We start from the raw sequence: 55,871 nt of genomic DNA, 5'->3' as shown, positions 1-55,871 counted from the left end.
CCGAGGTTGCCGTCGGTGCCGTTCTTGAAGCCGACCGGCATGGAGAGGCCGGAGGCCATCTCTCTGTGGGTCTGGGATTCGGTGGTACGAGCGCCGATGGCAGACCAGGAGAACAGCTCCGCCAGGTATTGCGGGCTGATGGGGTCCAGCGCCTCGGTCGCCAGCGGCAACTCCAGCTCCGCCAGCCAGCAGAGCAGTTCACGGGCGCGATGCAGCCCCAGCTCCACGTCGAAGGTGCCATCCAGATTCGGATCGTTGATGAAGCCCTTCCAGCCGACCGTGGTGCGCGGCTTCTCAAAGTAGACCCGCATGACTATGTAGAGAGAATCCTGGTAGGCATCATGCAGCGCTTTGAGTCTGGTTGCGTACTCTTTGGCGGCGTCCATGTCGTGGATGGAGCAGGGTCCACAGATCACCAGCAGGCGGTGATCGCGACGATGGATGATGTCGGCTATGGTGGTGCGGGCCCCTTGCACGAATGCCAGCGCCTGGGCGGAGATGGGTAACTTCTCCTTGAGCTGGGCAGGCGTGATCATCACTTGTTCGGACTGGATATGGATGTTGTTCAGGGGGTCTCTCTGCATGATCTCATTCTCTCTACTGTATTAAGCCAAAAAGCGCGAAGTGTACTTTATTGTTTACACAAGTCAGCGCTTTGTTACGCAACCGCCCCCACATTACCAAGGAAAAACAAACAATCAAGTGAAACCAGCGGTTTCATTCTCCATTAGGTGGATAAACAACCAGCATGACGACGAGTGGCACCCGAAAGTAGCGTGACAAAGGTGCCTCAACCACCAAATTTGTAAACATACAGTTACACTCACCATGCTGGGAGTATCCCTATACAAGTCCCCTTCCCCTCCCCGGCCGCGGTCAAGATTCTCAATATGCCATAAAAAAGCGGGGCACCTTGGCCCCGCTTGCGTTCCCGTGTTGCTCTTCTTTTATTATTTGCCGTGCGCCTTGATGACCGCGACCGCCTTGTCCGGGAAGTCGCTGAACACCCCGTCCACATCGGCCTGATAGAGGAAGATGTTGAGCAGGTCGGTGAAGTCTTTCGCATAGGCCGGGATCTGGCCCTGATCCTGGCGGAAGGTATAGGGATGCACTTTGAGGCCGGCGGCGTGGGCCTCCTTCACCATGGAGGTGAACACCGGCTTGCCCGGGGTGCCCGGCTCGGTGACTATCATCGGCTTCCAGGGGCCTATGCCGTCGGCATAGCCGGCGATCGTCTTCATGGCGCCCGGCTTGAACATCCAGCCGTAGTCGTAGGGGGTCGCCTTGCCCTTGGCGTCGTAGACCATGGTCTCGTTCCAGTCGGTCTCGGCCATCAGCTGCACCAGCTTCAAGTCCATGCCCAGCGCCGGCATCAGCTCGCCGTCGATGCGCTTGAGCTCATCGGCATCGAAGCTCTGCAGGTAGATCTTGCTCTCCTTATTGGTGTAGCCGTACTGCTTGAGCACCTGCAGCACCGCCTTGGAGATGTCCTTGCCTTCGTGACGGAACAGCCAGGGCGCTTTTATCTCCGGGTAGATGCCGATGTTGTTGCCGGTGCTCTTGTTGAGCCCCTGGATCATCTCTATCTCTTCCTGGAAGGTGTGGATCTGGAAGCTGGACTGCCACAGCGGGAAACGGGCCGGATAGACAGGCACCTGCTTGCCATCCACCAGCTGGAACGGCTCCGTCATGCGCAGCGAGCGCACCTCGGCCAGGGTGAAATCCACCACGTAGTAGCGGCCATCCGGGCGGGCCCGGTCGGGGAAGCGCTCGGCCACGTCTGTGATGCCATCGAGGAAGTGATCGTGCATCACCACCAGCTGGTCATCCTTGGTCATCACCAGATCCTGCTCCAGGTAATCGGCCCCCATACCGTAGGCCAAGGCTTTGGACTCGAGCGTGTGCTCAGGCAGGTAGCCGGAGGCGCCGCGGTGGGCGATCACTATCTTGCCTTCGTCGGCCGCCAGGGCGGGCAAGGCGAGGACGGCCCCGAGGCCAAGGGCGACCAGGGAGAGAGGACGTTTCTTCATAGGTGATGCTCTTTATTATTGTGTGTTGAATGTAGGTTATTGTTATAGCAGAGGTTTATTTCATTTTTACGGCGGGCGGCCGAGGGGGCGCCCGCCCGTCGATCATCCCGCCTTGGAGAGGGCGTGGTGCTGATGTTCCAGCCAGGCCAGCAGTTGCTGCTGCTCAGGCTGGGACAGACGCAGCCCCAGCTTGCTGCGGCGCCACAAGATATCTTCCAGCGAATGGGCCCACTCGCGGTGCATCAGGTAACGCACTTCAGACTCGTACAGGCCTGCACCGAAGTGCTGGCCGCGCGCCTCGTGCAACCAGAGGCGGGCGTGGCTGCCATAGGCCTCGGCGATGCGGCGGGCGCTGCGCTCATCCAGCCAGTCGAACTCGAGCAGATAGGCGCGGGCCAGCTCGGCGGTGGTGCAGTCGAACTCGCCACCCGGCAGCCGGCTGAAGGCGGTCCAGTCCTCTCCCATCTGGCCGAACCAGGGCTTGAGCTTGTTGCAGGCGGCCTGGGCCAGCTTGCGATAGGTGGTGAGCTTGCCGCCAAACACCGACAGCAGCGGCGCGCCATCGGATTCGCCACTGAGTTCGAGCGTGTAGTCGCGGGTCACCGCCTGGGGCGAGTCGGACTCGTCATCGCAGAGCGGGCGCACCCCGGCATAGGTCCAGATCACCTCGGCGGGCGAGATCTGGCGGGTAAAGTGAGCGTTGACCACCTGGCAGAGGTAATCCACCTCGGCGGCGCTGATCTTCGCCTCGCGCGGATCGCCCTTGTGCTCCACGTCCGTGGTGCCGATCAGGGAGTAATCCTGCTGGTAGGGGATGACGAAGACGATGCGGTTGTCCTCGTTTTGCAGTATGTAGGCCTCTTCGCGCTCGTGAATGCGCGGCACTATGATGTGGCTGCCCTTGATCAGGCGGATGCCGCGCGGGGATTTCTCGTGCAGGCTCTCGTCGTAGAAGGTCTTGACCCAGGGGCCGGCCGCATTGACCAGGGCGCGGCAGGTGACACTGAACTGCTCGCCTCCCGCCCGCTCCAGGGTCAGAGTCCAGTGCTTGGAGCCGCGCACCGCCTTGATGCAGCGGGTGCGGGTCTGCACCTCGGCGCCCTTGTCGCGGGCCATCATGGCGTTGAGCACCACCAGCCGGGCGTCATCCACCCAGGCATCCGAGTATTCGAATCCCTTGCCGATGCCGCTCTTCAGCCCATCCTGCGGCAGGAAGCGCACGCCGCAACTGCCCTTGAGCCGGTCGCGCTTGGCCAGGTTGTCGTAGAGGAAGAGGCCGGCGCGGATCATCCAGGCCGGGCGCAGGTGCGGGCGGTGTGGCAGGCGAAAACGCATGGGCCGGGCGATGTGGGGCGCCATGCCGAGCAGCACCTCGCGCTCGGCAAGTGCCTCTTTCACCAGCCGGAACTCGTAGTGCTCGAGGTAGCGCAGGCCACCGTGGATCAGCTTGCTGGAGTTGGAGGAGGTGGCAGAGGCGAGATCCTGGGCCTCGAACAACGCCACCTTCAGCCCCCGCCCCGCCGCATCTGCCGCGATGCCGACTCCGTTGATGCCGCCGCCAACGACGACCAGATCATAATGTTCGCTCATGTTCACCTACTTTCTTATTTTGGGTTTGCCAGGCCGGCAATGTTTGATTTCGCTCATATTAGAACATGAAAAAATGATAAACGAACATTTTATGAGGGAAATGTGATCGCGATTGTTCTGACAATGCTAAAAATGCTGCCAATCGGTGACGGAATGGCCAGTAAGGGATGAGGCGCGCACAGGGTGCGAGACAGGGGCGATGCCGGGGCGCGGGTATAGAGGGTGGAAACAGGGATAAAGAGGAAAGGAAGCGGCCGCCAGCGTGGCGGCCTGATGCCGGTGCGGGTTAAGGGGTTATCAGCAGATGTGGCACTCGATCTGGTGCTGGGACATCAGCCGCATCAGCTTCTCCGGCGGCTCCTGATCGGTGAACATGGCGTGGATCTGGTTGAGGTTGCCGAGGTTGACCATGGCATTGCGACCGAACTTGGTGTGGTCGGCGGCCAAGAACACCTGGCGGGAGTGGGCGATGATGGCCTGGGCGATCTTCACCTCGTGGTAATCGAAATCGAGCAGGGAGCCGTCGTTGTCGATGCCCGATATGCCGATGACGCCATAGTCCATGCGGAACTGGCCGATGAAGTCACGGGTCGCCTCCCCCACTATGCCGCCATCCCGGTTGCGGATCTCGCCACCGGCGATGATGACGGTGAAGTCATCCTTGGCGGTGAGGATGCTGGCGACGTTGAGGTTGTTGGTGACGATGCGCAGCTCACGGTGATCGAGCAGGGCGCGGGCGATGGCCTCGGTGGTGGTGCCGATGTCGATGAAGAGGGAGGAGCCATCGGGAATGTGGGCGGCCACCTCGCGGGCGATGCGCTCTTTCTCCTTGAGTTGCATCACCTTGCGGGCGCTGTAGGCGGTGTTGACGGTACTCGAATGCAGGGAGGCACCGCCATGATGACGCCGGATCTTGTTCTGCTCGGCGAGATCGTTCAGATCCCGGCGAATGGTCTGGGGGCTGACGTCGAAGTGGGTCACCAGATCGTCGGTCGAGACAAAGCCCTGCCGCGTCAGGACGTCCAGGATCTCCAGATGTCGTTGGGTTTGCTTCACGCTTGCACTCCGGTGATGAGACGAAAAAAGGCCCCGGCAATGCGGGGCCTTTTGCAGTTTACCTTATCCCCTTTGGGATCGATAAGGTCAGGATCACGTTTTATGCCTTATTGGCGGCCGCCTTGGCAGCCACGGCCAGGTTCTCGTGCTTTAGGGTCATGGCCAGCAAGATGATGGAGAGCACGCAAGACGCGGTCAGCACCATGAAGCCGCCATCCCAGCCGAAGTGGTCGACTGTGTAGCCCAGCATGGCGTTGGCCGCCACGGCGCCACCCAGGTAACCGAACAGCCCGGTGAAACCGGCCGCGGTACCGGCCGCCTTCTTCGGTGCCAGCTCCAGGGCGTAGAGACCGATCAGCATGACGGGGCCGTAGATCAGGAAGCCGATGGCCACCAGCGCCAGCATGTCGACGGTCGGGTTGCCGGCCGGGTTGAGCCAGTAGACCAGCACGGCGACGGTCACCAGCACCATGAACAGGATGCCGGCCGGGGCGCGGCGGCCCTGGAACAGCTTGTCGGAGATCCAGCCGCACAGCAGGGTGCCCGGGATCCCCGCCCACTCATAGAGGAAGTAGGCCCAGGAGGAGTGATCCACGCTGAAGTCCTTGGCCTCCTTGAGGTAGGTCGGCGCCCAGTCCAGCACCCCGTAACGGATGAGGTAGACGAAGGCGTTGGCGATGGCGATGTACCACAGCAGCTTGTTGTGCAGCACGTACTTGACGAAGATCTCCTTGGCGGAGAACTCCTGCTCGTGGCTCTCGTTGTAGTCCTTCGGGTAGTCCTCCTTGTACTCCTCGATGGGCGGCAGGCCGACCGATTGCGGGGTGTCGCGCATCACGAAGAAGGCGATCACCGCGATGGCGGCGGCAGCAGCGGCCGGCACATAGAAGGCGCTGCGCCAGTCGTTGAACCAGCCCATGCCGAGGATGAACAGCGGACCTATCATGCCGCCGCCCACGTTGTGGGCCACGTTCCAGACCGCAACCACTTCGCCGCGCTCCTTCTGGGACCACCAGTGCACCATGGTGCGACCGCAGGGCGGCCAGCCCATGCCCTGTACCCAGCCGTTCAGGAACAGCAGCACGAACATGATGGCGATGCTGGAGGTAGCCCAGTGCACAGTCCCCATCATGAACATGATGCCGGCCGAGAGCAGCAGGCCGGCGGAGAGGAAATAGCGCGCGTTGGAGCGATCCGACACGTTCCCCATCAGGAACTTGGACAGACCGTAGGCGATGGAGACGCCGGACAGGGCCAGGCCCAGATCACCGCGGGAGAAGCCCTGCTCGATCAGGTAGGGCATCGCCAGACTGAAGTTCTTGCGTACCAGGTAATAACCGGCGTAGCCGAAGAAGATCCCGAAAAACATCTGCCAGCGCATACGTTTGTAGAAGGGATCGACCTGGTCGGCCGGCAGCCTGTCGATGTGGGGTGCAGGCCTGAAGAGACTAAGCATGTTCTGCTTCCTTATTGTTGTTATGGGCGGTTGAGGGTGCCCTGGTCATGCCACGACCAGATGAGTCCTGATTCGTAAGCGAGCCTATTGTGCTCATATGTGAACATTCAATCTGTGATGGAGACTCAAATATTGCAGATTTATTACAAAATAAGTCATGTAATGAGTGATCGCTCATTGGCTTCCATCCCATATATGGCAAGGCATAGGGATACCCCCTAAGTAGTATTTGCGCCAATCACTGTTGCTTTTCGTCACATTTTCTTAGCAATGAGTGGGATCTTGTCCACATTTCCGGTGGCAGGGGGATGGTGAATTCACCCAGAAGGTTTATTTTCTCTCTCGTCCAAGAACGAGCGCAAACGAGCATAACGTTTGCGCCGACTTAAAAAACAAGAAAAACCGTTTTCGGGCGCAATAGATGGGACAAAAAGATAACGAGATGGAACATCAAACCTACTCTGGGTGGATATAAGGAAAAAAGGTATGAGCATACAAAGACCCAATACCCTGCTTGGCGAGTGCATCGCCGAGTTTATCGGAACCGGCCTGCTGATCTTCTTCGGCGTCGGTTGTGTGGCAGCCCTGGTGCTGGCCGGTGCCAACTTCGGACAATGGGAAATCTCCATTACCTGGGGTCTGGGTGTCGCCATCGCCATCTATGTCACCGGCGGCATCTCAGGTGCCCACCTGAACCCGGCCGTGACCCTGGCACTGATGACCTTCGCCGGCTTTGACAAGCGCAAGGTGGTGCCCTTCATCATCGCCCAGATCGCCGGTGCCTTCTGCTCCGCCGCCCTGGTCTACTTCCTCTACGGCGGCCTGTTCACCCAGTGGGAGCTGACCCACAACGTGGTGCGCGGCAGCGTCGAGAGCCTCGGCACCGCCGGCATCTTCTCCACCTACCCCAATGCCCTGCTCTCCAACATGCAGGCGTTCGCGGTCGAGCTGGTGATCACCGCCGTGCTGATGCTGGGCATCATGGCACTGGGTGACAACAACAACGGCGCCCCCAAGGGCTTCGCCGCCGCCCTGCTGATCGGCATCCTGATCGCGGTGATCGGCGCCTCCCTCGGCCCCTTGACCGGCTTCGCCATGAACCCGGCCCGTGACTTCGGTCCCAAGCTGTTCGCCTTCGTCGCAGGCTGGGGTGATGTGGCCCTGACCGGCGGCCGTGACAACCCCTACTTCTGGGTGCCCATCCTCGGCCCCATCGTCGGCGCCCAGCTGGGTACCGCCCTCTATGTGAAAGTATTGGCCCCCTGTGTGCCGGGCAACCGTGTTGCCGCCACCCAGGATGCAGCCCAACTCGCTAACGACAAGGCCGCCGCATAAGAGCGGCCCCAAAAAACGTGGAGAACATCATGTCTGCTGAAAAGAAATATGTCGTCGCCCTGGATCAAGGCACCACCTCGTCCCGTGCCATAGTGTTCGATCAGGATGCCAATATAGTCGCGACCTCCCAGCGCGAATTCACCCAGCACTACCCCAAGGCGGGCTGGGTCGAGCACGATCCCATGGAGATCTGGGCGACCCAGTCTTCCGTCTTCACCGAGGTACTGGCCAAGAGCGGCCTGCACAGCGAACAGATCGCCGCCATCGGCATCACCAACCAGCGTGAAACCACCGTGGTGTGGGAGAAGGCCACCGGCAAGCCCATCTACAACGCCATCGTCTGGCAGTGCCGCCGCACCGCCGCCATCTGCGAGGAGCTCAAGGCCCGCGGCCTGGAAGAGTATGTGCGCGACAACACCGGCCTGGTGCTGGATGCCTACTTCTCCGGCACCAAGGTGAAGTGGATCCTGGACAACGTGGAAGGGGCCCGCGAGCAGGCGATGAACGGCGAGCTGCTGTTCGGCACCATCGACACCTGGCTGGTGTGGAAGATGACCAACGGCGAGGTGCACGTCACCGATCCGACCAACGCCTCGCGCACCATGCTCTACAACATCCGCGAGCTGAAGTGGGACCAGAAGATGCTGGACGAGCTGGGCATCCCGCTCTCCATGCTGCCGGAAGTCAAACCCTCCTCCGAGGTGTATGGCTACACCACCCGTGGCGGCGGCGCCCGCATCCCCATCGCCGGCATCGCCGGTGACCAGCAGTCCGCCCTGTTCGGCCAGCTCTGCTTCGAGAAGGGCATGGCCAAGAACACCTATGGCACCGGCTGCTTCCTGCTGATGAACACCGGCACCGAGCCGGTCCGCTCCAACAACGGCCTGCTGACCACGGTCGCCATCGGTCCTAAGGGGGAGGTGAACTATGCCCTCGAGGGAGCCGTGTTCATGGGCGGCGCCACCATCCAGTGGCTGCGCGACGAGCTGAAGATCATTCACGATGCCCGCGACACCGACTACTTCGCCTCCAAGGTGGGTGATACCAACGGCGTCTACCTGGTGCCGGCCTTCGTCGGCCTGGGCGCTCCCTACTGGGATCCGTACGCCCGCGGCACCATGGTCGGCCTGACCCGCGGTGCCAACCGCAACCACATCATCCGCGCCGCGCTGGAGTCCATCGCCTACCAGAGCCGCGATGTGCTCGACGCCATGCAGCAGGACTCCGGCATCAAGCTGGCCTCCCTCAAGGTGGACGGTGGCGCCGTCGCCAACGACTTCCTGATGCAGTTCCAGTCCGACATGATGCACACCCCTGTGGTGCGCCCGACCCGTATCGAGACCACCGCCATGGGCGCCGCCTTCCTGGCCGGTCTGGCGGTCGGCTTCTGGAAGAGCTCGGACGAGCTGCAGGACAAGTTCAGCGTGGATCGCGAGTTCATCCCGCAGATGGATCACGCCGATCGCGACAAGCGCTATCGCGGCTGGCAGAAGGCGGTAGAACGCTCCCGTCGCTGGGCCGAAGAGGATTAATCGGGCAACCCATGCATCCTTGAGATGAAAACGCACGAGGCCGACAGCGATGTCGGCCTCTTTCTATGGTGCTCATTTGCTATGGCGCGCCTGAGGCCCGCCATCTCCCCTACAGCGAATGGTTGCCGAGCTGCTCTCTCAGGAAGTCGAGCCAGACCCGCAGCCGGATGTCGCGCTGGGCATCGGAGTAGAAGACCCCGTTGATGGGGCGCGAGGCGCCGCTGTTGCTGCGGGCCAGCACCTCCACCAGGGTGCCGCTCGCCCGATCCGGCCCTGTCATGAAGTCCGACAGGCAGACGATCCCCTGCCCTGCCAGTGCCAGCTGGCGCAGGGTCTCGCCGCTGCTGGCCCGCAGGGTCGGGGCGATGGCGAACCTGTCCCCCTGCTCTTCGCTGAGCAGCGGCCAATGATTGAGGTGATCGGGGTGCAGAAAGCCGAGCAGCTCGTGGCCCGCCAGCAGATCCGCCGGTTGGCGCGGGGTGCCCCGCTCGCTCAAGTAAGCAGGAGAGGCCAGCAGCCGCAGCCGCGAGCGACCGAGCGGCAGGGCACGCAGGGAGGAGTCGGTCAGCTCGCCGATGCGAATGGCCATGTCCACCCGCCGCTCCATCAGGTTGATGAAGCCCTCGGAGCTGTGCAGCTGCAGCTCGATGCCGGGGTAGCGGCGGCGAAACTCGCCGATGATGGGCACCAGCCGGTGCAGGATGAAGGGGGTGGCGGCGTCAACGCGCAGTATCCCCTCCGGCTGCTCCCGGCGCATCAGCAGGTGGCTCTCCGCCTCGCTCATCTCGGTCAGCACCTTCACCGCCCGCTGATAGAACCAGCTCCCCTCCTCGGTCAGACTGACCCGCCGGGTGGTGCGGTTGAGCAGCACTGTGGAGAGCTTCTCCTCCAGCCGCTTGATGCCCCGGCTCACCACGGAGTTGTCCATTCCCAGATTCTCAGCCGCCTGGCGAAAACTGCCCGCCTCCACCACGGCCACGAACAGGGTCAACTCATCGGAATGGGTCTTCATTGTTGTTATCTCAGCAAGAGTAATGCGTCTTTATAGTCATTATGGCGGTGAGTTGGCAAGCCAAATGACCCGCATCGACTCGCCGGCTGGTGCGCCAACCCGGGCCCCGACAAGCCGCCGGCGCAGACTGGCTATACTGAGTCGGCTCGCGCATCCCGTCTGAATGCGCGTGGAGGACAATGACTGAGGGCCATCCGCAGAGGGCCGGTTCGCCGCCTGCCGGGGCTCACAACAACCAACGAGGAGTCCGGTGATGAAATACAAGGGAAGCTGCCACTGCGGCAGGGTGGCATTCGAAGTCGAAGGGGAGCTGACCCAGGCCCTGGCCTGCAACTGCTCCATCTGCCAGCGCAAGGGATCCCTGCTGTGGATCATGCCCCACGACAGGCTGCACCTGCTGACCCCGGACGAGGCGGCCAGCACCTACACCTTCAACAAGCACGTGGTCAAACACCGCTTCTGTCCGCGCTGCGGCATGCACCCCTATGGAGAGGGAGTAGATCCCAAGGGCAGCCACATAGTCGCCATCAATATCCGCTGCCTGGAGGGGATAGACCCCGACTCGGTGCCGGTGCACCACTACGATGGCCGGGCCCTGTGACAAGGGTTGCCGCCTTAGATAATCACTCAGGCCAGAGGCTATCTGTTTCCCCTCTGGCCTGACATTCCTCTCCCGGCCTGTTCCCACCCGTTGTCTGCATGGTCGATGTGATCCGGCGCAAACACCCGAGCCCATAAAAAGGCTACAATCGGCGCCCATATGGATACGTACCGGCCTGAACGCTTATTGACTAGCCCCGCCTGTACCCTCTCTGGTTATCACGGAAGAAGAGAAGCATGTCATACGAACGTCGCCTGAACTCCGCTCATCAGGAGCTTGAAAACAAAGGCGTGTGGCCCGCCAGCTACAATCCGCCACTGATACTGCTGCTGCGCAAACTGGGCCTGCGGCTGAGGCCACCCCACTATGAGCGCTTTATGGTCAACCTGCTCATCCTGGGCTTACCAACCGGTGCGATCTGGGGTCTGTTGATGTGGTTCTTCGGCTGGCAATATGAGGTGAGCCCGGTGTTTGCCCTGCGCCAAACCAGTTTCTTTGCCATCGGTGTCGGCCTGCTGATGGCGATCATCTTCTGGGTGCGCCGCAGGCAGCTCAAGCTGACCCCGTGGGCAGCACTGCCCCACTCCACCATTCATACCCAGAAACGCTGGCAGCCCCGATAGCTGCCAGCCATCGATCACCCTTGAAAGAAAAGGAGCCAGCCATGACCAAGGCCCATGAAAAACTGAACTATGTGGAGTTTGCGGCCAGGGATCTGACGGCCACCAAGGCCTTCTTCCAGGCCGCCTTCGGCTGGCAGTTTGTCGACTATGGCCCCGACTATGCGGCCTTTGCCGATGAGGGGCTGGATGGCGGCTTCTACCGTGCGGATCTGTGCAGTCACAGCGCCCAGGGCGGCGCCCTGCTGGTGTTCTACAGCGCCGATATCGAGGCGACCCAGGCCAGGGTCAGCGCCCATGGCGGCACCATCAACCGCCCACTGTTTGATTTTCCCGGTGGCCGCCGCTTTCACTTTGTCGAACCCAGCGGCAATGAGTTTGCGGTCTGGTCAGAACCGGCCGCCTGATGGCGAGGGGTGGGGAGCTCCAGCCCATCCAGCTCTCTGGATTGCTCCCCGGCGCTGGCTACCCGCCGGTCTCTTTTCTCTCCCTATTGCTGCGCTCATCTCAATAGTGTTTTGCGAGAGCGGCTATGTTTCGCCCCCCTCGCCGCAGGCATACTGACCCTCGTCTTAGCAAGGAGGTGCAGATGCCATCCCCCGTCATAGTGATTGCCCAGCTTGAAGCCAAGCCAGAATTCGCCGCCCGCTGCAGGGCCGCTCTTGAACCGCTGATCGCGGCCACCCAGCAAGAGGCCGGTTGCCTGCGCTATCAGCTGCACCAGAGCCTGGAGAACCCCCAGTCCTGGATGCTGCACGAGGAGTGGGTGAGCGAGGAAGCCCTCGACGCCCACCAGCAAGAGCCCCATTTTATCGCCTTCGTGGCCACCACCGAGGGCTGGTTTGCCAGCAGCACCGTTCGCCGCTATCACTTGGCCTGACCGCCTGCACCACTTTGCTGCCCATCGGCAGGTTCAGCCGCCAACGGCGACCCTGACTGATGGGTAAACCCGATAAACAAGAACGTAAAAATGCAGAACATGAGGAGTTTGATGATGAAAATGCCTGCCATGGGTCTGGGGACCTTCCGCCTGAAGGGCGAGCCTCTGCTCGCCACCCTGAATACCGGCCTGGAGCTCGGCTATCGCCACATCGATACCGCCCAGATCTACGACAACGAGTCCGAAGTGGGCGAGGTGCTGGCCACGACTTCGGTGCCTCGCGGCGATATCTACCTGACCACCAAGGTGTGGACCAGCGAGTTCGGTCAGGGCAAGCTCATTCCCAGCCTGAAGACCAGCTTGGAGAAGCTGCGCACCGACTATCTGGATCTCGCGCTCATCCACTGGCCCTCCCCCCAGGATGAGGTGCCGATGGCGGTCTATCTGGAGCAGCTGGCCGAGGCGAAGGCCCAGGGCCTGACCCGGGAGATCGGGGTCTCCAACTTCACGGTCGCCCAGCTTAAAGAAGCCATCGCCATCCTGGGGCAGGGCGCCATCGCCCACCAGCAGGTGGAGATCCATCCCCTGCTGCAAAACCGCAAGGTGGTGGAGTTCTGCCAGCAGCAGGGCATCGCCCTCACCGCCTACATGCCGCTGGCCTATGGCAAGGTGCTGAGCGAACCAGTGCTGATGGAGATCGGCGCACGCCATGGCGTCTCGGCGGCCCAGGTGTCGCTGGCCTGGCTGCTGGCCCAGGGCATGATGGTGATCCCGAGCTCCACCAAGCGGGAGAACCAGGCCGCCAACCTGGCCGCCCTCAAGGTGCGGCTCAGCCCGGAGGAGATGGCACAGATCGCCGGCCTGGACCGCGGCGAGCGCTGCGCCAACCCGGACTTCGCCCCCGCCTGGGACTAAGCCTGCCGCGGCCCCTTAGCCCGACTGATACCCCAAGCCCACCCTCAGGTGGGCTTGTCATTTTCTGCGCCCCCCACCACCAGACCCGCGATTAATGCTTCTCCAGCAAAAGTCTTTTGATCTCATCGTCATTTTTGCCAACAAACAAGCTCGGCATACTGCCGCCATTCTCCCGTCGGGAGTCACAGTCCAAGGAGTTTGTATGCCACTGGCGTTGTTTGCCCTCACCCTGAGTGCCTTTGCGATCGGCACCACCGAATTTGTGATAGTGGGGCTCATTCCCACCATCGCCGAGCAGCTGCATGTCTCGCTGCCCTCCGCCGGCCTGCTGGTCAGCCTCTATGCCCTGGGCGTCGCCATAGGCGCGCCGCTGCTGACGGCGCTGACCGGCAAGCTGCCGCGCAAGTGGCTGCTGGTGGGGCTGATGGCGCTGTTCACCCTCGGCAACCTGCTGGCCTGGCAGTCCCCCGGCTACAACAGCCTGATCGTCGCCCGGGTGCTGACCGGTCTGGCCCACGGGGTCTTCTTCTCGGTGGGTAGCACCATCGCCACCGGCCTGGTGGCCAAAGAGAAGGCGGCCAGCGCCATCGCCATCATGTTCAGCGGCTTGACGGTCGCGCTGGTCACCGGCGTGCCGCTTGGCACCTGGATTGGTCAGCAGTTCGGCTGGCGCGAGACCTTCCTGGTGGTGAGCCTGCTGGGCCTGATCGCCATGGTCGGCAGCCTGCTGCTGATCCCCAACAACCTGCCCAAGGGCGCCGCCTCCAGCATCCGTGAACAACTCTCGGTGCTGACCCACAAGCCGCTGCTGCTGGTCTATGCCAAGACGGCGCTGGGTTACGGTGGCGCCTTCACCGCCTTCACCTTCCTCGCCCCCATCCTGCAACAGGTGAGCGGCTTCGGGGCCAACGCGGTCAGCCTGATCCTGCTGGTGTACGGGGTATCGGTGGCGGTCGGCAACATCTGGGGCGGCAAGCTGGCGGACAAGATGGGCCCACTACCCGCGCTGAAACTGATGTTTGCCGGGCTGGCGATCATCTTGCTGATGCTCACCTTCACCGCGCCCCATCCGGTGCTGGCGGTGCTGACCGTGCTGGTGTGGGGCGCCTTCGCGTTCGGCAATGTGCCGGGTCTGCAGGTGCTGGTGGTGAAACAGGCAGAGATCCACACCCCCAACGCGGTGGATGTGGCCTCCGGCCTCAACATCGCCGCCTTTAACGTCGGCATAGCGCTCGGCTCAGTGGTTGGTGGTTTAGTGGTGGAGCACCTTGGGCTGATGCACACCCCCTGGATCGGCGCGCTGATCGTGCTGCTGGCCTACGGCCTGACCCATGTCAGCGAGCGGCGCGAGGCCAGACTGGCCCTGGCGGTCTGATCCCTGGCAGATGAAAAAAGGCCGACACCCAGTGTCGGCCTTGTTGTTTGCCCGCTCCGCGAAGGTGGGCTCAGGGCTCCTTGAGATCCTCGTCCGCGGCCCAGCGGGCCTCCAACCAGAGCAGGTTGACCAGGCCGCAGAGCAGGGCAAACCCGAGCCCCAATATCCAGGTGAAATACCACATAGTCGAAGTCTCCCTTAGGTAGAAAGCGGGTTAGTAGAGGCTATGGCCCTGCTGGCGCACCTGCTCGGTACTCATCTTGCCCCGCGCCACCCAGTAGACCCAGAGGGTGTAGCCCAGGTTGATGGGCATCAGCACCGCGACTATGCCCAGCATGATGAAGAGGGTGCCCTCGCTGGAGGTGCCGTCCCACAGGGTCAGGCTGCTGGACGGATCCAGGGACGAGGGCAGCACGAAGGGGAAGAGCGCTATGGCCACGGTCAGCATCATGGCGGCGCAGGCACCGCCGCTGGCAAGGATCGCCAGCCGCGCCCGGCCAAGGTGGCTTGCCAGCGTGCTCAAGAGCGGCAGCAAGAGGCCGAGGACAGGCACAGCCCAGAGCACCGGGTGCGCCATGAAGTTGCCAAACCAGCCATCCGGCGCCGTCGTCACTTGTTTCATCAGGGGCGTCAGAGCGCTGTTGAGATCCCCTATTTCCGCAATCTGGTATCCCCGCATCTGGCTGAGCCAGACCCCGCCCAGGGCAAACAGGGCGCTCGCCAGGGGGCCGAGCCAGAGGCTCTGGCGGGCGCAGCGCTCGGCTATCACCCCTTGGGTCTTGCACTGCAGGAAGCTGGCGCCGTGCAGCATCAGCAGAGCCAGCGCCGTACCCATGCAGGTCAACAGCAGCGGCCAGTTGAAATCGAAGGCGCCGTAGTGGATGCGAAGGGCCGAATCGAAGCGAAACGGCAAGCCTTGCAGCAAAAAGCCGATGGTAGCGCCAAACACCAGGGTCGGCAGCAGGGCCCCCATCACCAGGGCCCTGTCCCACCAGCGGCGCCAGAGCGGGTCCGGCAGCTTGCTGCGATAGTCAAAGCCGACCGGGCGCAGGAAGAGGCCGAACAGCAGGAACATGAAGGGCACATAGAGCGCCGAGAAGGCGGCGGCATAGACCAGGGGCCAGGCGGCGAACAGGGTGCCGGCACCGGCGATGAGCCACACCTGGTTGCCCTCCCACACCGGGCCCACGCTGTTGAGCAGCACCCGCCGTTCCTCATCGCTCTTGGCCACCACGGGGAGCAGCAGACCGACCCCGAGATCGAAGCCGTCCATCACCACGAAGCCGATGAGCAGGAAGAGCACCAGCCCCCACCAGACGAGTTTCAGGGTTTCGTAATCCATCAGACAGGACTCCCGTTTTTCAACACTTCACCTTGATAACGACCCGTCTGCAGGCTGGCGGGCCCTTTGCGGATCACATGACGCAACAAGAACAGCTCCACCACCAGCAGGCTGCTGTAGATAAGGAAGATGGCGATGAGGCTGAACCAGAGTTGCCCCGGTTGCAGCAAGGAGACCGACGCCGACACCGGCAGCACGTCGCTGATGGTCCAGGGCTGGCGACCGAACTCGGCCACGAACCAGCCCGCCTCTATGGCGACCCAGGGCAGGGGTATGCTCCAGAACAGGGCTTTGAGCAGGCGGGGCGATTGCACCAACCGGCCCCGGCACAGTTGCAGGAAGGCGGCGGCAAAGAGCAGCAGCAATACCCCCCCTATGCCCACCATCAGCCGGAAGCTCCAGAACAGCGGCGCCACCTGGGGGATGGAGTCGTCCACCGCTTTGGCTATGGCCCCCTCGTCCGCCTTGCCGATCTCCTTGGCATAGGGGGTGAGCAAGAGGCCGTAACCGAGATCGGCGCGGTGGCGCTCGAAGGTGGCTCTCGCCTCGGCATTGCTACCATCCGCTCGCAGGGCTTCCAGGGCCTCGTGGGCCAGCATGCCGCTGCGGATGCGCACCTCGTGTTGCGCCTTCAGATCTTTAAGGCCTGTCACCTGCTCATCCAGGGAGCGGGTGGCTATGATGCCCATCAGATAGGGGATCTTGACTGCCACGTGAGTGGTCTCGGCACTCTGATCCGGCAAGCCGAACAGGGTGAAGGAGGCAGGAGCGGGTTCGGTCTCCCACTCCGCCTCTATGGCGGCGAGTTTCACCTTCTGCACCTCCCCGGAGCGGTAGCCCGACTCGTCCCCCAGCACGATGACAGAGAGGATGGCGGCGAGGCCAAAGCCCGAGGCGATGGCAAAGGATCGCAGGGCGAAGCGCACCTCCATGCGGCGCAGCAGATACCAGCTGCTCACCCCCATCACGAACAGGGAGGCGGCCACATAGCCCGCCGCCACTGTGTGGACGAACTTGACCTGGGCCACCGGGTTGAAGATCACCGCCGCCACGTCCACCAGCTCCATGCGCATCGTCATGGGGTTGAACTCGGCGCCGACCGGGTTCTGCATCCAGCCGTTGGCGATGAGGATCCAGAGGGCGGAGAGGTTGGAGCCGAGCGCCACCAGCGCCGTCACCAGCAGATGCTGGCCCCGGGAGAGCTTGTCCCAGCCGAAGAAGAAGAGGCCCACCAGGGTGGATTCCAGGAAGAAGGCCATCAGCCCCTCCACCGCCAGCGGGGTGCCGAAGATGTCGCCGACGTAGTGGGAGTAGTAGGCCCAGTTGGTACCGAACTGGAACTCCAGGGTGATCCCGGTGGTGACCCCCATGACGAAGTTGATGCCAAACAGCTTGCCCCAGAAGCGGGTGATGTCCTTGTAGATCACCTTGCCGGTCATCACGTAGGCGGATTCGGCGATCACCAGGATCCAGGACAGCCCCAGGGTGAGGGGCACAAACAGAAAGTGGAACATCGCCGTCGCGCCGAACTGTATTCGGGAGAGGCTGACCACATCATCCAGGCTTATCATGCATGACTCTCTATGTTGCATTTAACAGACAGGTTTTCGCCCGTTAAGTACAACACGCGCCATGACACCTATAACAGATGCAGTTATAGTGAAATCCACCTATAACAGTTAGGACACACCATGTCCCGTTACGGTCAGCTGGCTGCCTTGTTGCAACAGCAGATAGAGAGCGGCCTCTGGCAGCCGGGGGAGCGCATCCCCTCCATCCGCCAGAGCTGCAAGACCCATGGCCTCAGCCCCATGACGGTGCTGCAGGCCTACCAGTTGCTCGAGAGCCGCGGCCTCATCCTGGCCAGGCCCCAGTCCGGCTACTACGTCAAGGCCGCCACCTCCCCGCTGCAGGTGAGCGCCGCCCAGCAGGCCCACTACAGCGGCTCGGTGGACATCAACGATCTGGTGTTCGAGGTGTTGCAGGCGAGCAAGTCCCGGGAGCTGGTGCCGCTGGGGCTCGCGGTGGCCGATCCCGCCCTCTTCCCCCATCCCCAGCTAGGCCGGGCACTGGCGAGCTGCATGCGCCGCCTCGATCCCTTCAGCACTGTGGCAGATCTGCCCCCCGGCAACGAGGCGCTGCGCCGCGCCATCGCCCAGCGTTACGCCAGCGACGGCCTGGCGGTGGATCCCCAGGAGATCATCATCACCACAGGGGCCATGGAGGCCCTCTCCCTCAGCCTGCAGGTGTTGACCGAGCCCGGAGACTGGGTGGTGGTGGAGTCACCCACCTTCTACGGCGCCCTGCAGGCCATAGAGCGCTTGCAGCTCAAGGTGGTGGAAATCCCTGTGATCCCCGGGGTGGGCATCGATCTCGCCCTGCTGGCCGAGGCGCTGGCCCAGCGCCCCATCAAGGCATGCTGGCTGATGGGCAACGTCCAGCACCCCCTCGGCCACACCATGCCAGATGGGCACAAGCAGGGGCTGATGCAACTGCTCAACCGCCATGAGGTGCCGCTGGTGGAGGACGACGTCTACGCCGAGCTCTATTTTGGCCGCGAGCGCCCCAGGCCCATCAAGCATTGGGACGCCCGGGGCGACAGCCTGCTGTGCGGCTCCTGGACCAAGTGTCTGGCGCCGGGCTTTCGGGTCGGCTGGGTGGTGGCAGGGCCCCATGCCGAGCGCATCCAGCGGCTGCAGCTGATGTCGACCCTGTCGACCAATGTGCCGAGCCAGCTGGCGCTAGCCGACATGCTGCGCCAGGGCGGGGTGGATGCCCACTTTCGCCGCCTGCGCCACACCCTGGCCCAGCGCCAGCAGCAGATGCGGGCGGCCCTGCTGCGCCTCTTCCCGGATGAGGTGCGCATCTCGACCCCGGACGGCGGCTACTTCCTCTGGCTGGAGTTTGACCCGACAGTGGACAGCCGATCGCTGCACGCCCAGGCGCTGGCCTGCGGCTTCTCGCTCGCACCGGGGGCCCTGTTCTCGAGCCAGGGTCAGTACAACCACTGCCTGCGCCTGAACAGCTCCCATCCCTGGAACCCGGCGCTGGAGGCGGCCCTGACCCGGCTGGCGGCGCTGATCCACCGGCAATAGGTCCGCCAGCCCTGGCCTCTCTGGCTGACATTCTCCTCTCCGCCGAGGCGTCCCCCTGGCGCCTCGGCAGATTTATTTTCCGACCACTGCATCCAATTGCCTCCCTGCTTCGTCTCTCTGATGACCCTCAATCAAGGAGAGATGATGAAACCACAATTCCCCTGGCTGCTGCTCTGTTCGGTCTGCCTGCCGCTGCAGGCGGTCCCCGCCTCCCATCAGGCCGCTGACGGCACCCTTCGCCTCTATGGCCCTGGCGGGCCGGACAGCGCCCTCAAGCGGGCGGCCCACGCCTTCCAGCAGGAGACCGGGATCCGGGTCGAGGTCACCGCCGGCCCCGAGGCGAGCTGGCGCGACAAGGCCATCCTGGACGCCGATCTGATCTTCGCCGGCGCCGAGCAGTCCATGTCCGCCTTTCTCGAACGCTACCCCTTCCTCGATCGCCAGAGCGCCCACTCCTACTACCTGAGGCGCAGCGTCATCGCGGTGCAGAAAGGCAATCCAGCCGGGATCACCGGCATCGAGGACTTGATCAACCGCCCCCTCAAGGTGGTCGTGACCGAGGGGCTTGGCAGCTACAACACCTCGGGCACCGGGCTCTGGGAGGACGTCGCGGGGCGCAAGGGCAAGCTGGCGGATGTGCAGAAGCTGCGGCGCAACATCGTCGCCTTCGAGCAGGGCAGCGGCGCCAGCTTCCGGGCCTTCACCGGCCAGCAGGCCGATGCCTGGATCACCTGGGTGCACTGGCCCCTGAACCACAGGGACAAGGCCGATTTCGTCGAGATCGAGCCCGAGCGGCGCATCTATCGCGGCCTGCTCATCGCCAGGGCCGAGGGAGCCGATACCAGCACCCAGACCTTCATCAACTTCATCAACAGCCCCAAGGGCGAGCCGTTCTTCACCCAGGATGGCTGGACTCGTTAACCCAAGGAGATACCCATGAAAAACACCCTCATCGCCCTCGCGCTGCTGCCGCTCGGTTCACTCTGGGCCATGGAGATCCAGCCGGTCCCCAGCGCCGAGCAACTGCCCGTCGCCCGGATAACCGAGCACGGCAAGGCCTATCTGGTCGATCCCCTTGGCTTTAGCCTCTACCGCTTCGACAAGGATTCCCAAGGAAAATCCACATGTTATGCTGAGTGCGCGCAAAACTGGCCCCCGCTCCTCGCCAGTGCAGCCGAGGTCAAGGCGGGACTGGGCAAGGCGGCCGACGCCGGCTTTGCGCTGCTCCAGCGACAGGACGGGCAATACCAGTGGAGCTACCGCGGTCATCCTCTCTATCGCTGGGTCAAGGACTCGGCCCCCGGCCAGAGCAGCGGGGATGGCGTGAAGAATGTCTGGCACCGCGTCCAGCTATGAGGTCTGAGTGAACATCGACAGCCAACAACTCACCCACCTGCTGGCGCGCTGCCGGCTCAGGGACAAGCGATCGTTTGAAGCCCTCTACCAGCTGACGGGCCAACCGCTGTACGGCATGCTCTATGGCCTGCTCAAGGACAAGCAGTGGGCCGCGGACATACTGCAGGAGGGCTTCCTGAAGATCTGGCATGGCCAGAGTGCCTATCCCGTCGACTATCCCTGGGCCTGGCTCTGCCAGTGCATGCGCAACCTGGCCATCGATGCCTTGCGCACCCGGGCCCGTCAGGGGGAAGTGCCATGGGATGAGGGGGCCGAGGGCCATACCGAGGGGGCACATGCCCCCTCTTTCGCCCTCGATCGCTGCCTGGCGCAGCTCTGCGCCGACAAGCGCAACGCCATAGTGCTGGCCTACCGGCACGGCCTGAGCCATCAGGAGATAGTCACTCACACCCAAAGCCCGCTCGGCACCGTCAAGTCCTGGATCCGGCGCGGGCTGGAGGAGCTCAAGCAATGCCTGACCCAATGACCCCCCGTCGCTATCGGGATCCGGCGCTGCGCGAGCGGCTCGCCGGCGAATATGTGCTGGGGACCCTGAGCCCGCGGGTGCAGGCCCGGCTGACCAGCCTGATGGCGCGGGATCCCGGCTGGTGGCAGTGGGTCGAACAGTGGCAACGACACCTGGATCCCCTGCTGCGCGGCGGCGACAGCGCCCCGCCCCTGCCCCGCCAACTCTGGCGCCGCATCGAGCAAGGTATCTCTCCCTCACCCAGGCCCAGACGGCTGTGGTGGCCGCTGGCCATGGCCGCCTCCCTGCTGCTGGGGCTCTGGCTGCAGCCGCTGCTCCCCTGGCAGGCCCCGACCGCCATCGAACCGGTGCGCTATCTGGCCATGATGGCCTCCGCCCAGGAGGAGGCCCCCTTCGTGCTGGTGGCCTATCAGGGCAAGCAGCCGGGTCAGTCCAGCATCCGCCTGCAGCAGAACCAGGCGAGCCCGCTCGCCCTGCCCGCCGATGCCATGCTCTGGATGCGGGACAAGGGCTCCAAGGCCCTGGTGCCGCTCGCCCCGCTGAGGGAGGTCATGGGCGGCCGCTTCCTGACCCCGGGGGAGTGGCAGCAGCTCAAGGCGAGCAGCGAGCTGCTGGTGATGAGCGGCGAGAAGGGCAGCGAGCGCCTGCTCTATCGCGGTCACTGCATCGAGCTCGGCCCCTGGCCGGCGCAGAGTTAGACCTCAGGGGCGGTACCCGCCCCCGGCAGCCCTGAGTGCAAGCCACCACAGGATAACGACAAGGCCCCGTGATGGGGCCTTGTTGGTCGGAAGAGACCCGGCTTATCGGGCGTAGATCTCTGACTGCCGTTTAAAGCCGAGGGACTCGTAGAGCGACTTGGCCCTGTCGTTGAATGACATCACCTCCAGCCTGATCTGCGTCGCATCCCGGGCCCTAGCCCAGTCGTCGCAATGGGCGATCAGCGCCTTGCCGATGCCTTGGGATCTGTGGCCTTCATCCACCACCACTGAGCCGATACGGCAGATGGGCAGCCTGGTGAGGAAGGGAATGGATTCATTGATGTCGATCCTGGCGCTCAGAAAACCCAGCACCCGATCCTCTGCCACCGCCACGCAGAACAGCCGCCCCTCGGCCGCGATGGCGTCGAGCAAGAAGCCTCTCTCCGCCGCCGAGGGAGGGCAAAACACCTCGGGGGCCTGCGCGAAGTGGATCAGCCCGATTTGCCGATTCAGCTCCATGATGGCGTCAATATCCTGCTCGCCTGCCTTGCGTATCTCCACTGCCTGCTCCTTGTCCTGTCGCGTCCCTGTTGGGTCAAACTGCCCTCTCACCCTGGGGTGAGAGGGCCCATCATAGTGGGAGGATCACAGGATAAGAAGGGGGCCGCGGCTAAAACGTGGCTCAAATGAGCAACAACAATGACCACGGCCCCAGGCCGGCACGCTAGTGCGAGCGCGGGATTACAGCGCCGCTACCTGCCGCTCTATGCTCCCCTTTAGGTTGTCATCGAGCTTGAGGGCCCGCGCCAGCTCATCCAGATAGCCGCGCTCCATGAAGTGATCCACGTCGATGGCGAGCAGGGAGGCCAGGTAGACCTCGGTGGCCTGCTCCATGTCGGTCACTTCCCGCGCCAGCGCCTGGGGATCGAGGGGGCGAGCCAGCTCGGCGTCGATCCAGCGCGCCGCGTCGCGCTGGCCCTGCTCGGTCAGGTACTGCTGGATCTTCTGGCGCTCGCTGTCGTCGATGTGGCCGTCGGCCCGGGCGGCCGCCACCATGGCCCGCACCAGCAGGGTGGCGCGGGCATCCAGCGCCTGGCCCTGCAGGGTATCGAGGGGCTGGCTGGGTTGAGCGGCCCCGCCCTGCTGGGCCTGCCAATCCTGATAGAGCTTGTAGGCCAGCCCGCCGAGGGCCGCCGCCCCGCCCACCGCCGCCACCTTGCCGCCATATTTGCGCATCTTCTTGTTGCCCAGCAGCAAGGCCATGGCCCCGGCCGCCAGGCCGCCCTGCGCCACGCCCTTCATCTGCGCCTTGCGGCTGTCGCCGCCGTCGTTGAGCCAGCCCTTGCCAGCTCCCATCAATTGCTCCAGCATCTGTTTCATGAGACCTCCTCTTTGCATGGGTTTCCATGCTGGTCCGCGCCCACTGAACTCAAGGTGAATGGATGCCACTGCCCCGCCTGTTGCTGCTGACCCTGCTGACGCTGACCGCGTTCGCCGCCAACTCGGTACTCTGCCGCCTGGCCCTGTTCGAGGAGCGGATGGATCCGGCCCTGTTCACCCTGCTGCGGCTGACCAGCGGCGCCCTGGTGCTGCTCCTGTTGTGCCGGGTCCGTCAGCAGTCGCCGCGCCAGGGGGACTGGGGCGGCGCCCTCGCCCTCATCGCCTACGCCGCGCTGTTCTCCTTCGCCTACCTCACCCTGACCGCGGGCACCGGCGCCCTGCTGCTGTTTGCCGCCGTCCAGCTCAGCATGCTGGCGCCCCCCCTGCTGCGTGGGGAACCCCTGCCACGGCGCCAGTGGGTCGGCCTGCTGCTCGCCATGGCGGGGCTGGTGCTGCTGGTGCTGCCCGGCATCCGGGCGCCGGATCCTCTGGGGGCCGCCATGATGATCGGCGCCGGCATCGCCTGGGCCTGCTACACCCTGCGGGCCTCGCGCTTTGGCGATCCCATCGCCGCCAATGCCGGTCACTTCCTGCGCGCCAGCCTGCCGGCGGCCCTGCTCTATCTGCTGCTGGGCCGGCTCGAGGCCAGCCCGGCCGCCATCGGCTACGCCCTGACCTCGGGCGCCCTCGCCTCCGGCCTGGGCTATGCGCTCTGGTATCTGGTGCTGCCCCAGCTGGGACGCACCCTGGCCGCCAGCGTCCAGCTGCTGGTGCCCCTGCTCGCGGCCATGGCCGGGCTCATCTGGTTGGATGAGTCCTGGTCGCTGCGGTTGTTATTGTCATCACTGGGCATTCTGGGCGGCATTGCCCTGGTCATCTCGGGACGCCCCCCTTCAGGAGACAAACCATGAAGATCGCCATACTGCTGCTCGGCTGCAGCCTCTCCACCGGCCTGCTGGCCGCCATAGAAGACAGGGAGGCCCAGCAGGCCAAACTGGATGCCGCCTGCCAGCAGGCCCAGCAACAGCTGATCGGGCAGGGCAAGCAAGAGCGCGTCGACGGCTGCATCGAGGAGGGTGGCAAGGCGGCCAAGTGCCAGCAGGAGTTTGCCAGCTTCGGCCAGCGCGAGGGCAACAAGCGCCCCGATTTTTCCACCGTGCCCGCCTGTCAGCAGGCCGAGGCCTATCGCAAGAGTTATCGGCAATGAGCCGAGGAGAGAGCATGACCCCACCCCGCGAGCTGACCCTGCAGTTTCTGGCCGAGCCCGCCGACGTGAACTTCGGCGGCAAGGTGCACGGCGGCATGGTGATGAAGTGGATCGATCAGGCGGGCTACGCCTGCGCCGCCGGCTGGTGCGGCGGCTATGCGGTCACCGTCTACGTGGGGGGCATCCGCTTCCTGCGCCCCATCCAGATAGGCCAGTTGGTGGAGGTGCACGCCCAGGTGATCCACACCGGCACCACCAGCATGCACCTGGCGGTGGATGTCTACAGCCGTCACCCGGCCAACCGGGAGCGCCACAAGACCACCCACTGCATCATCATCTTCGTCGCCATGGACGAGACGGGCACCCCGACCAAGGTGCCCCAGTGGCAGCCGGTCTCGGCCGCCGACCACCAGCTGCAGCAGTACGCCAAGAAGCTGATGGCCCTGCGGGCCGATCTCGACAAGGAGATGCGCCAGCATCTGTGACCCCGCTCGCCTTGCCCGAGGCGGGTGATGGCCCTGTATAATGGCCGCTCTGAGACAGGAATAGGGGAGAAACCGATGTCACTGGAAAACGCGCCGCCCGAGGTGAAACTCGCGGTGGATCTCATCGAGCTGTTGGAGACCAACCAGATCGATCCGGCCCTGGCCCTGGCGGCGCTGGCCATAGTCCAGCGGGACTATGAGCATAAGGTCCAACGGGACTATCAGCTAAAGGTCCAGCGGGACCATGAGCAAAAGGCCCAACAAGGCACCGAGCAAAAAAACCAGCAGGACGAGCAGGATAAGCAAGCCGGGTGAAGGCGCGCTGAGCTCACACCGCAGCACCACCCAGGAGGCGCCATGACAGCCCCCATTCGTTTCGAGAACGGCCGCCCTATGTTGCTGGGTGGGCTGCGCCGTCACCATCTGTTCCAACAGGGGGATTTCGGTGGCCAGTGGCGCGACTTCGGCGCCCTGGGCCCGTTGCCGGGCCAGCTGGGGGAGCATGCCTACGGCGTCATCTGCGGCGCCGACGCCACCGGCTGCGAGTACATGTGTGCGGTGGAGGTCGCCGCGCTGGAGGTGTTGCCCAAGTCCCTTGGCCGGATGCGCATCCAGGCGCAGAGCTACGCCGTCTTCCTGCATAGGGGCCATGTCGATGCCCTGCCGCAGACCTGGCAGCAGGCGCTGGACTGGCTGGCGCACTCCGATTACGAGTCTGCCCACAGGCCGGATTTCGAGCGCTACGGCGCCGCCTTCGATCCCCTCACCGGCAGCGGCGAGGTGGAAGTCTGGCTCGCCGTGCTGCCCAGACAGGCCGTCGCCTGAGCGAGCCCAGCCCTCAATCGCTGACTCAGCGCGGCCCCATCACCTGATCGCACAGATCGATCAGCGCCTGGCTGAGCCGGGTCAGCGGCTCACCGCCGCCCGCCCCCAGATGCAGCGCCAGCTCAATCGGCGGCACCGACGGCCAGTGTGACAGCTCCAACTGACCCGGCAGCAGCAAGCGCCGTGGCAAGAGACTGACACCGATCCCCGCACTGACCGCCCCCTGCAGGCTGGCGAGGCTGGCACTGACGTAGGCGATGCGCCAACGCCGCCCCAGCCCGTCGAGGGTCTCCGTCAGTTGCCGCCGATAGAGCCCCTCGCTCGGAAACACCACCAGCGGCAGCGGATCCCGCTCCCCGGCACGGGTGAAGCTGCCGGTCTCTATGATGGCGACAAAACTGCGCAGCAACTGGGGATCCAGCATGTCCGATTCCATTTATAAAACCACTGATTGCCATTCTATCATTTAATTTCCAAATGACCCGATGACCCGTTAGGCTGCCGCCACTCCCTCTCTGCGCAGGATCTGCCCATGTCACCCGCCCCTCAGTCCGGTACCCGCCTCGTCAACTCCCTGACCGCTCTCTCGGATCCCACCCATCAGGAGTGGCTGGAGCAGGTGCTGCACCTGGCTCTGACCCATCGCCGACAAGGGGGCCGCCCCTTCGCCGCCCTGCTGGTTCGGGACAACCGGCTGGTGGCGAGCGCCGTCAATCGCATGCTGGAGAACGGCGACCCCACCCGTCACGCCGAGCTGGAGGTGCTGCGCGAGGGGAGCCAGCAGGGGCCGCTGGCGGGCACCATCGTCTACGCCAGCGGCCACCCCTGCCCCATGTGCCTGAGCGCGCTGGTGATGAACGGCATCAGTGCCGTCTACTACGCCTTCGACAATCAGGATGCGGCCCCCTTCGGCCTCGACAGCACCGCGAGCTATCAGCGGCTGGGGCTGGCCCTCAAGCCGCCGCCCCTGCCGCTGATCAAGCTGCCGAGCCCCATCCCGGCCGCCACCCTCTACGGCGACCCCTGCCATGAGTAAGCAGGGGGCAGGCGCCCTGCTGGTGCTGGTGATGCTGATCGGCATCAACCTGCGCCCCTTCCTCACCGCCATAGGGCCGCTGGCGGGACGGATAGACGCCCGGCTGGCGCTCGGCATGGACAACCTCGCCTGGGTGACCCTGCTGCCCCTGCTGCTGATCGGGGTCGGCGTGCTGTTCACTCCCACCTTGCTGAGGCTGACCAGCCCGCGCCGCCTGCTGGCGGCGGCGCTGTTGCTGCTGGCGCTGGGCAGCGCCCTGCGCTTCGATCTGGCCAGCGGCGCCCTGCTCATTGCCAGCGCCGCCCTCTGCGGACTGGGCTCGGCACTGGTGCAGGGGGTGCTGCCCGGTCTCATCAAGGGGGCCTTCGCCCGGCGGGTGCCGCTGGTGATGGGCATTTTTTCTGCCTGCATGATGGGAGGCGGGGCGCTGGGCGCCATCCTCAGCCCCCATCTGGCAGAGCGGCTCGACTGGTCGCGGGTGCTCGCCCTCTGGAGCCTGCCGGTGCTGCTGGCGCTGATCTGGCTCGGCTGGCGGGTGCGACTGCCGACAGTGACCAGGGCCCCGCAACCGCAGGGGGAACAGCGGCTGATCGGCCTGCCCCGCAGTTGGCTGCTGATCGGCTGCTTTGGCATCATCAACAGCGGCTATGGCATAGTCGTGGCCTGGCTGGCGCCAGCCTACATGGCGCAGGGCCTGAGCGCCCAGCAGGGGGGTGAGCTGGTGGCCTGGCTGGCGCTGGCCCAGACCCTGAGCGGCCTCGGCCTGCCCATGCTGGCGGCGCGCAGGCTGGATCGGCGCCCCTGGATGGGGCTCGCCATCGCAGCGCAGGCGCTGGGCTTCGGCGGCCTCTGGCTGGCACCGGCCAGCGCCCCCATCCTCTGGTGCATGCTGTGCGGCGCCGGGCTCGGCGGCAGCTTCTCCCTCATCATGGTGATAGCGCTGGATCACCTGCCAGACCCCAGACGCGCCGGCGCCCTCAGCGCCCTGATGCAGGGCTTCGGCTTCATGCTGGCGGCCACAGGCCCCTGGGTGGCGGCCAGGCTCTATCACGCCAGCGGCGACTTTGCCGCCGCCTGGCAGTGGCAGCTGGGGGGGCTGGTGCTGATGAGCCTGATGGTGCTGCGCCTCGATCCCCGCCACTACGCCCGGGTGATGCGCCACCCCCTCAACCCAGCCGATATCACAACCACATTGGCTCAAGACAACAGATCGACTTAGCCCTGGGTATGGGAGTGCAATGAGATGGCGAGTGCTGCGCCTCCATTCCCTCCGCCACTACGCCCGGGTGATGCGCCTGCCCGCCGAAGCTGAGACTGGCGCCCGGCTCCGTTGCCCGCCCAAAGCAATACACCGGCCTGGGGCCGGTGTATTGGGGAGTACAAGCTGGGCTGACGGGGCCTGTTAGCGCCCCTTCTTCTGCCGCCCCGCCTGGTTGGCGCGCGGTTTGGCCGCGGCGGGTTTGCCGCCCTTGCCGGGGGCTCCCTTGCCAGGCGCCTTGCCCGCAGCCCCCTTGGCAGGGCCCTTGTTCTCGAACGCCGCCGGGCCCGGCACATTGGGACGCCCGCCTATCTCGTGATCATCATCCCGGCGCGGCTTCTTGCCCGGTGCCGGTTTGCCATTCTGACCCGCTTGGACCTTGGCGCCCTGGCCGTTGGCCGCCTTGGGTTTCTCCCCCTTGGCCGGCTTCACCTCGGAGGAGGAGTCCTCGATCAGCTTGAACAGCTCGATCAGCTCGTCATCGGTGAGATCCCGCCACTCCCCCACCGGCAGCCCCTTGAGGCTGACGTTCATGATGCGGACGCGTTCGAGCTTGGTGACCTCAAAGCCGAAGTGTTCGCACATGCGGCGGATCTGGCGGTTCAGCCCCTGCACCAGGGTGATGCGAAACACGAAGGGCGCCTCTCGCTTCACCTTGCACTTCTTGGTGACGGCGCCGAGGATAGGCACCCCGGCGCCCATGCCCCGGATAAACTCGTCGGTGACCGGCTTGTCGACGGTCACCAGATACTCTTTCTCGTGATCGTTGCCCGCCCGCAGGATCTTGTTGACCAGATCGCCGTGGTTGGTCAGGAAGATCAGCCCCTGGGAGTCCTTGTCGAGCCGGCCTATGGGGAAGATGCGGGTGCTGTGGTTGACGAAGTCGACTATGTTGTCCTTCTCCCCCGCCTCCGTGGTGGAGACTATGCCCACCGGCTTGTTGAGCACGATGAACACCAGGCTGTCGGCCTCCCGCGCCTCTATCACCTGACCGTTGACCTTGACCAGATCCCCGGCGAACACCTGATCCCCTATCCCGGCCCGCTTGCCGTTGATGAAGACCTGGCCCTGCTCGATGAAGCGATCGGCCTCACGGCGCGAGCAGATGCCGCTCTCGCTGATGTACTTGTTAAGGCGCATGGATTCATCAGCCAGCATGGGTCACCTGCCAGAGTATTGGGTTGAAGAGGGTCGTCGGCTGGGTCAGCCGGGTCGTCATCGGGTTAGTCTGCATACCATTCCATCTGCAAAAAGCATCTTCAAAAAAGGCAAAGCCTGCGCATTCACCAAAAAAACGCCGCTACAGTAGCATATTGCCCCGCGCCATACGCCGGATAGTTGCGCCCGGCCGCCTCAGGCCGTCGCCGTCGGCCCCATCCATCCCTGTTCGCCAAGCCATCTTTGCCCCTGCCGATCGGCGTGCCTTGGTTCCTCGCGCGGGCCAAACCCTACCCCAAGCCGGGTGGTGACACAAGTAAGGGCGCCGACCGAAACCTGCCGAGAGACTAGCTGGCGCTCCAGACCGGAAAGAGAGAACTATCACTTGCTATTTATTTAACAAAAATGCATAAAAAGATTTTCAGCGGCGCAAATTATTATACCTGTTTCGGCCATGACGGGCGCCAGCTCGTGATTGTCGGCAGCCATTGTTGTTGAACAAATTTTTATCCGTATTCACTTTCTAACTCGAACATAAATCTGAATGCGGGCCATGAACCCTTCTCTGGCATGACGCCAATATGATCTTTCACTACAGGAGTTACAGATGAGTCATTCCCTCTCCCAGGCGGCGTTTCTCGACCAGGTGGCCCAGCGCAATGCCCATCAGCCGGAGTTCATTCAGGCGGTGAGCGAGGTGGTTGCCTCCATCTGGCCTTTCATCGAGCGCCACCCCCGTTACCTGCAACACGGCCTGCTGGAGCGACTGGTGGAGCCGGAGCGACTCATTCAGTTTCGCGTCAGCTGGGTGGATGATCGGGGCCAGGTGCGGGTGAACCGCGGCTACCGCATCCAGCACAGTTCGGCCATAGGTCCCTTCAAGGGCGGCATGCGCTTCCACCCCTCGGTGGATCTCTCGGTGCTCAAATTCCTGGCCTTCGAGCAGACCTTCAAGAACGCCCTCACCACCCTGCCCATGGGTGGCGGCAAGGGTGGCAGCGATTTCGATCCCAAGGGCAAGAGCGAGGGCGAGGTGATGCGCTTCTGCCAGGCGCTGATGCTGGAGCTCTATCGCCACCTGGGGGCCAATACCGACGTGCCGGCCGGCGACATCGGCGTGGGTGGGCGCGAGGTGAGCTACATGGCGGGCATGATGAAGAAGCTCACCAACAGCGCCGAGTGCGTCTTCACCGGCAAGGGGCTCTCCTTTGGCGGCAGCCTGATCCGCCCGGAGGCCACCGGCTACGGCCTGCTCTACTTCGTCGAGGCCACCCTGGCCCACCGTGGCCAGTCCCTGGCCGGCATGACGGTGTCGGTGTCGGGCTCGGGCAACGTGGCGCAATACGCCATCGAGAAGGCGATGGCGCTCGGCGCCCGGGTCATCACCGCCTCCGACTCCGGTGGCACCGTCTATGATCCGGACGGTTTCACCCCCGACAAGCTGGCTCGCCTGATGGAGCTCAAGAACGAGCAGCGCAAGCGGGTCGCGGATTACGCCCATGAGCTGGGGCTGGAGTTCTTCACCGGCCGTACCCCCTGGCACCTGCCGACCCAGGTCGCCCTGCCCTGCGCCACTCAGAACGAGCTGGATGCAGAGGATGCCGCCGCGCTCATCGCGGGCGGTGTGCTGCTGGTGGCCGAGGGGGCCAACATGCCGAGCAGCGCCGCCGCCATCCAGGCCTTCCACGCTGCCAAAGTGCTGTTTGCGCCGGGCAAGGCCGCCAACGCGGGGGGCGTCGCCACCTCCGGGCTCGAGATGAGCCAGAACGCCCAGCGCCTCGGCTGGAGCCGGGAGGAGGTGGATGCCCGTCTCAAGGGGATCATGACCAGCATCCACGCCACCTGTGTGCGCTACGGCCAGGACGAGGAGGGCCATGTGAACTACGAGAGCGGCGCCAACATCGCCGGCTTCGTCAAGGTGGCCGATGCCATGCTGGCGCAGGGAGTCTGCTAATACTGCAGGGAATGGCTTAGGCCGATGCCTCAAGCACCCAAACACAACACGGCAGCCCCAGGGCTGCCGTGTTGTTTACGCCTTGGTCATTCAGGGCGCCGCACCTCGGCTCAGAGGTAGCAACTGATCTCGATAAGGTTCTGGTCCGGATCCAGGCAATAGACCGACTCTATGGGCCCGCAGGCCCCGGACTTGGTGACGGGCCCCTCCACTATCTCGACCCCGTGACTGGTGAGCTGGACCATGACCAGATCCAGCGGCCAGCGGGTGATGAGGCAGAGATCCCCCGAGCCCACCTGCGCCCGGTTACGTGGCTCCTGCCCCAGCAGCTGCAGGTTGATCTTCTGGTTGCCGAAACGCAGCGCCCGCCGCCCCGCCCCGAAGCTGATGGGCTCCATCTTGAATGCACTGCTGTAAAACGCCACGGCCCGATCTATGTCACTGACCGTCAATACCAGATGGTCGATATGGCTGATCATGTCCCCTCCGTGCTGTGATAGATGTAACTAAATGCGATGAAAATAAAAAACCATTTCACCTGCCACTCAGCGATAACAAGCGACTACATATTGAAGTAATTGCATATTAAGATCATATGGAGCTTTAATTATCTATTACAGAGAGATATGTTCTCTAGTATGTATCTTATACATTCAAAGTGTAATGTAAGTTACAGTGTTAACCCTAAGGGGTATTATCACGTACAAAAAACACACAGGAACATATGCAATGTTCAGTGCGAAAGAATTATGATAATAACTTCAATTTGTGAATTAGCTAACGAAATTTATTAAGTGGATATGGTAGGGGGGTGTATGACAGCAAAGTGGTTTTTCGAACCTAAGCGACGGAGCCAGAAGTCACGTGACCCGATGCAAGCAAGTTTTTTCACCAACTCGAGCATCGATGACGATACCCATGCTTTAGTACGTGAAGCAATCCAGAACTCACTGGATGCAAAGTCGGATTACTCCATAGGGAAACCTGTATTGGTTCGTTTTTCATTGGGTTCTCATAGTGCCGCATCTGGCGTGATGTCTCACTATGTATCCGACGAGGCTTGGCAGCATTTTAATGCCGAAGACAATGGGCTAGCAGCCCCACCAACTGCATCCGATAATTGCAGGTTTTTGGTCTACGAAGACTTCAACACGAATGGTCTAATCGGTGATGTGACGGCCTATGAGGCCCAGCCGAATAATTCTTTCTATTTCTTTATGCGAGCAGAAGGACAATCCGGAAAGCAAGAGGGCGAACGAGGTCGCCATGGTATTGGAAAATATGTTTTCCCCTATACCAGTGGTATACGTATGTTTATTGCTGTCACCGTACGAAGTTCAGATTTTTGTTGCCTTATTGCCGGCCAGAGCGTACTGAAGTCTCATCATGTGGATGGTAAAAATTTCACTCCTGATGGCTGGTGGGGAAACTTCGACGAAGACAATTTTCAACTTCCCGTTGACGACCCAACCCTCTTTGAGCAACTAGCCAACGACTTTGGTCTCGCAAGATCTATTGAGCAAGCAGGCTTGTCACTAATCATACCTTATGTTCAATCAGAGGTGACAGCGGATAAAATTTCGGAACATGTAGTCCGTGAATATTTTTGGCCAATAATGAATGGTCAACTGGCAGTAGAGGTTTTTGAAGATGGGCTGTCACGCATTATTGATAGCGCTAGTATTAGTGAGAACCTAAATAGAATCTTACTACCAGACCAGATAGAGCAAATTGCTCCATTTATTGCTCTCGCCTCCAAGGCTATAATTGAAAAAGACTATCCAACTATTGAATTAAAATGTCCTAATTCACCATCACAGCCAAAGTGGGATAAAGACTATCTACCCAGGGAGATAGTAAAGACAATTCAGGAAGCGCTGGCAAAGCCAGATGGATTTATTCGCATCAGGTGCACAGTATATGTTCAGAAAAACGACTCAAAAAAGTCGAACACCTCATTCTTCGATATATATTTATCTAAGGATGTCACTGATATCATGAGGAAACCTCAATTCCTACGTGAAGGTATCTTAATTCCGGAGGATAGAGTTCAAAAAGTACGCGGTTATACAAGTATGGTAGTAGTAGAAGCTGGAGCGTTAGCGACTCTGCTAGGGGATTCAGAGAATCCTGCTCATACAGAGTGGGAAAAAAATGCAACAAAATTTAAAAATAAATATCGTTGGGGTTCCAGTACCATCGACTTTGTTCGTCTATCTGTAAACAAGCTCCTTAATCTTATGAGCCAAGGTGATGATGAAGAGGATATCACCATTCTATCGGATATCTTTTATATCGATATTCCAGAGAATGATGATGATGTTCCCGAATCTCGTAAGAAAGCAGGGCGAGTAAAAGCAGGTGGTGACACAAAACCTCCTATAGTTCCTACATCGGTACCACGCCATCATTACTATCGTTTGACAAAATCAGAAGATGGATTCTTTGTCAAAGGTCCACTAGAGGAACTGAATCAACCTCGTAAATACATAATCAAAGTAGCATATGACTTTACCGGAGCATCGAAGGCTAGAGCATTAAAGCTTTGGGATGTAAATGATTTCGATCTTGGCAATGCAAAAAATGTCTTATCTCCCCAAACAAATAATATGGACAATGTTGTAATTGACGGAAATATCATAAAGTTTGAGGCAAAGTCAAATGCGTTCCTACTATCTGTTCATGGCTTTGACCGCCGAAGAGACATTATCGTAGACGTAAGTTCGGAGGAGATAATCGATGAAACGGTTTAACTATACCGGACGTAAAAAAATCCTTCATGAGGACATAAATATCCGTTTACACGGAGATTTTAGTGATAGCCCCATTGTAGATGTAGCTATTAACCTCAGTGATTACAATTTTCCACAGGGAGCTAGCGTTTTCGTAGAGCCTCAATACAAGACTCGCTTCATGCGTATAGATCTTGGCGGAGTAGCAAATAACGTCAGACGTAACTTCATCGAACTGACTGAGTTTGACGATGCATTGGATATGAGCTTCCGAATAAAGGTTGTAGATGTATCGGAAGGACTTTTACTTGGAATTGCAGAAAATGTCCAAGCATACAGCAAAGATGATCAGCTTAACGAGAATCAACAAAGTATTTTACCCGTATCGAGCGTAGACCTGTCTTCATATGGTGTTTTATGGCGAGTTGTACAAGATGATCAAAAAGCAGTTCTGGAAATAGAACGCGAATTAGGTAGCAGAGAGCAAGTTGTACGCTCACTTGTATTCAAAGCGTTCATCCTACCAGCAGCTATGCGTCAGATTCTAGTGAAAATACTATCTAGTGAAGATGGATGGGATACAACCCTTTCTGATCCACTGGAATTATCCACCAGATGGTTGTTATTTGCCCAACAAATAGGTGCTGGTCTCCCTGAACAAGACACAGACCACGAACAATGGATAGATAACGCAGTAAGAATTCTTGCTAACCGGATTGGTGTTCGCCAATCGGCAATTTTAGCATCTGCCGAAGGAGCATGGAAATGACAATCATGCGTATGACGGAACAAGGCAAACTCCGGTTTATGGCATTCCTCGACAGCCAGAAAACTGGTCAGCCACAGTCTTTTCCTCAAGAATTGCTGACATCCTCAGAGTTCACAGAAGTCATCGGTGGCAATACCACAATGCTGGACGAATTAAATCTTGAGGACAGTCTCATAGCAGCCAGAGACTTGGATAAAATTGTTACCGACCTAGAGCTGACTTCAGCAGAGAGAGACTGGGGTTTCTGGACATGGTGCTCAGCATATCTATTCGACCGCCTTTGCAAGAAGTCCGGAGGTCATTACAAACCGGGGGAAGTACCGATCTGGGTGGCGGAACCCGACAACTGGCAACGATATTACAGGCACTATCTAGCCTCGATCTGGAGGGTCTATGTTGCCCATCGCGAAAAGGAAGGGGAGCTTGTCGTACTTTTGAACGGACCAGTAAATACGCCAGGAGAACTTTGGGGTCAGATCGCAGCGACCCAGACACTGATCACAAACCCTTCGATGATCGAGGCGATCTACCATCTTTACTGGGACAAGCAGAAACGAACAAGAAAACGAGGTGCCGGTGGTAAAAGCCCAAGGCGTCTTACCCGTGTTTTACGTCAGTTTGAACGGACATATGATTTCGTGGCAATGACTGGCGATCAGATCGTAGGTTTGTTACCTTCTGAATTTGATCGATTTAAGGAGCAGAACACAGAATAACCATGAGATACTGCTTACTCTTCTGTGACTCAAAATTAAGCTGGCGGCATAATGGCCGCCGGCAGTTGTTTGTTAATTTTTTAACATTATGGCATCTGAAGAATTTAGATATTGTCTAATTTACTGAGGCTAAAATGCTAAATACAACTTTGGCTATTTTTTTTGCCAGCAATGGAGGAACAGCATTCCCAACCTGATGATACTGTTGTGTTCTTCCTCCATGGAAGAAGTAATTGTCAGGGAATGTCTGCAAACGTGCGGCTTCTCTTACTGTCAAGCTGCGGCACTGTTTTGGATCGTAATGGATGAAATAATGCCCATCTTTCGCAATATGACTGGTTATGGTAGTAGACGGAGCATCCGCCAGTTGCACCCTGAATCTGTCAGAGAACTGGCCTGATTCCCAGTTTTTGTGATCCGGAGCAAGCCCTGGTAGGCAAAAATCAGTATGGCCTTTGGGTGAACGGGAATACTCTTCTGAAAAACATGCCGCATATCCATAGCGCCCCAGATCATCGATTCGATGTCCCCTCGTTTCATGATTCAACCAGATATCAAGATTGGGATCAGAATACCAACTGTCTAACTCACTAATTCCAGTGCTACCCTCTCGCTCATCAGATTTAGTCCAGCGCAGCCCACCTGTTTCTTGTGCATTCAAATGCTCTGCTGCTGCAGTCAATCTTGCTGAAAGAGGCATTATATCCTTCGGTCCCATTTGTGCAGACACGCTAAGAGACATCAGCTCTTCTCTGACCGAAGACTCCCAATTCAGGTATGAATCACTCTGCTTGCTGAGCTTGCTTCGCAATGCAGGCATATTCCCGATTATCTGTTTGACCGTAACTGTATCTGACTTTGACAGCTTTGGCAGTTCTAGAAGCTCAGCACGAACACGATCACTGCGAATGCCCAGAAGAATTACACGGTGACGGGCCTGCGGAATTCCATACTCTTCGGCCTGAATGATGAACTTCTTGGCATCGAGCAACTTGGGGTCATCACCATCCTGGAATACTTCGTCATTTACCAAGGAAACTATTTTGTATCTGAGACCGTCATCAGGCATCTCTAGGGCCACATTGGGACTGGCCAAGTCACGGAGAATTTGATGAAAAATAAAGTCTCCATTTATCTTTGAGGACAATATCCCCTTGACATTCTCCATGACAAAAATATCTGGGCGATTCTTCTGGATAATCCGCAGATACTCTTTATAGAGGAAATGACGATGATCCTCTTCCGGCTTGTAATCCAATTTGCCTTTGTTCCTTGAACGTCCGGCAATGGAATAGGCCTGACAGGGAGGACCACCAATCAACACCCAGGGCAGGGATTCACTCTTGTTTTCAAAAGCCTTGGCTATCGCCTGATCAAGTATTTGGTTGCCTTCTTCGCTGCCGATCTCCAGACACAGCGCCTCTTTTTCCGCTTTTTTCCAGAGATCGATGGTGTTTTCCGTGAACGGATTCTCGGCATCACCATTGCAGAACTGGTAATAGTCCTGAATGAACTCTGGCCTGTGATTCTTGAGCAACCGGTAGAACGCGCGAAGTCTCAATGTCTGGCGGGCGACAGGATCCCTCTCTGCGGAAACCTGGATCTCGAATGCCTTGCCATCATTGAGAGAGGAGAAGCCCTCACCCAGCCCGCCAGGACCGGCAAACAGGTCGACAACGGGGATGGGTGGTGAAAAAATGGTCATATCGAATTACTGTGTTTTTGATCAGGCCGTAAAGATACCAGGAAGCATGACTTCGAGGAAGCGAAAGCATGGATGTAGTTGAAGCATCAACCCGTTCCGTGATGATGTCAGGCATCAGGGGCAAGAATACCCGCCCCGAAATCCTGCTGCGCAAATACCTCCATGCCCGGGGTTTTCGTTTCAGATTGCACGTGAAAGATCTTCCCGGCACGCCAGACATCGTTCTTCCACGCTATCGACTCTGCATTTTCGTTCATGGCTGCTTCTGGCACCGTCATCTCAACTGTCCCTATACCGCCACTCCAAAGAGCAACACCGAATTCTGGCTGCAGAAATTTGCCGCCAACACGCTCCGCGATGAAAAGGTGGAATACATGCTGGGCCAGGCCGGTTGGAGAGTATTCAAGATCTGGGAATGCGGCTTGAAAGGAAAGGATTACGCCGTTCTGGAGTGGCTGCCCCCGATCATCAGAGGCACAACGACATCGCTGAGCTGGCCTGACTACCCGAACAGCTGATGCAGGAATGAATTGTCTGCCTGAGAAGCGCGAGGCCTTTTAGCAGAAGCAGCCCAGACTGGTGTGAGAATAAGACGGCTCGGTTCCCTTCATTAACCCCTCTTCAACATCTCGCCCATCCGCGAGGTGTTTTCATTGGCGTTAGCACTGGATGCGCTCGATCCGGCCGCCGCTGAGCCTGAAGAAGGCATCCTGTGGCAGGTCTTGCCGCCAAGTGGTCTCGTAATCGAGATCGGCATACAGGCCGCGCAGGGTGGCGCCGAGCAGGCCGTGGGAGATGACGATGGCACGCTCGGCAGTGGTGGGGTCCATCAACCAGCCCTGGGCCCGGCGCTGGATGCTGTGAAAGTCCTCCCCGGCGGGGGCCTGCAGATACCAGTCCGGCTTGCTGATATCGAGTTCGGGATGATCTTCCAGCAGATCCGGCACCCGGCAACTCTCCCACTCCCCCATGCCCAGCTCCATCAGCCGCTCGTCCCAGACGATGCGCTCGCCGTCGAGCCCAAGCTGCTGGCACACCAGCTGCGCCGTCTGTCGGGCACGGCCGAGGGGGCTGGCATAGACAGTCCAGCTGGCGGGGTCGCTCAACTGTTCGCGCAGACGGGCCCCCATGGCGATGGCCTGCGCCTCCCCCTTGGCGGTCAGCTCGGAGTTGCAGCGCCCCTGTAGCCGCTGCTCGGCGTTGTAACGGGTCTGGCCGTGGCGCAGCAGATAGATGATGCGAGACATGGGTTCTCCTGTGAGGTCAAAGAAAGAGGGGAAAGAGGCTGGTTGGGATGATAACAGAGACGAGGACCCATACCGGAACCCATCCCCGCCAGTGGCAACCCAGATGGTCATTGCGCCGCCTCGGCCGCCTGGTTAGGCTGGGCTATCAAAAGACCCGTACGAACCTTTATTGACCTTCTCCATAACAGCAGCAGTGCGATATGGAAGGTCGAGCGGATCGAGCCATTCAAATGAGGCAGCCCATGGCGAAGTACCAGTTTCTCACCATACCGGTATCCAACCGGCAGAGTTATACCTATCTCTATGCCGACTCCCCCACCTTTACTCTGGAGAGGAACGCGCTGCTGGCCCAGGGCTTCGAGGTGGAGGACGATTTCATCTACGCCAACACCCCGGCGGAGGCGGTGGAGAAGTACAGATCCAACTTCACCTATGTAGCGGAGGAATATGCCCAGTCCAACGCCATCTATGCCGTCTTCAGCCTTCTGGTGGTGATTGGCAAGTCGCTGCTTCGCCTCAAGAAACGCTGACACAGGGCAACCTGCTTGTGAGCCAACAAAAACGGCGCCCGAAGGCGCCGTTTTTTAATCCCGCTATGCGGGGAACAAGCCAGAGGCTTATTCGTCTTCCAGATAGGCGTAGCCTTGCAGACCCAGCTCCAGCTCGTCGAGCAGGGCCTTGCGGGTCGCGTCGTCCAGCGCCGGGTGGGAGACGATGCGCTGGTAGTTCTCGCGAATGACGGACGGGTCTATGTTGACGTAACGCAGCAGCTGGTCGACGGTGTCGCCGCGCACCACGTTGCGAATGTCCATCTTGCCTTCCTCGTCGAGCCACACTTCCGCGCAGTGGGTGTCACCGAACAGGTTGTGCAGATCCCCCAGGATCTCCTGGTAGGCACCGACCAGGAAGAAGCCGACGTGGCACACTTCGTTCTCGGCGTACTCCGGCATCGGCAGGGTGCTCTCGACCCCCAAGCCATCGACATAGTGCTCGACCTGACCATCGGAGTCGCAGGTGATGTCCATCAGGATGCCACGGCGGGTGAGCGGACGATCGAGCCCGGTCAGCGGCATCACCGGGAACACCTGACCTATGCCCCAGGCATCCGGCAGGGACTGGAACAGGGAGAAGTTGGCGAAGCACTTGTCGGCCAGCTTCTCGGAGAGCTCGTCGGCCAGGGCGCGGTGGTTGCGGTTGACCGGGTTGAGCAGCTCTTTGAGCGCCAGACAGGTGTTCTGGTGCAGCATCTCGGCCCAGGCACGTTGCTCCAGATTGAGCAGGCCCATGGTGTACTGGGTGTTCACATCGCCCAGATCAGCCACCGAGTCGTGGAAGATCTCCAGCAGGGAGGGATCCTCGCTGCGCAGGTCCAGCCAGCCCTTCCACATGTTCTGCAGAATGGTCGGTGCGTCTTCATCCGGCGCGCTGATGTCGCTCATCTCCACCCCTTCGGCACCAATCAGATTGGTGACCAGCACGGCGTGGTGAGCGGTCAGGGCACGGCCGGACTCGCTGATGATGGTCGGGTGCGGCAGGTCAAACTCGCGGCACACATCGCCGATGCCCCACACCACGTTGTTGGCGTACTCGGACAGGCTGTAGTTGGCGGAGCAGTGGCTCTGGGAGCGGGTGCCCTCATAGTCCACACCCAAACCACCACCGACGTCGACCACGTCGATGGGCACCCCTAAGCGACGCAACTCGGAATAGAAGCGGCCGCACTCGCGGATACCGCCCTGAATGTCACGGATGTTGGCGATCTGGGAGCCGAGGTGGAAGTGCAGCAGTTGCAGGCAATCGAGCTTGCCGAGGCTGCGCAGGCGCTCGACCAGCGCCAGGATCTGGGAGGCGGAGAGGCCAAATTTGGACATGGAGCCGCCGCTCGATTCCCACATGCCGGAGCCGGTGGAGGCGAGCTTGGCACGCACCCCGATGTTGGGCTTGATGTTGAGGCGAGCTGACTCGTCCAGCACCATTTCCAGCTCGGAGGGCTTCTCCACCACTATGTAGACCTTGTGGCCCATCAGGTTGCCCAACAGGGCGTGGCGGATGTATTCGCGGTCCTTGTAACCGTTGCAGACGATCACCGAGCCTTGCTCATGGTGATGGGACAGCACGGCCAACAGCTCCGGTTTGGAGCCCGCTTCCAGCCCAAGCCGCGGCTTGTCGCTGTAGGACTGGCTGATGGTCTCGATGACGCGACGCTGCTGGTTTACCTTGATCGGGTAAACACAGAGGTAATCCCCTTCATAGCCTGACTTCTCGATGGCCTGACCGAAGGCGTTGAACAGCGCATCGACCCGGCTCTTGAGGATGTCGGGGAAACGCAGCAACACGGGGGTGGTCAGCCCGGACTGGCGCAACTGTTCGATGGCATCGGAGATGACGATATGCGCGTCAGGGCGTGACTTGTCGGGAGCGACGGTCACATGACCGGCGTCATTGATATTGAAAAAACCCGCACCCCAGTAGGGAACGTTGTAGACCTTCAAGGAGTCCTTGCTGGACCAGTTAGTCATGGGCTATGCCTCGCAAATGAGCGGCCAGTAGGCCGCCTTCGTTACCCTCAATCACATCCAGACCATCTATTGCACACAGTGGCAAGCCAAGGCTTGCCTGCTGGAAGCTTGAAAGCAACCTGCCTTGCGGCGGTTAGCTTCCATCGCTGCCAGACCCTCTGTGCGCACATCACGGCAAGCCTTAAGGCTGCCTGGTGGATTTTGGGAAGTAACGAGTCTTGATGTGGGGCTGGTGGCTTTACATCAAGCTCAACGGTATGCGGTGCCACCCTATGGCGGCGCCGCGGTACTTTGATGACAGACAGCATCAGCCACGCCATCTGTTCATCATTCGGCAGCCATCACGACGACAAGGGAGGTTTCAAGGAAGGGAAGCGAAGGCGTCAGCACGCACGCGTGTTGATAGACGACAACCACCACAGCCAACTCAACACCCGTGACCGCCCATGACAAGGGAAGATGATGAGCCGTTGGCTCACTCGGTCAGAAGGTGGAAGAGAGTCTGTTGTTCTCCCTGATACCGGAGCCTAACCGGTATTAAAGAAACCATACCCTAGCAGTGTCTGTCGTTTCTGCGTGCCTCGCCCTATAGGCGTAAGATCTTCCGGTGTCTGGCGGCTCTGCCTGCATCAGGGTTACCCTCGGATCGGCGCGGAGTGTACACACTTACCGCCGACGGTGACAATAAAAAATAGTGTTCAAAAACTGGTTTTAATAAGTCGATCAAATCTTGCTGCCAACAAGGCTGGCACTGGGATGGCAAGGGATCGCCTCCCTCCCTATTACCCCTGGAAATAACAGGTGAAAGAGCCATTTTCCCCCATGCCTTGCCACTACAGGGCCGAGCCGGCATCAGGCCCCTTCACAAGTGATTAACCACGCTTTAATTTAGAATTATTATTCAATAAGTAGCTGAGACGCCGACCATAGCACCACCGAACGGGTATCTTGCGCGATCTTCTGCAAAAAGTGCGTCAAAAACTGCGCTGACGCAATAAGCGATCCGACCAGATTGCTCACAATGGTGCCTCCCTAATCGGTCTGAGGCCTGCCCATGGATACCCTGCTTGAGCGTTTTCTGCGTTACCTGACTTTTCATACCCGCTCCGATGCGTGCAATCCCGCCTGTCCCAGCACTGAGGGTCAGCTGATCTTCGCCCGCGCCCTGCGCGATGAGATGACACAGCTTGGCCTCAGCCAGGTCACGCTGGATGACAATGGCTACCTCACCGCCTGCCTGCCGGGCAACCAGCCGGATGCGCCCGCCATCGGCTTGATTGCCCATATGGACACCGCCGACTACGAGGCCGAGCAGGTCGTGCCCCAGATCATCGAAAACTATCAGGGGGGAGATATCTGCCTCGGCAAGGGGGACGAGGTGCTGGCCATCCGCCAGTATCGCTGCCTGAAGAACTACCTGGGCCAGGATCTCATCACCACCGACGGCACCACCCTGCTGGGGGCCGATGACAAGGCTGGCATCGCCGAGATCCTCAGCGCCGTCGCCCAGCTGCAGGCCAACCCCGAGATCCTCCGTGGCGACCTCTGGCTTGGCTTCACCCCGGACGAGGAGATAGGCCGCGGCGCCAACCTGTTCCCCCTCGACCGTTTCCCGGCGCGCTGGGCCTATACCGTCGACGGCGGCGAGCTGGGGGAGCTGGAGTACGAGAACTTCAACGCCGCCAGCGCCACGGTGCGCTTCATCGGCAACAACGTGCACCCCGGCACCGCCAAGGGCGGCATGATCAACAGCCAGACCCTGGCCGCCCGCTTCCATGCCGCCATGCCCCCCGAGCAGACCCCGGAGTGCACCGAGGGCTATGAGGGCTTCTTCCACCTGGCACAGATGCGCGGCACTGTGGAAGAGACCGAGCTGCACTACATCATCCGCGACTTCGATGACGACGCCTTCGCCGCCCGCAAGGCCCAGCTCAAGGAGCGGGTCGCCTCCCTGCAGCTGGACGCCCCCAAGGCGCGCATCGAGCTGACCCTGACCGACAGCTATCGCAACATGCGCAGCCAGATCGAGCCGCACATGCACATAGTCGAGCTGGCCAAGGCCGCCATGCTCGCCGCCGACGTGACCCCCAAGATCAGGCCGATCCGCGGCGGCACCGACGGCGCCCGCCTCTCCTTCATGGGGCTGCCCTGCCCCAACCTGTTCACCGGCGGCCACAACTTCCACGGCAAGCACGAGTTCATCCCGTTGCAATCCATGGAGAAAGCGGTCGCCACCCTGGTGGAGCTGGTGCGACTGACGGCCGCCTACCGGGATTGACGTGGGGCGCTCGCGCGGCGGCTGTCGAGGGGATCGCCGGCCGCAGATGAGCGCCGCGTTGACGTCAACAAGCAGAAGGGAGGCCAGTGCCTCCCTTCTGCTATTCAGTCTGCAGCTATTCGGTCACCGCGGTTCATTCGCCGGCCGGCTTGCGATCCGCGTGGCCCAGATCCCGCTCCGGCGCGATGAGGTCGCGCACCCGCTGCTTGATCTCCTTGGCCTCGGGGAAGCCCTCATCGGCCACCCTGTCCCACACCTGGACACCGTTCACCAGGATCTTGAACTCCCCCTTGCTTGCGGGCACCAGTGCCACCTCCCCCAGGTCGCTGTCGAAGGTAGAGAGCAGCTCCTGAGCCAGCCAGGCGGCGCGCAGCATCCAGCGGCAGAGGGTGCAGTAGCGGATCTCGATACGAGGCTTGAGGCTGGGTTGTGCCATTTCTATCATGGGGTGACTCCGTCAAAATTGGCCTGCTGAGGATGGGAAACACCCATGCGCCGCCCGGCATTCGGGATGGCGCTCATTGCACGACGCCGTGAAAATCCGCCAGCCAGTGGCGGGCTATGGTGCTCATGGTGGTCTGGGGCAGATCGAACAGCCCGGGCAGCGTCTCCTGGCGGGCCAGCTGACGCACCCCCTCGATGATCTCCGCCAGCACCAGATAGACGTATTCGCCGATGACGGCGCCGTGGACGAAGTTGATCGCCTCGCCGTGGTTGAGCAGGAAAATGATGCTGCCATCCGGTCGGGTCAGTGCCAGCACATGGGGGCACACCTCCTCGCTCGGCCAGGGCAGAAGGGAGAGGCAGAACGCGAACTCGTCATCGGCGGAGGTGACCGAGGCCAGCATGGCGCCGGGGCGCAGCGCCTGCAGATCCGCGAGATCCAGCGAGCCGTTGCCGGTGGAGCAGATCACCAGCTCGGCCCGCTTGAGCGCCTCGGCCTTGCCCACCAGCTTGAAGCCGTGGGAGAGCGCCTCCACCTGGCGCAGCGCATCCGTCTCCACCAGCTCGAGATGCAGGTTGCGGCACCTGAGCTCGCGGGCGATGCTGCGCCCCACCTTGCCGTAGCCGAACAGGGCGGCCTGGCAGACATTGAAGGTGCGATTGAGGGTGCGGGCCAGGGACTCGGCGGAGTAGACCACGCTCAGGCCTATCTGGATGTCCTCGGCCTGCTTGAGCGGGCTGCGCGCCACCGAGATGACGGGGGCGGCCAGCGCCTCCAGCTCGTAGCGCTGGTGACCGTTCTCTGTCATCTCCACCACCCCGAGAAAGCGCGCCCCGAAGTGCTCGCTCAAGATCGCCTGGGTCCTGGCAAAGTAACCGCCTATGTCCAGGATGATGAGCCGCTCGTGGGCACGGACCAGGGGGGCTATCTGCTCGATCACCCCCTCGGGATCGTTGGTCCAGTGGCGGTTGAGGGGCAACACCGGGTAGTGCTGCTGGGCCCAGATCAGGGTCGGTCCGTGAACTGACTTGGGTTTTGGCAAGATGGCACCGATCCGCCCTATCTGATCGAGGGTCTGGATGAAATGGGGTCGATCGGGGAGCAAATGGGTGACCAGCAGGATACAGAGGCCTTCGAGGCGTCCCTGCTCGGTGAAATGGCGAAAAAACAGATGCTCAGATCCTTGACTGCGCAACTGTGGCCTCCTTAGCGCGCCGCAAACAAGCAGGCAAACAGAACCCGGCATAGCCGGGTTCTGTGTGTGTCCAGATAATTGAAAATCCTTTTTATCTGAAACCACCATGGCGCTCAATCTTTATCTGTACAGACTATGACTGACTCATCAAATAATGAGGTAATAGCATGTTTTTCATGCAGAAATTAATAAAGTGATGCTTCTGGCCACACCCACCACAGACTCAGGCCGGCGCCGATCCCCGCCACCAGGATCAACAGGCCCCAGCGCGTCAGCCAGGGCTGCTTGCCCAGGGCCCACTCCAGCAGCGGCAGCAGCCAGACCGGCAGCAGCACCAGCAGCGGCACCTCCACATACTGCCAGGCGAGCATCTGCACGAAGGCCAGGGCGAGCGCCAGTGCGCCAGGCGACATCTGGGCGCCGGTCAGGGCAGCGAGCAGGGCGCGGAAGCCGGCGAAGGCGGCGAGGGCTCCCGCCAGCTGGGCGATCAGCAGGCTGCCATCGATGCCGATGACCAGGGCCAGCCAGATGAAGCCGAGCGCGAAGCCGAGTCCTTCCCGGCTGTCACCGCGCCACCCGGTCCAGGCGAACCAGGCGATGGCGGGCAGCAGGGCCAGCCAGATGCGCGGCTCTGTGCCAAGCACCGAGGCCAGCCCCTGCCACCACACCAGGGCGGCGAGCACCGCAAACAGCGCCAGGGCGGCGCGCTTGTCGGCCAGCTGGGCCACGATGGCGGGCAGCAGCAGGCACAGCGGCAGCCACTGCCACGCCTTGGCGGGCAGGCCGTAGGCGCCGCCCAGCAGGGAGCCCACCAGCCAGAGGGCCAGTGCCCCCCACAGATAGCCCAGCCGCGGCCAGCGCCATGACAGCAAAGCGGCCCCCAAAGGAGCCGCCAGGGTTTGTAGCAGGAGTGCTGCGCCCATTACTTGCGCACGCCTTCGACGAACAGGTTGATGCTCATCTCGTCCGGAATGCCGGGCAGCATGTAGCTCACGCCAAAGTCGCTGCGCTTGATGGTGGTGGTGGCGTTGAAGCCGCTGCGGTAGCCGCCCCAGGGATCCTTGCCTTCGCCGATGTGGACCATGTCGAAGGCCACTTCCTTGGTGACGCCGTGCAGGGTCAGGGAGCCCTTGAGCACGCCCTTGTCCTTGCTGCCTTCATAGCCGCTGCTGACGAAGGTCATCTTGGGGTACTGCTTCACGTCCAGGAAGTCCGGGCTGCGCAGGTGCTTGTCACGGGGCTCGTGGTTGGAGTCCACGCTGGCGGCATCGATCTCGAAGCTCGCCTTGGCCGCGGCCGGGTTGGCCTCGTCCATGCTGAAGGTACCGCTGAAGGTGTTGAAACGACCGACCAGCTCGGAGAAGCCGAGGTGGCCCACCTTGAACTGGACTGTGGTGTGCGCCGCGTCGACATCATAATCGGCCGCCATCAGGGGAGCCGCCATAAACAGGCAGGAAGCCAGCAGGGCCTTGGTCATTTTCATTCGGTTCGTTCCTTCGTTAGGGGTTCACATCGATACTCGAAATGCTAACCTCCCAGTAGCAATAGATAATCATCGATTTATTAAAATAATTATCAACTGAGAGTGGAATATGGACCAGATAGCCGCCATGCGTACCTTCATCAAGGTGGTGGAGTGTCAAAGTTTTACCAAGGCCGCCCACCAGCTCGGCATCTCGGTCGCCATGACCTCCAAGCTGATGCAGCAGCTGGAGGAGTCCCTGTCGACCCGGCTGCTGTCACGCACCACCCGTCAGGTCAACCCGACCGAGGCGGGCCAGTTCTACTACCAGCGCTCCCAGGCGTTACTGGCCGAGCTGGAGGAGACCCACAGCCAGCTCACCCGCAACAACCAGCAGCCCCAGGGCACCCTCAAGCTGTCGGTGCCGATGGATTTTGGCTACCTGCACCTCTCCCCCGCCCTGCCGCTGTTTCGCGAGCGCTTTCCCGACCTGAAGCTGGAGATCGAATACAGCGATCGGCGGGTGGCGCTGGTGGAGGAGGGCTTCGATCTGGCGCTGCGCATCGGCAACCTGCCTGACTCCTCCCTGGTCGCCAAGCCGCTGGCCATGATGCGGCTGGAGGTGTGCGCCAGTCCCGCCTATCTGGCGCGCCGCGGCACCCCGAGCCAGCCGGAGGATCTCAAGCAGCACGACTGCCTCATCTACACCCTGACCCAGCCGGACTGGGTGTTCAAGCGCAAGGGGGAGCAGTTGAGCGTGCGCCCGCAGGGGCCGCTGCGGGCCAACAACGGGGTGGCCCTGACCCGGGCCGCCTGCGATCACCAGGGCATCATACTGCAGCCCACCTTCATCGTCGGGGATGCGCTGCGCTCGGGGGAACTGGTGTCACTGCTGCCGGAATGGGACAAGGGGCAGGTCGGCCTCTATGCGCTCTATCCGCACCGCCGCTTCGTCTCGGCCAAGGTGCGCTGCTTCATCGAATTCGTGCAGGAACGCTACCTCGCCCCCCACTACTGGGATCGCGAGGCCTGAGGCGGGGTTTGACTGCTGTTGTGCGAAGGCACGGCCTCAACCCCCATGAGGGAAGCGCGAGGCCCGCGATCAGGGCTGGGCGCCGGGGGCTTGCGGATCGGCGGCGGGCACCGGCAGCTCGGCCACCAGCAGTTGCCCGCTCAGCGTCAGCTGCCAGCGCGGCAGGCGCCGGTGCAGGGTGGCAAGCTGCTCATCGCTCGGCACATAGGGCAGGCTGATGTGCAGACAGTAGCAGTCGAGCATGGCCGCCAGCTGCAGGATCAGGATGAGGTTGGCCTCGTCGGTCTTGTGCTTGTTGATGCGCTTGCCGATCTCGTGGCGAAAGTGGGTCTCGGGATCCTGGGTCATCGCCTGCCAGCCGTAACCAAACAGCGGGATGAAGGAACTGACGATGCCGAGCGCGGTGAGTGGCCGCTTGGGCGGATGGTAGAGCGCATTGAGATCCAGCAGGATAGGAGTTAGATGCAGCTCACGACTGCCGGACAAAATGTTATTACTCATTGGATAACCCTGTTGATTCCACTAGACTGCGCCGCATATTTGACCTGACATGCCAACGAGGTGCTGATGCTAAGCGATATCGAGATCTCCCGCCAGTCCCCCCGTCTTTCGATCCAAGAGCTGGCCAAGCGCCTCGCCATCCCGCCCCATCTGCTCTACCCCTATGGCCACCACAAGGGCAAACTGAGTCTCGCGCTGCTCGAGCAGCCCGCCGCACCGACCAAACGGCCGGGCAAGCTGGTGCTGGTGAGCGCCATCACCCCCACCCCGCTCGGCGAGGGCAAGACGGTCACCACCCTGGGCCTCTCCATGGGGCTCAACCACATAGGCCAGGCCAGCATCGCCACCATACGCCAGCCGAGCCTGGGCCCGGTGTTCGGGGTCAAGGGGGGCGCCGCCGGCGGCGGTCACGCCCAGGTGGTGCCGATGGAGGAGATGAACCTGCACCTGACCGGCGATTTCCACGCCCTCACCGCCGCCCACAACCTGGCCGCCGCCGCGCTGGATGCCCGCCTGTTCCACGAAGACAAGCTCGGCGAGCAGTTCAGTGCCAGGACCGACCTGGCGCGCCTCGACATCGATCCCGCCAATATTCTCTGGCCGCGCACCCTGGACATGAACGATCGCGCCCTGCGCCACCTCAGCGTCGGTCAGGGCGGCCCGAGCGATGGGGTGGAGCGTGCCGATCGCTTCGTCATCACCGCCGCCTCCGAGCTGATGGCCATACTGGCGCTGGCCACCGATCTGCAAGATTTGCGGGCCCGCATCGGCCGCATCCAGCTGGCCCTCGACATGAAGGGTCAACCCATCACCACCGAGCAGCTGGAGGTGGCCGGCGCCATGACGGTGCTGCTCAAAGACGCGCTGCAACCGACCCTGATGCAGACCACGGAGCAGACCCCGGTGCTGGTGCACGCCGGCCCCTTCGCCAACATAGCCCACGGCAACTCCTCGGTCATCGCCGATCGCATCGCCCTCGCCCTGACCGACTACGTGGTGACCGAGGCCGGCTTTGGCTCCGACATGGGGTTGGAGAAGTTCTTCAACATCAAGTACCGCCAGTCCGGCATAGCCCCCGCCTGCGTGGTGCTGGTGGCCACTGTGCGCGGCCTCAAGGCCAACAGCGGCCTGCTCGACATTCGCCCCGGCCAGCCGCTGCCCGCCAGCCTGGCGAGCGAAGATCTGCCGACCCTGCGCCAGGGCTGCGCCAACCTCGCCTGGCACATCGCCAACGCCCGCCGCTATGGGGTGCCCGTGGTGGTGGCAGTCAACCGCTTCCCCAGCGACAGCCAGGCCGAGCTGGATCTGTTGATGGCCGAGGCCCGCCGGGCTGGCGCCGCTGGCGTCGCCCTCTCGCATGCCTTCACCCAGGGCGGCGCCGGGGCCAGCGAGCTGGCCCGCGCAGTGGTCGCCGCCTGTGAGCTGCCAAGCGACATCCAGCTGCTCTACCCCGACGAGATGAGCCTCAGCGCCAAGCTCGCCACCCTGGTGGAGTGCGGCTATGGCGGCCGCAGCGTCATCCTCTCTGACAAGGCGCGCAGGCAGCTGGCGGCCCTGTCGGCGGCGGGCTGGGATCACCTGCCCGTCTGTGTGGCCAAGACCCCGCTCTCCCTGAGCCACGATCCGGCCCTCAAGGGGGTGCCCACCGACTTCGAGGTACCCATCGAGGAGGTGCGGCTGTGCGCCGGCGCCGGCTTCGTCTATGCCCTGGCGGGCCCCATCATGACCATGCCGGGCCTCGGCAGCCTGCCGGCCTACCGTCATATCGATATCGACGAGGATGGCGAGATAGTCGGCCTGAGCTGATGGCCACCCTGGCAGCCTGCCCCACCACCGTCACATCGATATCGACGAGCAGGGCGAGATAGTTGGCCTGAGCTGATGGCTAGCACGAAACAGGCGGGGGCTTAGGCCGCCGGCCCCAAAAAACAAGGCCCCGCCAATTGGCGGGGCCTTGTTTTTATCGGCACCTTAACAGACTCAGAGCGTGAAACGCTGGGTCATGTGGTGCAGGGAGGTGGCCAGCTTGCTCAGCTCGACGCAGGCCTGGGCGGTCTGCTGGGCCCCCAACGCGTTCTCGTCGGCGGCATTGTGGATGTTGACTATGCTGCGGTTGAGCTCCTCGGTCACCGCGTTCTGCTCCTCGGTCGCGGTGGCGATCAGGGTGTTCATGTCGGAGATCTGGGTGACGGCGCCGTTGATGCTGTCGATGCTGTTGCCCGCCTCCCGCGCCAGATCGACGCTGCTCTGCATCTGCTGACGGCTCAGCTGCATGGCACTGCCCGCCTCGGCGGTGCGGCCCTGCAACACCTCGATCATCTTGCTGATCTCGGCGGTGGAGTTCTGGGTCCGCTGGGCCAGGGAGCGGACCTCGTCGGCCACCACGGCAAAGCCGCGACCCTGCTCGCCCGCCCGGGCCGCCTCGATGGCCGCGTTGAGCGCCAGCAGGTTGGTCTGCTCGGCGATGCCGCGGATGACGTCCAGCACCATGCTGATGTTGGCGCTGTCCTGCTCCAGCTGCTGCACCACGCCGCCCGCCTGCTCGATCTGCTGCGACACCAGCTCTATGCTGCCGATGGCACGCCCCACCACCTTATGGCCTTCGCCCGAGGTGTGGGAGGCAGCCTTGGCGGCGCTCATGGCGTCCGTGGTGTTGCGGGCAACCTCGAGGACGGTGGACTGCATCTCGTTCATGGCGGTGGCGACCTGGGACACCTCTCCCTGCTGGCTGGCCATGCCCTTGGCGGACTGCTCTGAGATGGCACTCACCTCCTCCACCGCGCTGCTGAGCTGGCTCACCGAGCCCGAGATCTCGCTCACCAGCTCGGCCAGCGACCCCTGCATGCGATCGATGGCCGAGCCGAGCTGGCCCAGTTCATCCCGCTTGAAGCGGTCGTTGCGGATCCACTCCTGCAGCTCGCCCCTGCCGAGCTCGCCGCCGGCGATGCGCTGGGCCTGACGGGCCAGCATCACCAGGGGATCCCGGATCTGGCGGGTCAGCACGGTGGAGAGCACCGCCACCAGCCCCAGCCCCAGCAGCAGCGTGATGACGACGCTCAGCTTGGCATCGTCATAGGCCTCCACCACCTCGGCGCGGGAGTTGACGGAGTAGCCATGGTTGATGCGAATGAGATCCGCCACCGACTTGGACAGGGTGGTGTAGAGGTTGACCCCCTCGGACATGAAGAGGCGCTGGGCCTCGGCCATCTGGCCGCTGTCCTGCATCTGCCGGATACGCTGATGCAGGGCGACGTACTTGTCCCAGCCCGCCTTGACGATGTCGAAGCTGCGGCGCTCCTCCACATCTGTCGCCCAGATGCTGGCATCGTGGGCCGCTATCTGCTGTCCGACCTCTCTCAGGCTCTGCTCGCTGGCATCGCGGTAATGGGCCTTCTGCTGGGGATCGTCCGCCACCAGGAACACATCCAGCTCGTAGCGGCGCAGGGCATTGATGGTCTCACCCAGAGCACTGGTGCGCACCACGGCGGGCAGTATGCTGTCGGTGAAGCCGATGGCGGCCCGGTTCATCTTGCTGAACTCCAGCAGCGAGAAGCCGCCGATGAAGGCCATCATCAGGCCGAGCACGGCGAAGCCGGCGGTGAGTTTCTTACCTATCGTCATGGTGTTCATGGCGTGTCCTGCATATGGGTGAACGAGTGGCATCCTCTGCGCTGTGCCTTGTGGCACAAATCACGATACCTGCCATCCATAGCAGTAGATCAGGCCCCTCCGTGCCGGCACGAACGGGGCGAGCTTACCGGTGAGCCGCACTTGTCGACTCTGGTCCTGACGGGGGTCGGGTGTCAAACAGGCCGTCAATCGGCATGGTGAGCTGTATCGGCCTGATCGGGCATGCCTTTAGCACTTTTATGACGAAAGTTCCGAGGGTGAAGGGAAGAGATAAAAAGGGGGGAGCAAACGGCGGGGGCAGGTCGCGTCGACCCGCCCCCCTGTGATCAGCCTTTCAGGCCGCCCAGAAACTCGGCGCGGGTGTCCGGCTGGGTCTTGAAGACGCCACCGAGGGAGGTGGTGGTGGTATGGGAGGTCGAATCCATCACCCCGCGCGCCTTCACGCAGAAGTGGGTCGCCTTGATGCTGATGGCCACATCCCTGGTACCGAGCAGGGTCTGCAGCGCCAGCAGGATCTGCTGGGTGAGCCGCTCCTGCACCTGGGGCCGGCGCGCGAAGAACTGCACTATGCGGTTGATCTTGGAGAGCCCGATCACCTTGCCACGGGGGATATAGGCCACGTGGGCCAGCCCGTCGATGGTGACGAAGTGGTGCTCGCAGGTGCTGGTGAGGCTGATGTCCCGCACCATGATCATCTCGTCCACCTTCATCTTGTTCTCGATCACCGTCACCTTGGGGAAGGTGGCGTAGTCGAGGCCGGAGAAGATCTCGTTCACGTACATCTTGGCGATGCGGTGCGGCGTCTCGGCCAGACTGTCGTCGCGCAGATCCAGCCCCAGCGTCTCCATGATGGCGCGCATGTGGCCTTCGATTTTTTCCTTCTTCTGCTGGCCGTTCAATTCATTGGCCACCAGCGGTGTCTCCAGGCCCTGGGCCTCGAGGGCTGCCCTGACCAACAGGGCTTCCTGACTTAAGTTCGTCATCATCTTCCTCTCCCGTGCTCAGGGACTGTGATGGCCGCCAGCAATGCTGCGGTGGCGCAATCGTACTGGGCGATTATTGTCATAATTCGGACTAACTCAAGCCCGACACCTGACTTTATGCCAATCCGCCCGGTTTTACCCCCGCGACAGCCTGCCCATGAGGGGCTTTTTTTGGGATAATCCGCCCTCTACCACACCAAAGAGGTAATGATGATGGGATTCGATACCGGCGCACTCCTCCCCTTGAGCGATGCCCTGCAAGGGATGCTGGACCAACTCGCCTGCTGCTGCGACAGCGAGCAACTGCCGTTGCCAGAGGCGCTGGATCGGATACTGGCCGAGGAGATCGTCTCCCCCCTGTCGGTGCCGCCGTTCGATAACTCCGCCATGGACGGTTACGCCGTGCGGCTGGCCGATCTCGCCGCCGGCGCACCGCTGGCCGTGGCGGGCAAGGCCTTCGCCGGCCAGCCCTATCAGGGAGACTGGCCCGCCGGCCACTGCATCCGCATCATGACGGGGGCACCGGTCCCCGAGGGCACCGAGGCGGTCGTCATGCAGGAGGAGACCCAAGTCGAAGGCGAACTGGTGCGCTTCCTCACTCAGCCGAGACCCGACCAGAACATCCGTCGTCGCGGCGAAGACCTGGCCGAGGGCGCCCGGGTGCTGGCGGCCGGCCTTCGCCTCAGCCCGCGCGAGCTGCCGCTGCTGGCGTCGCTTGGCATCGCCAGCGTCAGGGTCCGTCGCCCGCTCAGGGTCGCCATCTTCAGCACCGGCGATGAGCTCAAACCGGTGGGCACCCCGCTCGCCCACGGCGACATCTACGACTCCAACCGCTACGGCGTCAAGGCCATGCTGGCACGCCTGGGCTGCGAGTGCCTGGATCTTGGCATCATTCCGGACGACCCGGCCCAGCTGCGCGCCGCCTTCCTCGAGGCAGACCGTGAGGCCGATGCACTCATCACCACCGGCGGCGTCTCGGTCGGCGAGGCGGACTTCACCAAACAACTGCTGGAGGAGCTCGGCGAGATCGGCTTCTGGAAGCTCGCCATCAAGCCGGGCAAGCCCTTCGCCTTCGGCCGCCTGCCGAACGCCTGGTTCTTCGGCCTGCCGGGCAACCCGGTCTCCGCCATGGTCACCTTCGATCAGCTGGTCAAGCCGGCGCTGGCCAGGCTGGCCGGCCAAACCCTGGCGGTGCCGCTGCGCCTCGCCGCCACCGTCACCGAACCCCTGAAAAAATCCCCGGGGCGCCTGGATTTCCAGCGCGGCATATTGACCCAGGGGCCAAACGGCCTGGAGGTGCGCAGCACCGGCTCCCAGGACTCCGGCGTGTTCAGCTCATTGTCCCGGGCCAACTGCTACATAGTGCTGGAGCAAGAACGCGGCAAGGTGGCGGCGGGCGAAACCGTCACCGTCGAGCCCTTCTCGGGATTGCTGCTGTGAGCGAGATCCTCAGCGATGCCGAGCTGCTGCGCTACAACCGCCAGATAGTCCTCAAGGCCTTCGACTTCGAGGGGCAGGAGGCACTCAAGCAGGCCAAGGTGCTGGTGATCGGCGCCGGTGGCCTGGGCTGCGCCGCCGCCCAGTATCTGGGGGTGGCCGGGGTCGGCCAGCTGACCCTGGTGGACTTCGACAGGGTGGAGCTCTCCAACCTGCAGCGCCAGGTGCTGCACCATGATGGCCGCATCGGCCAGTACAAGGTGGACTCCGCGGCCGAGACGCTGCACACCCTCAACCCCTGGCTCAGGGTCGAGACCCACGCCGTCCTGGCCGACGAGGTGCTGCTCGATGCCCTGCTGCCGAGCCACCAGCTGGTGCTCGACTGCACCGACAACGTCGCCATCCGCAACCTGCTCAACCAGCGCGCCCGCCAGCACGGCGTGCCGCTGGTGTCCGGCGCCGCCATCCGGCTGGAGGGGCAGGTTGTCAGCTTCAGCTGGCAGGCAGGCGAGCCCTGTTACGCCTGCCTCAGCTCGCTGTTTGGCGAGCAGTCGCTGACTTGTGTCGAGGCGGGGGTGCTGGCGCCCATGGTCGGTCTGGTGGGCAGCCTGCAGGCGCTGGAGGCCATCAAGCTGCTCGCCGGCATGGGCAAGAGCTACAGCGGGCGGCTGCTGATGATCGACGGTCTCAGTGGCGGCTTTCGCGAGATGAAGCTGCCCAAGCGCCCCGACTGCCCGGTCTGTTCAGGACATTAGCCCGGTCAGAGCAAGCCGCTTGCACCAATCAAAAAGCCGACCCCGAGGTCGGCTTCTTTGCATGAGCACATGGTGACATGGGTCAGCGCTTAGAAGATCCCCTTCGCCTTGACCTTCTTCATGTTCGCGACCTGGCGCGAGAGATCCTCGACCAGAGGCTCACTCGTCGACTCGTCCGGCCCGACGGACCGCCCCGGCTGGCTGGCCAGTCGCTGGATCAGCCGGTGCTGTTCGCGAATAAGCCGGGACTGTTCTTCCAACTGGCGGGAGAGCAACTGAATGCTGCTCTGCAGCGGCGCCAGATCCTGCTCGGCAGCCGCCGTCGGCAGCTTGCCCACGATGGCCTCGGCCAGCTGGTCATGGTCCAGCACACCGGGCAATCCCTGCCTGAGCTCATCCCACAATTCGGTGGGCTGCTGCTCGCCGAGCCGACTCACGATTTCATCCACCAGATTGTCTTGAGTCGATGTGGGGGATTGCTGACCAAGGCGATGAATTATCTCATCCACCAGCGCGGCGTTGTCTCCCTGTCCCCATTGGGGAGCCAGTCTGGCTACAATCTGGTCGATCATGGTGTCGGTAGCGCCAGGTGATGTGGCCTCTTCTCCCAGACTGAAACCACAGCTGGCGAAGGCGTGACGCAGGGTGGTCAGGCTCACCTGCTCGGGCCCGAGGGCATTGGCGATAACCTTGCAAAGATTGGGCGCCAGCACATACATGAACATGCCGGAGAGGTAAATGTCCTTGTGGAAGCGACTCTTGGAGAAGTCGAACTCCTCAGCCCCATCCTGGATCTTGCGGGCGCGCTGATACCAGTTCTGCAGCACCCCGACTGCGTAGCGATCAGACTCCAGCGCACCCGGATCCATGTAGATGGAGAAGGTCATGCGCTTGAGCTGACTACTCATCCGCCACCTCGGCCATCACGGCCGCTTCCCGGTAGACTTCGTCTTCTTCCGTGGTGTAGAGGCAGATCTCCCGCGCCAGCGCGGACTGGGCATCATCCAGCAGCTCCACCCTCTCCCCCAGAGTCGGGTAGGCACTCTTGATCGCCTCATGGATCAGCGAGGCGCCGCCGCCGACCAGATAGACCCGGTTCGGGTTCTTGGCGAACTTCTTGGCTTCGTGCGCAACCTGGGTGCCCAGTTCGTCGATCTTGTTCTGCATCTTCTCGAGGATCTTGGGGATCTGGCTCTCGTCGTTGACCACGTCGCGCACGAAGCTCATGTCATGGCGACGCTTGATAAACTCGTTGGCCACCAAATAGCTGGAGTCGCTGTCAGCCGCCGCCAGCGCCTTGCGCGTGGCATCTGTCACCATGGAGACGCCGATCTCGTTGTTGCCATAGACGTCGGAGACATCGTCAAACTCGCCGACGATGATCCCCATGTCCAGGGTGGTGCCGCCGCAGTCGATCACCAGCGTCTTGGTGAATTCGTTGCAGCCTGAGCCGATAAGGCGAGAAAGCGCCGCAGGCAGGCTCTCCGGCATTACTTCCACGCTGACGATATTGAACAACTCGCCCTTGTTGAGGGAGATGGCCCGCATCAGGTTGCGGCGCTTCTTCTCGATCTTCTCTTCGTTGCGCTGGCAATCATCCGGGTTATAAAACTCGGTGATGGGCAGGGTCACTGTGATGGCCACGTCGCCGGGCGTGACACCGGTCTGCAGCAAGGCATGGTGCACCGACAGCAGGTTCAAGTCGTCGTATTGGTACTCCACATGGGTGGTTGCCAGCGACT

55 protein-coding genes and 2 pseudogenes (2 of these 57 cut by a window edge) are annotated in these 55,871 nt (G+C 61.8%); 31 read left to right on the top strand and 26 right to left on the bottom strand.

Features of this window, described 5'->3' with window-relative positions; translation table 11 throughout:
- The 5 genes from AACW18_RS05665 to glpT form a co-directional block, all read right to left on the bottom strand.
- On the bottom strand, positions 1–584 hold the 5' portion of the coding sequence (locus tag AACW18_RS05665; protein WP_218388058.1) for a 3-deoxy-7-phosphoheptulonate synthase. It extends 490 nt beyond the left edge of the window; only the first 584 of its 1,074 coding nucleotides appear in the window; it begins with the start codon at positions 582–584; its stop codon lies off the left edge, out of view.
- 366 nt (positions 585–950) lie between these two features.
- A complete protein-coding gene (glpQ, locus tag AACW18_RS05660) occupies positions 951–2,030 on the bottom strand; it encodes a glycerophosphodiester phosphodiesterase (protein WP_218388057.1) in 1,080 nt (359 codons plus the stop codon).
- Between the two features lie 102 nt (positions 2,031–2,132).
- Complete coding sequence (gene glpD, locus AACW18_RS05655) at positions 2,133–3,620, bottom strand: glycerol-3-phosphate dehydrogenase (protein ID WP_218388056.1); 1,488 nt, start codon at positions 3,618–3,620, stop codon at positions 2,133–2,135.
- 297 nt (positions 3,621–3,917) lie between these two features.
- Positions 3,918–4,676 carry a DeoR/GlpR family transcriptional regulator gene (locus tag AACW18_RS05650; RefSeq protein ID WP_218290261.1) on the bottom strand — a complete coding sequence of 253 codons (759 nt, stop codon included), beginning with the start codon at positions 4,674–4,676 and terminating at the stop codon, positions 3,918–3,920.
- A gap of 100 nt (positions 4,677–4,776) precedes the next feature.
- The gene (gene glpT, locus AACW18_RS05645) at positions 4,777–6,132 is read right to left on the bottom strand and encodes a glycerol-3-phosphate transporter (RefSeq protein WP_218328066.1); all 1,356 of its coding nucleotides are present in this window, start codon (positions 6,130–6,132) and stop codon (positions 4,777–4,779) included.
- 486 nt (positions 6,133–6,618) lie between these two features.
- Here glpT and AACW18_RS05640 point away from each other — a divergent pair, with 486 nt between their 5' ends.
- Together AACW18_RS05640 and glpK are read left to right on the top strand one after the other, a co-directional pair.
- Positions 6,619–7,467: an MIP/aquaporin family protein gene (locus AACW18_RS05640; RefSeq protein ID WP_042651464.1), complete on the top strand. Its 849-nt coding sequence runs from the start codon at positions 6,619–6,621 to the stop codon at positions 7,465–7,467.
- 29 nt (positions 7,468–7,496) lie between these two features.
- Positions 7,497–8,999, top strand: coding sequence for a glycerol kinase GlpK (gene glpK / locus AACW18_RS05635; protein ID WP_042651463.1), 1,503 nt, complete (start codon positions 7,497–7,499; stop codon positions 8,997–8,999).
- Between the two features lie 109 nt (positions 9,000–9,108).
- On the opposite strand, the gene AACW18_RS05630 is transcribed toward glpK, so the two are convergent.
- Complete coding sequence (locus AACW18_RS05630; RefSeq protein WP_218388055.1) at positions 9,109–10,011, bottom strand: LysR substrate-binding domain-containing protein; 903 nt, start codon at positions 10,009–10,011, stop codon at positions 9,109–9,111.
- Positions 10,012–10,264: 253 nt separating this feature from the next.
- On the opposite strand from AACW18_RS05630, the gene AACW18_RS05625 reads away from it, so the two are divergent.
- The 6 genes from AACW18_RS05625 to AACW18_RS05600 all read left to right on the top strand — a co-directional run bounded on the left by AACW18_RS05625 (position 10,265) and on the right by AACW18_RS05600 (position 14,402).
- Complete coding sequence (locus AACW18_RS05625) at positions 10,265–10,612, top strand: GFA family protein (protein WP_218388054.1); 348 nt, start codon at positions 10,265–10,267, stop codon at positions 10,610–10,612.
- 236 nt (positions 10,613–10,848) lie between these two features.
- Positions 10,849–11,235, top strand: coding sequence for a DUF6404 family protein (locus tag AACW18_RS05620; protein ID WP_218388053.1), 387 nt, complete (start codon positions 10,849–10,851; stop codon positions 11,233–11,235).
- A gap of 41 nt (positions 11,236–11,276) precedes the next feature.
- Positions 11,277–11,639 (top strand): VOC family protein, encoded by a 363-nt coding sequence (locus tag AACW18_RS05615; RefSeq protein WP_218388052.1) that lies wholly within the window; start codon positions 11,277–11,279, stop codon positions 11,637–11,639.
- 182 nt (positions 11,640–11,821) lie between these two features.
- The gene (locus AACW18_RS05610) at positions 11,822–12,112 is read left to right on the top strand and encodes a putative quinol monooxygenase (RefSeq protein WP_111912598.1); all 291 of its coding nucleotides are present in this window, start codon (positions 11,822–11,824) and stop codon (positions 12,110–12,112) included.
- 111 nt (positions 12,113–12,223) lie between these two features.
- Positions 12,224–13,027 (top strand): 2,5-didehydrogluconate reductase DkgB, encoded by an 804-nt coding sequence (gene dkgB, locus AACW18_RS05605; RefSeq protein ID WP_218388051.1) that lies wholly within the window; start codon positions 12,224–12,226, stop codon positions 13,025–13,027.
- A gap of 202 nt (positions 13,028–13,229) precedes the next feature.
- Positions 13,230–14,402: an MFS transporter gene (locus tag AACW18_RS05600; RefSeq protein ID WP_218388050.1), complete on the top strand. Its 1,173-nt coding sequence runs from the start codon at positions 13,230–13,232 to the stop codon at positions 14,400–14,402.
- 70 nt (positions 14,403–14,472) lie between these two features.
- Here the strand turns inward: AACW18_RS05600 and cydX are convergent, their stop codons facing one another.
- From cydX to AACW18_RS05585, 3 genes are read right to left on the bottom strand one after another with little or no spacing between them, the layout of a single operon-like run.
- Positions 14,473–14,586, bottom strand: coding sequence for a cytochrome bd-I oxidase subunit CydX (gene cydX / locus AACW18_RS05595; RefSeq protein WP_025326454.1), 114 nt, complete (start codon positions 14,584–14,586; stop codon positions 14,473–14,475).
- Between the two features lie 30 nt (positions 14,587–14,616).
- Entirely contained in the window at positions 14,617–15,744 is a 1,128-nt protein-coding gene (gene cydB, locus AACW18_RS05590) for a cytochrome d ubiquinol oxidase subunit II (protein WP_218388049.1), read from the bottom strand.
- The gene (locus AACW18_RS05585; RefSeq protein ID WP_168235421.1) at positions 15,744–17,315 is read right to left on the bottom strand and encodes a cytochrome ubiquinol oxidase subunit I; all 1,572 of its coding nucleotides are present in this window, start codon (positions 17,313–17,315) and stop codon (positions 15,744–15,746) included. The genes cydB and AACW18_RS05585 overlap by 1 nt, the downstream gene beginning before the upstream one ends.
- Positions 17,316–17,435: 120 nt before the next feature.
- Here AACW18_RS05585 and AACW18_RS05580 point away from each other — a divergent pair, with 120 nt between their 5' ends.
- The 5 genes from AACW18_RS05580 to AACW18_RS05560 all read left to right on the top strand — a co-directional run bounded on the left by AACW18_RS05580 (position 17,436) and on the right by AACW18_RS05560 (position 21,419).
- Positions 17,436–18,839: an aminotransferase-like domain-containing protein gene (locus AACW18_RS05580; RefSeq protein WP_218388048.1), complete on the top strand. Its 1,404-nt coding sequence runs from the start codon at positions 17,436–17,438 to the stop codon at positions 18,837–18,839.
- A gap of 144 nt (positions 18,840–18,983) precedes the next feature.
- The gene (locus tag AACW18_RS05575) at positions 18,984–19,760 is read left to right on the top strand and encodes a substrate-binding domain-containing protein (RefSeq protein ID WP_218388047.1); all 777 of its coding nucleotides are present in this window, start codon (positions 18,984–18,986) and stop codon (positions 19,758–19,760) included.
- Positions 19,761–19,775: 15 nt separating this feature from the next.
- Entirely contained in the window at positions 19,776–20,195 is a 420-nt protein-coding gene (locus AACW18_RS05570; protein WP_218388046.1) for a COG4315 family predicted lipoprotein, read from the top strand.
- A gap of 7 nt (positions 20,196–20,202) precedes the next feature.
- Positions 20,203–20,721, top strand: coding sequence for an RNA polymerase sigma factor (locus tag AACW18_RS05565; protein ID WP_042651452.1), 519 nt, complete (start codon positions 20,203–20,205; stop codon positions 20,719–20,721).
- Entirely contained in the window at positions 20,706–21,419 is a 714-nt protein-coding gene (locus AACW18_RS05560) for a hypothetical protein (protein ID WP_218388045.1), read from the top strand. The genes AACW18_RS05565 and AACW18_RS05560 overlap by 16 nt, the downstream gene beginning before the upstream one ends.
- Positions 21,420–21,521: 102 nt before the next feature.
- On the opposite strand, the gene AACW18_RS05555 is transcribed toward AACW18_RS05560, so the two are convergent.
- Both AACW18_RS05555 and AACW18_RS05550 read right to left on the bottom strand, forming a co-directional pair.
- A complete protein-coding gene (locus tag AACW18_RS05555; RefSeq protein WP_218388044.1) occupies positions 21,522–21,980 on the bottom strand; it encodes a GNAT family N-acetyltransferase in 459 nt (152 codons plus the stop codon).
- Positions 21,981–22,160: 180 nt separating this feature from the next.
- Positions 22,161–22,799, bottom strand: coding sequence for a tellurite resistance TerB family protein (locus AACW18_RS05550; protein ID WP_218388043.1), 639 nt, complete (start codon positions 22,797–22,799; stop codon positions 22,161–22,163).
- A gap of 62 nt (positions 22,800–22,861) precedes the next feature.
- Between AACW18_RS05550 and AACW18_RS05545 the strand changes: the two genes are divergently transcribed.
- The 5 genes and pseudogenes from AACW18_RS05545 (at position 22,862) to AACW18_RS05525 (ending at position 25,316) form a co-directional block, all read left to right on the top strand.
- Positions 22,862–23,710, top strand: a complete 849-nt coding sequence (locus tag AACW18_RS05545) for a DMT family transporter (protein WP_218388042.1) — start codon at positions 22,862–22,864, stop codon at positions 23,708–23,710.
- Complete coding sequence (locus tag AACW18_RS05540) at positions 23,707–24,006, top strand: hypothetical protein (protein ID WP_218388041.1); 300 nt, start codon at positions 23,707–23,709, stop codon at positions 24,004–24,006. Before AACW18_RS05545 ends, AACW18_RS05540 begins: the two co-directional genes overlap by 4 nt.
- A 14-nt stretch (positions 24,007–24,020) precedes the next feature.
- Complete coding sequence (locus tag AACW18_RS05535; RefSeq protein WP_042651446.1) at positions 24,021–24,491, top strand: acyl-CoA thioesterase; 471 nt, start codon at positions 24,021–24,023, stop codon at positions 24,489–24,491.
- A 75-nt stretch (positions 24,492–24,566) separates the two neighbouring features.
- Positions 24,567–24,701: pseudogene (rsmS, locus tag AACW18_RS05530) on the top strand (pleiotropic regulatory protein RsmS); the annotation flags it as partial.
- Between the two features lie 147 nt (positions 24,702–24,848).
- The gene (locus AACW18_RS05525; protein ID WP_218388039.1) at positions 24,849–25,316 is read left to right on the top strand and encodes a GyrI-like domain-containing protein; all 468 of its coding nucleotides are present in this window, start codon (positions 24,849–24,851) and stop codon (positions 25,314–25,316) included.
- Between the two features lie 25 nt (positions 25,317–25,341).
- Here the strand turns inward: AACW18_RS05525 and AACW18_RS05520 are convergent.
- Positions 25,342–25,677, bottom strand: a pseudogene (locus tag AACW18_RS05520) (LysR substrate-binding domain-containing protein); the annotation flags it as partial.
- Between the two features lie 171 nt (positions 25,678–25,848).
- Here AACW18_RS05520 and AACW18_RS05515 point away from each other — a divergent pair.
- Together AACW18_RS05515 and AACW18_RS05510 are read left to right on the top strand one after the other, a co-directional pair.
- Positions 25,849–26,352, top strand: coding sequence for a nucleoside deaminase (locus AACW18_RS05515; RefSeq protein WP_218388038.1), 504 nt, complete (start codon positions 25,849–25,851; stop codon positions 26,350–26,352).
- Positions 26,345–27,571, top strand: coding sequence for an MFS transporter (locus AACW18_RS05510; protein WP_218388037.1), 1,227 nt, complete (start codon positions 26,345–26,347; stop codon positions 27,569–27,571). Before AACW18_RS05515 ends, AACW18_RS05510 begins: the two co-directional genes overlap by 8 nt.
- A gap of 183 nt (positions 27,572–27,754) precedes the next feature.
- Here AACW18_RS05510 and rluF read toward each other — a convergent pair whose 3' ends face one another.
- On the bottom strand, positions 27,755–28,768 hold the full coding sequence (gene rluF, locus AACW18_RS05505) for a 23S rRNA pseudouridine(2604) synthase RluF (RefSeq protein ID WP_218388036.1): 1,014 nt from the start codon (positions 28,766–28,768) through the stop codon (positions 27,755–27,757).
- A 607-nt stretch (positions 28,769–29,375) separates the two neighbouring features.
- Here rluF and gdhA point away from each other — a divergent pair.
- The gene (gene gdhA / locus AACW18_RS05500) at positions 29,376–30,722 is read left to right on the top strand and encodes an NADP-specific glutamate dehydrogenase (protein WP_042651439.1); all 1,347 of its coding nucleotides are present in this window, start codon (positions 29,376–29,378) and stop codon (positions 30,720–30,722) included.
- A 110-nt stretch (positions 30,723–30,832) separates the two neighbouring features.
- Here gdhA and AACW18_RS05495 read toward each other — a convergent pair whose 3' ends face one another.
- Positions 30,833–31,201 carry a VOC family protein gene (locus tag AACW18_RS05495; RefSeq protein ID WP_218388035.1) on the bottom strand — a complete coding sequence of 123 codons (369 nt, stop codon included), beginning with the start codon at positions 31,199–31,201 and terminating at the stop codon, positions 30,833–30,835.
- Positions 31,202–31,537: 336 nt separating this feature from the next.
- Between AACW18_RS05495 and AACW18_RS05490 the strand changes: the two genes are divergently transcribed.
- From AACW18_RS05490 to AACW18_RS05480, 3 genes are read left to right on the top strand one after another with little or no spacing between them, the layout of a single operon-like run.
- The gene (locus tag AACW18_RS05490) at positions 31,538–33,475 is read left to right on the top strand and encodes a hypothetical protein (RefSeq protein WP_218388034.1); all 1,938 of its coding nucleotides are present in this window, start codon (positions 31,538–31,540) and stop codon (positions 33,473–33,475) included.
- On the top strand, positions 33,462–34,223 hold the full coding sequence (locus AACW18_RS05485) for a hypothetical protein (protein WP_218388033.1): 762 nt from the start codon (positions 33,462–33,464) through the stop codon (positions 34,221–34,223). Before AACW18_RS05490 ends, AACW18_RS05485 begins: the two co-directional genes overlap by 14 nt.
- Complete coding sequence (locus AACW18_RS05480) at positions 34,220–34,939, top strand: hypothetical protein (RefSeq protein WP_218388032.1); 720 nt, start codon at positions 34,220–34,222, stop codon at positions 34,937–34,939. Before AACW18_RS05485 ends, AACW18_RS05480 begins: the two co-directional genes overlap by 4 nt.
- Positions 34,940–35,054: 115 nt before the next feature.
- Here the strand turns inward: AACW18_RS05480 and AACW18_RS05475 are convergent, their stop codons facing one another.
- Positions 35,055–36,644, bottom strand: a complete 1,590-nt coding sequence (locus tag AACW18_RS05475; protein ID WP_218388031.1) for a DNA cytosine methyltransferase — start codon at positions 36,642–36,644, stop codon at positions 35,055–35,057.
- A 68-nt stretch (positions 36,645–36,712) separates the two neighbouring features.
- Here AACW18_RS05475 and AACW18_RS05470 point away from each other — a divergent pair, with 68 nt between their 5' ends.
- Positions 36,713–37,162 carry a very short patch repair endonuclease gene (locus tag AACW18_RS05470; protein ID WP_218388030.1) on the top strand — a complete coding sequence of 150 codons (450 nt, stop codon included), beginning with the start codon at positions 36,713–36,715 and terminating at the stop codon, positions 37,160–37,162.
- A gap of 141 nt (positions 37,163–37,303) precedes the next feature.
- On the opposite strand, the gene AACW18_RS05465 is transcribed toward AACW18_RS05470, so the two are convergent.
- Entirely contained in the window at positions 37,304–37,891 is a 588-nt protein-coding gene (locus AACW18_RS05465) for a histidine phosphatase family protein (protein WP_218388029.1), read from the bottom strand.
- A 242-nt stretch (positions 37,892–38,133) separates the two neighbouring features.
- Here AACW18_RS05465 and AACW18_RS05460 point away from each other — a divergent pair, with 242 nt between their 5' ends.
- Positions 38,134–38,421, top strand: coding sequence for a hypothetical protein (locus tag AACW18_RS05460; RefSeq protein ID WP_218388028.1), 288 nt, complete (start codon positions 38,134–38,136; stop codon positions 38,419–38,421).
- 87 nt (positions 38,422–38,508) lie between these two features.
- Here AACW18_RS05460 and speA read toward each other — a convergent pair whose 3' ends face one another.
- Positions 38,509–40,410, bottom strand: coding sequence for a biosynthetic arginine decarboxylase (gene speA, locus AACW18_RS05455; RefSeq protein ID WP_218388027.1), 1,902 nt, complete (start codon positions 40,408–40,410; stop codon positions 38,509–38,511).
- A gap of 1,054 nt (positions 40,411–41,464) precedes the next feature.
- Between speA and pepT the strand changes: the two genes are divergently transcribed.
- Positions 41,465–42,688 (top strand): peptidase T, encoded by a 1,224-nt coding sequence (gene pepT, locus AACW18_RS05450; RefSeq protein WP_218388026.1) that lies wholly within the window; start codon positions 41,465–41,467, stop codon positions 42,686–42,688.
- 133 nt (positions 42,689–42,821) lie between these two features.
- Here pepT and AACW18_RS05445 read toward each other — a convergent pair whose 3' ends face one another.
- The 4 genes from AACW18_RS05445 to AACW18_RS05430 all read right to left on the bottom strand — a co-directional run bounded on the left by AACW18_RS05445 (position 42,822) and on the right by AACW18_RS05430 (position 45,811).
- The gene (locus tag AACW18_RS05445) at positions 42,822–43,124 is read right to left on the bottom strand and encodes a SelT/SelW/SelH family protein (protein ID WP_218388356.1); all 303 of its coding nucleotides are present in this window, start codon (positions 43,122–43,124) and stop codon (positions 42,822–42,824) included.
- A gap of 82 nt (positions 43,125–43,206) precedes the next feature.
- The gene (locus AACW18_RS05440) at positions 43,207–44,328 is read right to left on the bottom strand and encodes an adenosylhomocysteinase (RefSeq protein WP_218290210.1); all 1,122 of its coding nucleotides are present in this window, start codon (positions 44,326–44,328) and stop codon (positions 43,207–43,209) included.
- 185 nt (positions 44,329–44,513) lie between these two features.
- On the bottom strand, positions 44,514–45,251 hold the full coding sequence (locus tag AACW18_RS05435) for a hypothetical protein (protein WP_218388025.1): 738 nt from the start codon (positions 45,249–45,251) through the stop codon (positions 44,514–44,516).
- Positions 45,251–45,811 carry a YceI family protein gene (locus tag AACW18_RS05430; RefSeq protein ID WP_042651428.1) on the bottom strand — a complete coding sequence of 187 codons (561 nt, stop codon included), beginning with the start codon at positions 45,809–45,811 and terminating at the stop codon, positions 45,251–45,253. The genes AACW18_RS05435 and AACW18_RS05430 overlap by 1 nt, the downstream gene beginning before the upstream one ends.
- 109 nt (positions 45,812–45,920) lie before the next feature.
- On the opposite strand from AACW18_RS05430, the gene AACW18_RS05425 reads away from it, so the two are divergent.
- The gene (locus AACW18_RS05425; protein ID WP_042651427.1) at positions 45,921–46,823 is read left to right on the top strand and encodes a LysR family transcriptional regulator; all 903 of its coding nucleotides are present in this window, start codon (positions 45,921–45,923) and stop codon (positions 46,821–46,823) included.
- A 69-nt stretch (positions 46,824–46,892) separates the two neighbouring features.
- Here AACW18_RS05425 and AACW18_RS05420 read toward each other — a convergent pair whose 3' ends face one another.
- Complete coding sequence (locus AACW18_RS05420) at positions 46,893–47,324, bottom strand: hypothetical protein (protein WP_218388024.1); 432 nt, start codon at positions 47,322–47,324, stop codon at positions 46,893–46,895.
- Positions 47,325–47,390: 66 nt separating this feature from the next.
- Between AACW18_RS05420 and AACW18_RS05415 the strand changes: the two genes are divergently transcribed.
- The gene (locus AACW18_RS05415; protein WP_218388023.1) at positions 47,391–49,130 is read left to right on the top strand and encodes a formate--tetrahydrofolate ligase; all 1,740 of its coding nucleotides are present in this window, start codon (positions 47,391–47,393) and stop codon (positions 49,128–49,130) included.
- A gap of 174 nt (positions 49,131–49,304) precedes the next feature.
- Here the strand turns inward: AACW18_RS05415 and AACW18_RS05410 are convergent, their stop codons facing one another.
- A complete protein-coding gene (locus AACW18_RS05410) occupies positions 49,305–50,954 on the bottom strand; it encodes a methyl-accepting chemotaxis protein (protein WP_218290203.1) in 1,650 nt (549 codons plus the stop codon).
- 326 nt (positions 50,955–51,280) lie between these two features.
- Complete coding sequence (gene folE, locus AACW18_RS05405) at positions 51,281–51,937, bottom strand: GTP cyclohydrolase I FolE (RefSeq protein ID WP_218290431.1); 657 nt, start codon at positions 51,935–51,937, stop codon at positions 51,281–51,283.
- Between the two features lie 213 nt (positions 51,938–52,150).
- Between folE and moeA the strand changes: the two genes are divergently transcribed.
- Entirely contained in the window at positions 52,151–53,377 is a 1,227-nt protein-coding gene (moeA, locus tag AACW18_RS05400; RefSeq protein ID WP_305730690.1) for a molybdopterin molybdotransferase MoeA, read from the top strand.
- A complete protein-coding gene (locus AACW18_RS05395; RefSeq protein ID WP_218388021.1) occupies positions 53,374–54,129 on the top strand; it encodes a molybdopterin-synthase adenylyltransferase MoeB in 756 nt (251 codons plus the stop codon). Before moeA ends, AACW18_RS05395 begins: the two co-directional genes overlap by 4 nt.
- Before the next feature lie 89 nt (positions 54,130–54,218).
- Here the strand turns inward: AACW18_RS05395 and AACW18_RS05390 are convergent, their stop codons facing one another.
- Entirely contained in the window at positions 54,219–55,037 is an 819-nt protein-coding gene (locus tag AACW18_RS05390; RefSeq protein WP_256351765.1) for a hypothetical protein, read from the bottom strand.
- Positions 55,030–55,871 carry the 3' portion of a plasmid segregation protein ParM domain-containing protein gene (gene parM / locus AACW18_RS05385; protein WP_232018915.1) on the bottom strand. The gene runs 202 nt beyond the window's last position, so the window shows 842 of its 1,044 coding nt (coding positions 203–1,044); its start codon lies off the right edge, out of view; its stop codon occupies positions 55,030–55,032. The genes AACW18_RS05390 and parM overlap by 8 nt, the downstream gene beginning before the upstream one ends.

Source organism: Aeromonas sp. sia0103 (assembly GCF_963895295.1).
Classification (GTDB): Bacteria; Pseudomonadota; Gammaproteobacteria; order Enterobacterales; family Aeromonadaceae; genus Aeromonas; species Aeromonas encheleia.
Note: the sequence above shows the minus strand (reverse complement) of the source record. Positions and strands in the feature narration are given on the sequence as shown.

Coding starts and splice junctions, on each gene's coding strand:
- glpQ (WP_218388057.1), bottom strand. CDS start 2,030: ATGAAGAAACGTCCTCTCTCCCTGGTCGCCCTTGGCCTCGGGGCCGTC.
- glpD (WP_218388056.1), bottom strand. CDS start 3,620: ATGAGCGAACATTATGATCTGGTCGTCGTTGGCGGCGGCATCAACGGA.
- glpT (WP_218328066.1), bottom strand. CDS start 6,132: ATGCTTAGTCTCTTCAGGCCTGCACCCCACATCGACAGGCTGCCGGCC.
- AACW18_RS05640 (WP_042651464.1), top strand. CDS start 6,619: ATGAGCATACAAAGACCCAATACCCTGCTTGGCGAGTGCATCGCCGAG.
- glpK (WP_042651463.1), top strand. CDS start 7,497: ATGTCTGCTGAAAAGAAATATGTCGTCGCCCTGGATCAAGGCACCACC.
- AACW18_RS05630 (WP_218388055.1), bottom strand. CDS start 10,011: ATGAAGACCCATTCCGATGAGTTGACCCTGTTCGTGGCCGTGGTGGAG.
- AACW18_RS05625 (WP_218388054.1), top strand. CDS start 10,265: ATGAAATACAAGGGAAGCTGCCACTGCGGCAGGGTGGCATTCGAAGTC.
- AACW18_RS05620 (WP_218388053.1), top strand. CDS start 10,849: ATGTCATACGAACGTCGCCTGAACTCCGCTCATCAGGAGCTTGAAAAC.
- AACW18_RS05615 (WP_218388052.1), top strand. CDS start 11,277: ATGACCAAGGCCCATGAAAAACTGAACTATGTGGAGTTTGCGGCCAGG.
- AACW18_RS05610 (WP_111912598.1), top strand. CDS start 11,822: ATGCCATCCCCCGTCATAGTGATTGCCCAGCTTGAAGCCAAGCCAGAA.
- dkgB (WP_218388051.1), top strand. CDS start 12,224: ATGATGAAAATGCCTGCCATGGGTCTGGGGACCTTCCGCCTGAAGGGC.
- AACW18_RS05600 (WP_218388050.1), top strand. CDS start 13,230: ATGCCACTGGCGTTGTTTGCCCTCACCCTGAGTGCCTTTGCGATCGGC.
- cydX (WP_025326454.1), bottom strand. CDS start 14,586: ATGTGGTATTTCACCTGGATATTGGGGCTCGGGTTTGCCCTGCTCTGC.
- cydB (WP_218388049.1), bottom strand. CDS start 15,744: ATGGATTACGAAACCCTGAAACTCGTCTGGTGGGGGCTGGTGCTCTTC.
- AACW18_RS05585 (WP_168235421.1), bottom strand. CDS start 17,315: ATGATAAGCCTGGATGATGTGGTCAGCCTCTCCCGAATACAGTTCGGC.
- AACW18_RS05580 (WP_218388048.1), top strand. CDS start 17,436: ATGTCCCGTTACGGTCAGCTGGCTGCCTTGTTGCAACAGCAGATAGAG.
- AACW18_RS05575 (WP_218388047.1), top strand. CDS start 18,984: ATGAAACCACAATTCCCCTGGCTGCTGCTCTGTTCGGTCTGCCTGCCG.
- AACW18_RS05570 (WP_218388046.1), top strand. CDS start 19,776: ATGAAAAACACCCTCATCGCCCTCGCGCTGCTGCCGCTCGGTTCACTC.
- AACW18_RS05560 (WP_218388045.1), top strand. CDS start 20,706: ATGCCTGACCCAATGACCCCCCGTCGCTATCGGGATCCGGCGCTGCGC.
- AACW18_RS05550 (WP_218388043.1), bottom strand. CDS start 22,799: ATGAAACAGATGCTGGAGCAATTGATGGGAGCTGGCAAGGGCTGGCTC.
- AACW18_RS05545 (WP_218388042.1), top strand. CDS start 22,862: ATGCCACTGCCCCGCCTGTTGCTGCTGACCCTGCTGACGCTGACCGCG.
- AACW18_RS05540 (WP_218388041.1), top strand. CDS start 23,707: ATGAAGATCGCCATACTGCTGCTCGGCTGCAGCCTCTCCACCGGCCTG.
- AACW18_RS05535 (WP_042651446.1), top strand. CDS start 24,021: ATGACCCCACCCCGCGAGCTGACCCTGCAGTTTCTGGCCGAGCCCGCC.
- AACW18_RS05525 (WP_218388039.1), top strand. CDS start 24,849: ATGACAGCCCCCATTCGTTTCGAGAACGGCCGCCCTATGTTGCTGGGT.
- AACW18_RS05515 (WP_218388038.1), top strand. CDS start 25,849: ATGTCACCCGCCCCTCAGTCCGGTACCCGCCTCGTCAACTCCCTGACC.
- AACW18_RS05510 (WP_218388037.1), top strand. CDS start 26,345: ATGAGTAAGCAGGGGGCAGGCGCCCTGCTGGTGCTGGTGATGCTGATC.
- rluF (WP_218388036.1), bottom strand. CDS start 28,768: ATGCTGGCTGATGAATCCATGCGCCTTAACAAGTACATCAGCGAGAGC.
- gdhA (WP_042651439.1), top strand. CDS start 29,376: ATGAGTCATTCCCTCTCCCAGGCGGCGTTTCTCGACCAGGTGGCCCAG.
- AACW18_RS05495 (WP_218388035.1), bottom strand. CDS start 31,201: ATGATCAGCCATATCGACCATCTGGTATTGACGGTCAGTGACATAGAT.
- AACW18_RS05490 (WP_218388034.1), top strand. CDS start 31,538: ATGACAGCAAAGTGGTTTTTCGAACCTAAGCGACGGAGCCAGAAGTCA.
- AACW18_RS05485 (WP_218388033.1), top strand. CDS start 33,462: ATGAAACGGTTTAACTATACCGGACGTAAAAAAATCCTTCATGAGGAC.
- AACW18_RS05480 (WP_218388032.1), top strand. CDS start 34,220: ATGACAATCATGCGTATGACGGAACAAGGCAAACTCCGGTTTATGGCA.
- AACW18_RS05475 (WP_218388031.1), bottom strand. CDS start 36,644: ATGACCATTTTTTCACCACCCATCCCCGTTGTCGACCTGTTTGCCGGT.
- AACW18_RS05470 (WP_218388030.1), top strand. CDS start 36,713: ATGGATGTAGTTGAAGCATCAACCCGTTCCGTGATGATGTCAGGCATC.
- AACW18_RS05465 (WP_218388029.1), bottom strand. CDS start 37,891: ATGTCTCGCATCATCTATCTGCTGCGCCACGGCCAGACCCGTTACAAC.
- AACW18_RS05460 (WP_218388028.1), top strand. CDS start 38,134: ATGGCGAAGTACCAGTTTCTCACCATACCGGTATCCAACCGGCAGAGT.
- speA (WP_218388027.1), bottom strand. CDS start 40,410: ATGACTAACTGGTCCAGCAAGGACTCCTTGAAGGTCTACAACGTTCCC.
- pepT (WP_218388026.1), top strand. CDS start 41,465: ATGGATACCCTGCTTGAGCGTTTTCTGCGTTACCTGACTTTTCATACC.
- AACW18_RS05445 (WP_218388356.1), bottom strand. CDS start 43,124: ATGGCACAACCCAGCCTCAAGCCTCGTATCGAGATCCGCTACTGCACC.
- AACW18_RS05435 (WP_218388025.1), bottom strand. CDS start 45,251: ATGGGCGCAGCACTCCTGCTACAAACCCTGGCGGCTCCTTTGGGGGCC.
- AACW18_RS05430 (WP_042651428.1), bottom strand. CDS start 45,811: ATGAAAATGACCAAGGCCCTGCTGGCTTCCTGCCTGTTTATGGCGGCT.
- AACW18_RS05425 (WP_042651427.1), top strand. CDS start 45,921: ATGGACCAGATAGCCGCCATGCGTACCTTCATCAAGGTGGTGGAGTGT.
- AACW18_RS05420 (WP_218388024.1), bottom strand. CDS start 47,324: ATGAGTAATAACATTTTGTCCGGCAGTCGTGAGCTGCATCTAACTCCT.
- AACW18_RS05415 (WP_218388023.1), top strand. CDS start 47,391: ATGCTAAGCGATATCGAGATCTCCCGCCAGTCCCCCCGTCTTTCGATC.
- AACW18_RS05410 (WP_218290203.1), bottom strand. CDS start 50,954: ATGAACACCATGACGATAGGTAAGAAACTCACCGCCGGCTTCGCCGTG.
- folE (WP_218290431.1), bottom strand. CDS start 51,937: ATGACGAACTTAAGTCAGGAAGCCCTGTTGGTCAGGGCAGCCCTCGAG.
- moeA (WP_305730690.1), top strand. CDS start 52,151: ATGGGATTCGATACCGGCGCACTCCTCCCCTTGAGCGATGCCCTGCAA.
- AACW18_RS05390 (WP_256351765.1), bottom strand. CDS start 55,037: ATGAGTAGTCAGCTCAAGCGCATGACCTTCTCCATCTACATGGATCCG.